Annotated in this window: 58 protein-coding genes (1 of these 58 cut by a window edge); 39 read left to right on the top strand and 19 right to left on the bottom strand. The window is 61.1% G+C overall.

Features of this window, described 5'->3' with window-relative positions; genetic code table 11:
* Positions 1 to 195 carry the final stretch of an iron-sulfur cluster carrier protein ApbC gene (apbC, locus tag BM70_RS0115540; protein ID WP_025856864.1) on the top strand. The gene continues 900 nt to the left of window position 1, outside the view, so 195 of the gene's 1095 nt are visible here — the last part of the coding sequence; its start codon lies off the left edge, out of view; it ends in the stop codon at positions 193 to 195.
* 493 nt (positions 196 to 688) lie between these two features.
* Here the strand turns inward: apbC and fdxA are convergent, their stop codons facing one another.
* Together fdxA and mutS are read right to left on the bottom strand one after the other, a co-directional pair.
* On the bottom strand, positions 689 to 1012 hold the full coding sequence (fdxA, locus tag BM70_RS0115535) for a ferredoxin FdxA (RefSeq protein ID WP_003208688.1): 324 nt from the start codon (positions 1010 to 1012) through the stop codon (positions 689 to 691).
* A gap of 142 nt (positions 1013 to 1154) precedes the next feature.
* Complete coding sequence (gene mutS, locus BM70_RS0115530) at positions 1155 to 3746, bottom strand: DNA mismatch repair protein MutS (RefSeq protein WP_025856863.1); 2592 nt, start codon at positions 3744 to 3746, stop codon at positions 1155 to 1157.
* A 254-nt stretch (positions 3747 to 4000) separates the two neighbouring features.
* On the opposite strand from mutS, the gene BM70_RS0115525 reads away from it, so the two are divergent.
* From BM70_RS0115525 to recX, 23 genes are all read left to right on the top strand, one after another.
* Entirely contained in the window at positions 4001 to 4744 is a 744-nt protein-coding gene (locus BM70_RS0115525) for an XRE family transcriptional regulator (RefSeq protein WP_177326558.1), read from the top strand.
* A 596-nt stretch (positions 4745 to 5340) separates the two neighbouring features.
* The gene (locus BM70_RS0115515) at positions 5341 to 5685 is read left to right on the top strand and encodes a phage holin family protein (protein WP_025856861.1); all 345 of its coding nucleotides are present in this window, start codon (positions 5341 to 5343) and stop codon (positions 5683 to 5685) included.
* A 21-nt stretch (positions 5686 to 5706) separates the two neighbouring features.
* A complete protein-coding gene (locus tag BM70_RS0115510; RefSeq protein ID WP_025856860.1) occupies positions 5707 to 6222 on the top strand; it encodes a hypothetical protein in 516 nt (171 codons plus the stop codon).
* Positions 6223 to 6225: 3 nt separating this feature from the next.
* Positions 6226 to 6837, top strand: a complete 612-nt coding sequence (locus tag BM70_RS0115505; protein WP_025856859.1) for a phage baseplate assembly protein V — start codon at positions 6226 to 6228, stop codon at positions 6835 to 6837.
* Positions 6838 to 6846: 9 nt separating this feature from the next.
* Entirely contained in the window at positions 6847 to 7179 is a 333-nt protein-coding gene (locus BM70_RS0115500) for a phage baseplate protein (protein ID WP_025856858.1), read from the top strand.
* On the top strand, positions 7176 to 8171 hold the full coding sequence (locus BM70_RS0115495) for a baseplate J/gp47 family protein (RefSeq protein ID WP_025856857.1): 996 nt from the start codon (positions 7176 to 7178) through the stop codon (positions 8169 to 8171). The genes BM70_RS0115500 and BM70_RS0115495 overlap by 4 nt, the downstream gene beginning before the upstream one ends.
* The gene (locus tag BM70_RS0115490; RefSeq protein ID WP_025856856.1) at positions 8168 to 8797 is read left to right on the top strand and encodes a phage tail protein I; all 630 of its coding nucleotides are present in this window, start codon (positions 8168 to 8170) and stop codon (positions 8795 to 8797) included. The genes BM70_RS0115495 and BM70_RS0115490 overlap by 4 nt, the downstream gene beginning before the upstream one ends.
* On the top strand, positions 8798 to 10588 hold the full coding sequence (locus BM70_RS33635) for a phage tail protein (RefSeq protein ID WP_025856855.1): 1791 nt from the start codon (positions 8798 to 8800) through the stop codon (positions 10586 to 10588). It begins immediately after the preceding gene.
* A 13-nt stretch (positions 10589 to 10601) separates the two neighbouring features.
* Positions 10602 to 10961 (top strand): phage tail assembly chaperone, encoded by a 360-nt coding sequence (locus tag BM70_RS32415; protein ID WP_025856854.1) that lies wholly within the window; start codon positions 10602 to 10604, stop codon positions 10959 to 10961.
* 86 nt (positions 10962 to 11047) lie between these two features.
* Positions 11048 to 11239, top strand: coding sequence for a hypothetical protein (locus tag BM70_RS0115475; protein ID WP_025856853.1), 192 nt, complete (start codon positions 11048 to 11050; stop codon positions 11237 to 11239).
* 1 nt (position 11240) lies between these two features.
* On the top strand, positions 11241 to 12407 hold the full coding sequence (locus BM70_RS0115470) for a tail protein (protein WP_025856852.1): 1167 nt from the start codon (positions 11241 to 11243) through the stop codon (positions 12405 to 12407).
* Entirely contained in the window at positions 12407 to 12913 is a 507-nt protein-coding gene (locus BM70_RS0115465; protein WP_025856851.1) for a phage major tail tube protein, read from the top strand. The genes BM70_RS0115470 and BM70_RS0115465 overlap by 1 nt, the downstream gene beginning before the upstream one ends.
* A 145-nt stretch (positions 12914 to 13058) precedes the next feature.
* Positions 13059 to 13631, top strand: coding sequence for a phage tail assembly protein (locus BM70_RS0115460; RefSeq protein WP_025856850.1), 573 nt, complete (start codon positions 13059 to 13061; stop codon positions 13629 to 13631).
* Positions 13628 to 13753, top strand: coding sequence for a hypothetical protein (locus BM70_RS33630; RefSeq protein WP_043274278.1), 126 nt, complete (start codon positions 13628 to 13630; stop codon positions 13751 to 13753). The genes BM70_RS0115460 and BM70_RS33630 overlap by 4 nt, the downstream gene beginning before the upstream one ends.
* Positions 13754 to 13759: 6 nt before the next feature.
* The gene (locus BM70_RS0115450) at positions 13760 to 14911 is read left to right on the top strand and encodes a hypothetical protein (protein WP_025856849.1); all 1152 of its coding nucleotides are present in this window, start codon (positions 13760 to 13762) and stop codon (positions 14909 to 14911) included.
* Positions 14911 to 15294, top strand: a complete 384-nt coding sequence (locus BM70_RS0115445) for a phage tail protein (protein WP_025856848.1) — start codon at positions 14911 to 14913, stop codon at positions 15292 to 15294. The genes BM70_RS0115450 and BM70_RS0115445 overlap by 1 nt, the downstream gene beginning before the upstream one ends.
* Entirely contained in the window at positions 15287 to 15499 is a 213-nt protein-coding gene (locus BM70_RS0115440; protein WP_025856847.1) for a tail protein X, read from the top strand. The genes BM70_RS0115445 and BM70_RS0115440 overlap by 8 nt, the downstream gene beginning before the upstream one ends.
* A gap of 9 nt (positions 15500 to 15508) precedes the next feature.
* The gene (locus tag BM70_RS0115435; RefSeq protein ID WP_025856846.1) at positions 15509 to 16519 is read left to right on the top strand and encodes a contractile injection system protein, VgrG/Pvc8 family; all 1011 of its coding nucleotides are present in this window, start codon (positions 15509 to 15511) and stop codon (positions 16517 to 16519) included.
* A gap of 21 nt (positions 16520 to 16540) precedes the next feature.
* Entirely contained in the window at positions 16541 to 17098 is a 558-nt protein-coding gene (locus BM70_RS0115430; protein ID WP_025856845.1) for a glycoside hydrolase family 19 protein, read from the top strand.
* On the top strand, positions 17086 to 17556 hold the full coding sequence (locus tag BM70_RS32410; RefSeq protein WP_025856844.1) for a lysis system i-spanin subunit Rz: 471 nt from the start codon (positions 17086 to 17088) through the stop codon (positions 17554 to 17556). The genes BM70_RS0115430 and BM70_RS32410 overlap by 13 nt, the downstream gene beginning before the upstream one ends.
* Before the next feature lie 81 nt (positions 17557 to 17637).
* Positions 17638 to 18138 (top strand): CinA family protein, encoded by a 501-nt coding sequence (locus BM70_RS0115420; protein WP_025856843.1) that lies wholly within the window; start codon positions 17638 to 17640, stop codon positions 18136 to 18138.
* A gap of 84 nt (positions 18139 to 18222) precedes the next feature.
* Positions 18223 to 19281 (top strand): recombinase RecA, encoded by a 1059-nt coding sequence (recA, locus tag BM70_RS0115415; RefSeq protein WP_025856842.1) that lies wholly within the window; start codon positions 18223 to 18225, stop codon positions 19279 to 19281.
* A gap of 8 nt (positions 19282 to 19289) precedes the next feature.
* Positions 19290 to 19757 carry a recombination regulator RecX gene (gene recX, locus BM70_RS0115410; protein ID WP_025856840.1) on the top strand — a complete coding sequence of 156 codons (468 nt, stop codon included), beginning with the start codon at positions 19290 to 19292 and terminating at the stop codon, positions 19755 to 19757.
* A gap of 62 nt (positions 19758 to 19819) precedes the next feature.
* Here recX and BM70_RS0115405 read toward each other — a convergent pair whose 3' ends face one another.
* The gene (locus BM70_RS0115405; protein ID WP_025856839.1) at positions 19820 to 20932 is read right to left on the bottom strand and encodes a TIGR00730 family Rossman fold protein; all 1113 of its coding nucleotides are present in this window, start codon (positions 20930 to 20932) and stop codon (positions 19820 to 19822) included.
* A gap of 377 nt (positions 20933 to 21309) precedes the next feature.
* A complete protein-coding gene (locus tag BM70_RS0115400) occupies positions 21310 to 21750 on the bottom strand; it encodes a PA3611 family quorum-sensing-regulated virulence factor (protein ID WP_025856838.1) in 441 nt (146 codons plus the stop codon).
* 179 nt (positions 21751 to 21929) lie between these two features.
* On the opposite strand from BM70_RS0115400, the gene BM70_RS0115395 reads away from it, so the two are divergent.
* From BM70_RS0115395 to BM70_RS0115385, 3 genes are all read left to right on the top strand, one after another.
* Positions 21930 to 22649, top strand: coding sequence for a tRNA-uridine aminocarboxypropyltransferase (locus BM70_RS0115395; RefSeq protein ID WP_025856837.1), 720 nt, complete (start codon positions 21930 to 21932; stop codon positions 22647 to 22649).
* A 252-nt stretch (positions 22650 to 22901) separates the two neighbouring features.
* The gene (gene erdR / locus BM70_RS0115390) at positions 22902 to 23552 is read left to right on the top strand and encodes a response regulator transcription factor ErdR (RefSeq protein WP_003189050.1); all 651 of its coding nucleotides are present in this window, start codon (positions 22902 to 22904) and stop codon (positions 23550 to 23552) included.
* Positions 23553 to 23627: 75 nt separating this feature from the next.
* Positions 23628 to 23990, top strand: a complete 363-nt coding sequence (locus BM70_RS0115385; protein ID WP_012722527.1) for a diacylglycerol kinase — start codon at positions 23628 to 23630, stop codon at positions 23988 to 23990.
* A 3-nt stretch (positions 23991 to 23993) separates the two neighbouring features.
* On the opposite strand, the gene BM70_RS0115380 is transcribed toward BM70_RS0115385, so the two are convergent.
* Positions 23994 to 24920, bottom strand: a complete 927-nt coding sequence (locus tag BM70_RS0115380; protein ID WP_025856836.1) for a LysR family transcriptional regulator — start codon at positions 24918 to 24920, stop codon at positions 23994 to 23996.
* A 123-nt stretch (positions 24921 to 25043) separates the two neighbouring features.
* Between BM70_RS0115380 and fpr the strand changes: the two genes are divergently transcribed.
* The gene (gene fpr, locus BM70_RS0115375; RefSeq protein WP_003189055.1) at positions 25044 to 25823 is read left to right on the top strand and encodes a ferredoxin-NADP reductase; all 780 of its coding nucleotides are present in this window, start codon (positions 25044 to 25046) and stop codon (positions 25821 to 25823) included.
* A 170-nt stretch (positions 25824 to 25993) separates the two neighbouring features.
* On the opposite strand, the gene tsaA is transcribed toward fpr, so the two are convergent.
* The 5 genes from tsaA to rimO form a co-directional block, all read right to left on the bottom strand.
* Positions 25994 to 26689: a tRNA (N6-threonylcarbamoyladenosine(37)-N6)-methyltransferase TrmO gene (gene tsaA, locus BM70_RS0115370; protein ID WP_025856835.1), complete on the bottom strand. Its 696-nt coding sequence runs from the start codon at positions 26687 to 26689 to the stop codon at positions 25994 to 25996.
* 3 nt (positions 26690 to 26692) lie between these two features.
* Complete coding sequence (locus BM70_RS0115365; RefSeq protein ID WP_010212675.1) at positions 26693 to 27154, bottom strand: DUF1456 family protein; 462 nt, start codon at positions 27152 to 27154, stop codon at positions 26693 to 26695.
* A gap of 68 nt (positions 27155 to 27222) precedes the next feature.
* The gene (locus BM70_RS0115360) at positions 27223 to 27933 is read right to left on the bottom strand and encodes an rRNA pseudouridine synthase (RefSeq protein ID WP_025856834.1); all 711 of its coding nucleotides are present in this window, start codon (positions 27931 to 27933) and stop codon (positions 27223 to 27225) included.
* A 183-nt stretch (positions 27934 to 28116) separates the two neighbouring features.
* Positions 28117 to 28587 carry a GNAT family N-acetyltransferase gene (locus BM70_RS0115355; protein ID WP_025856833.1) on the bottom strand — a complete coding sequence of 157 codons (471 nt, stop codon included), beginning with the start codon at positions 28585 to 28587 and terminating at the stop codon, positions 28117 to 28119.
* A gap of 97 nt (positions 28588 to 28684) precedes the next feature.
* Entirely contained in the window at positions 28685 to 30025 is a 1341-nt protein-coding gene (rimO, locus tag BM70_RS0115350) for a 30S ribosomal protein S12 methylthiotransferase RimO (protein ID WP_003231334.1), read from the bottom strand.
* 289 nt (positions 30026 to 30314) lie between these two features.
* On the opposite strand from rimO, the gene BM70_RS0115345 reads away from it, so the two are divergent.
* The 3 genes from BM70_RS0115345 to BM70_RS0115335 all read left to right on the top strand — a co-directional run bounded on the left by BM70_RS0115345 (position 30315) and on the right by BM70_RS0115335 (position 34004).
* Positions 30315 to 32216 carry a potassium transporter Kup gene (locus BM70_RS0115345; RefSeq protein WP_025856832.1) on the top strand — a complete coding sequence of 634 codons (1902 nt, stop codon included), beginning with the start codon at positions 30315 to 30317 and terminating at the stop codon, positions 32214 to 32216.
* Between the two features lie 225 nt (positions 32217 to 32441).
* Complete coding sequence (locus BM70_RS0115340; protein ID WP_025856831.1) at positions 32442 to 33548, top strand: NADH:flavin oxidoreductase/NADH oxidase; 1107 nt, start codon at positions 32442 to 32444, stop codon at positions 33546 to 33548.
* A gap of 270 nt (positions 33549 to 33818) precedes the next feature.
* Entirely contained in the window at positions 33819 to 34004 is a 186-nt protein-coding gene (locus BM70_RS0115335; protein WP_025856830.1) for a hypothetical protein, read from the top strand.
* Between the two features lie 40 nt (positions 34005 to 34044).
* Here the strand turns inward: BM70_RS0115335 and BM70_RS0115330 are convergent, their stop codons facing one another.
* The 9 genes from BM70_RS0115330 to BM70_RS0115290 all read right to left on the bottom strand — a co-directional run bounded on the left by BM70_RS0115330 (position 34045) and on the right by BM70_RS0115290 (position 46278).
* A complete protein-coding gene (locus BM70_RS0115330) occupies positions 34045 to 35670 on the bottom strand; it encodes a glucan biosynthesis protein D (RefSeq protein WP_025856829.1) in 1626 nt (541 codons plus the stop codon).
* Between the two features lie 296 nt (positions 35671 to 35966).
* Positions 35967 to 37829 (bottom strand): FAD/NAD(P)-binding protein, encoded by a 1863-nt coding sequence (locus BM70_RS0115325; protein ID WP_025856828.1) that lies wholly within the window; start codon positions 37827 to 37829, stop codon positions 35967 to 35969.
* A 134-nt stretch (positions 37830 to 37963) separates the two neighbouring features.
* The gene (locus tag BM70_RS0115320) at positions 37964 to 39388 is read right to left on the bottom strand and encodes a gamma-aminobutyraldehyde dehydrogenase (RefSeq protein WP_025856827.1); all 1425 of its coding nucleotides are present in this window, start codon (positions 39386 to 39388) and stop codon (positions 37964 to 37966) included.
* Positions 39389 to 39558: 170 nt separating this feature from the next.
* The gene (locus tag BM70_RS0115315; RefSeq protein WP_025856826.1) at positions 39559 to 40368 is read right to left on the bottom strand and encodes an ABC transporter permease; all 810 of its coding nucleotides are present in this window, start codon (positions 40366 to 40368) and stop codon (positions 39559 to 39561) included.
* The gene (locus tag BM70_RS0115310; protein ID WP_025856825.1) at positions 40358 to 41287 is read right to left on the bottom strand and encodes an ABC transporter permease; all 930 of its coding nucleotides are present in this window, start codon (positions 41285 to 41287) and stop codon (positions 40358 to 40360) included. The genes BM70_RS0115315 and BM70_RS0115310 overlap by 11 nt, the downstream gene beginning before the upstream one ends.
* 1 nt (position 41288) lies before the next feature.
* Entirely contained in the window at positions 41289 to 42323 is a 1035-nt protein-coding gene (locus BM70_RS0115305; protein ID WP_025856824.1) for an ABC transporter ATP-binding protein, read from the bottom strand.
* A gap of 229 nt (positions 42324 to 42552) precedes the next feature.
* Entirely contained in the window at positions 42553 to 43704 is a 1152-nt protein-coding gene (gene ydcS / locus BM70_RS0115300; RefSeq protein ID WP_025856823.1) for a putative ABC transporter substrate-binding protein YdcS, read from the bottom strand.
* A 72-nt stretch (positions 43705 to 43776) separates the two neighbouring features.
* Positions 43777 to 45234: a gamma-aminobutyraldehyde dehydrogenase gene (locus BM70_RS0115295; protein WP_025856822.1), complete on the bottom strand. Its 1458-nt coding sequence runs from the start codon at positions 45232 to 45234 to the stop codon at positions 43777 to 43779.
* A 132-nt stretch (positions 45235 to 45366) separates the two neighbouring features.
* Positions 45367 to 46278 carry a LysR family transcriptional regulator gene (locus BM70_RS0115290; protein ID WP_012722545.1) on the bottom strand — a complete coding sequence of 304 codons (912 nt, stop codon included), beginning with the start codon at positions 46276 to 46278 and terminating at the stop codon, positions 45367 to 45369.
* A gap of 168 nt (positions 46279 to 46446) precedes the next feature.
* On the opposite strand from BM70_RS0115290, the gene BM70_RS0115285 reads away from it, so the two are divergent.
* From BM70_RS0115285 to BM70_RS0115250, 8 genes are all read left to right on the top strand, one after another.
* Positions 46447 to 47157: a tellurite resistance TerB family protein gene (locus tag BM70_RS0115285; protein WP_025856821.1), complete on the top strand. Its 711-nt coding sequence runs from the start codon at positions 46447 to 46449 to the stop codon at positions 47155 to 47157.
* A gap of 149 nt (positions 47158 to 47306) precedes the next feature.
* Positions 47307 to 48929 carry a methyl-accepting chemotaxis protein gene (locus BM70_RS0115280; RefSeq protein ID WP_025856820.1) on the top strand — a complete coding sequence of 541 codons (1623 nt, stop codon included), beginning with the start codon at positions 47307 to 47309 and terminating at the stop codon, positions 48927 to 48929.
* Complete coding sequence (locus BM70_RS0115275) at positions 48929 to 49441, top strand: chemotaxis protein CheW (RefSeq protein WP_025856819.1); 513 nt, start codon at positions 48929 to 48931, stop codon at positions 49439 to 49441. Before BM70_RS0115280 ends, BM70_RS0115275 begins: the two co-directional genes overlap by 1 nt.
* Positions 49438 to 50697 carry a CheR family methyltransferase gene (locus tag BM70_RS0115270; protein ID WP_025856818.1) on the top strand — a complete coding sequence of 420 codons (1260 nt, stop codon included), beginning with the start codon at positions 49438 to 49440 and terminating at the stop codon, positions 50695 to 50697. Before BM70_RS0115275 ends, BM70_RS0115270 begins: the two co-directional genes overlap by 4 nt.
* Positions 50694 to 51395 (top strand): chemotaxis protein CheW, encoded by a 702-nt coding sequence (locus BM70_RS0115265; RefSeq protein WP_025856817.1) that lies wholly within the window; start codon positions 50694 to 50696, stop codon positions 51393 to 51395. The genes BM70_RS0115270 and BM70_RS0115265 overlap by 4 nt, the downstream gene beginning before the upstream one ends.
* Entirely contained in the window at positions 51392 to 53668 is a 2277-nt protein-coding gene (locus BM70_RS0115260) for a hybrid sensor histidine kinase/response regulator (RefSeq protein WP_025856816.1), read from the top strand. The genes BM70_RS0115265 and BM70_RS0115260 overlap by 4 nt, the downstream gene beginning before the upstream one ends.
* Entirely contained in the window at positions 53665 to 54675 is a 1011-nt protein-coding gene (locus BM70_RS0115255) for a chemotaxis response regulator protein-glutamate methylesterase (RefSeq protein ID WP_025856815.1), read from the top strand. Before BM70_RS0115260 ends, BM70_RS0115255 begins: the two co-directional genes overlap by 4 nt.
* A gap of 51 nt (positions 54676 to 54726) precedes the next feature.
* Complete coding sequence (locus BM70_RS0115250; protein ID WP_025856814.1) at positions 54727 to 55728, top strand: PleD family two-component system response regulator; 1002 nt, start codon at positions 54727 to 54729, stop codon at positions 55726 to 55728.
* Positions 55729 to 55828: the final 100 nt, after the last annotated feature.

Genomic DNA, 55828 nt, shown 5'->3' with positions numbered 1-55828 from the left:
GAGCTGCTGGCCTCGTTGCCGCTGTCGATGGTGATTCGCGAGCAGGCCGACGGCGGCAAGCCCACGGTGGCGGCGGAGCCGGATGGCCAGATCGCCATGATCTATCAGGAACTGGCCCGCCATGTGGGCGCGCGGATTGTGCTGCAAGAAGCGGCCAGCCCGGCGATGCCGACGATTTCCGTCAGCGACGACTGAGGCGGTTGCGGGCAAAGGAGCCTCGACAATGTCGGGGCTTTTTCTTGTCCGCTGGTTGAGAAGGGGAGCCCGTTACGCTTTTACGTAATTGCTCGTGTAAGCATTCGCTTACTTTTTCGTAAGTGTTTGGTTTTTTTTCCGTCCCGGAGCGTCTCAAAAGTGCGAGAGTATTTTCTATCCGATTGAAAAATAACAATTATTTATACAGCCTTGAGCGCTGGAGACGGTCCGTCACCCAGTTAAATCCCGTTGAACTTACGTTGGAACTCTCTAAGATCAGCCCTGTGTCCACGGATTGGCACAGCCATCAAGGAACGATGGTTCGAAGGAACGTCGCAGGATGCGATTCATCAGGATGATGAAAAGGAATACAGGGACTAGGGAAAAAATGTGGGCGGGTCAAACCGCCCCTTTTTTTTGCCTGCAGGAAAGTGAAACCCACCTCCCAGAAACGCAAAAAGGCCCGCAAGGGGCCTTTTGGGAGGCGACGCTATCAGCGTTCAAGGTCTGCAATCTTACCTTTTTTGCCATCCCATTCCGCGGCATCCGGCATCGGGTCCTTGCGTTCAGTGATGTTCGGCCAGATTTCCGCCAGCTCGACGTTCAACTGAATAAATTCCTGCATCTCTGCCGGGACTTCGTCCTCGGAGAAAATAGCGACGGCCGGGCACTCAGGCTCACACAGGGCGCAATCGATGCACTCATCCGGGTGGATAACCAGGAAGTTCGGGCCTTCGTAGAAGCAGTCCACCGGACATACTTCTACGCAGTCGGTGTACTTGCACTTGATGCAGTTGTCGGTGACGACGAAGGTCATTTCTAATTTTCTCCTCAGGCGGCGGCAGCGAAACCCTTTGTGGCAGGGCTCGCGAGGTTCGGGAGCGATAGTCTGCAGGCCAGGCTAAGAGCCTGCAGCATCCCAAACCGCGCGAGAGTCTACCAGCTTGCACGCGTCAGCGTTATATCCGAGTCTTAAGTGCATATAACATTTCGAGCGCTTTTCGAGGCGTCAAGTCGTCCAAGTCAAGTTTAGCCAACTCATCCAGCACAGGGTGGGGCAGGCTGGCAAACATATCGCTCTGGTGTGGCGCGCTGGCTTTGCTGCTGGTTTTCTTCGGACTGGCCACCACGGTTTCGTGAGGCAGGGCCGTGGTTTCCAGGCGGCTGAGGTGCTCGCGGGCACGCGTGATCACATCGTTCGGCACGCCGGCCAGCTGGGCCACGGCCAAGCCGTAACTCTGGCTGGCCGGCCCTGGCAGCACGTGGTGCAGGAACACGATACGCTCGTTGTGCTCGGTGGCATTCAGATGCACGTTGGCGACCAGCGGCTCGCTTTCCGGCAATACGGTGAGCTCGAAGTAGTGCGTGGCAAACAGCGTGTAGGCGCGCAAATGCGCCAGGCGCTCGGCCGCAGCCCAGGCCAGGGACAGGCCGTCGAAGGTACTGGTGCCGCGGCCCACTTCGTCCATCAGCACCAGGCTGCGTTCGGTGGCGTTGTGCAGGATGTTGGCGGTCTCGCTCATTTCCACCATAAAGGTCGAACGGCCACCGGCCAGGTCATCGCTGGAACCGATCCGGGTGAAAATACGGTCCACCAGGGACAGCTCGCAACTGGCCGCCGGCACAAAACTGCCGATATGCGCCAGCAGCACGATCAATGCGGTCTGGCGCATATAAGTGGATTTACCGCCCATGTTCGGACCGGTAATCACCAGCATGCGGGTGTCGTCGTCCAACGACAGGTCGTTGGCGACGAACGGCGTGGTCAACACCTGTTCTACAACCGGGTGGCGACCTTGCACAATGCGCATGCACGGCTCGCTGACAAAGCGCGGGCAGTTCAGGTCAAGGTTCAGCGCACGTTCGGCCAGGTTGCTCAGCACATCCAGTTCGGCCAGCGCGGCGGCGGTGTCCTGCAGCGGCGCCAGTTGGCTGATCAGGTCTTCAAGCAGGTTTTCATAGAGCATCTTTTCCCGGGCCAGGGCGCGGCTCTTGGCCGACAGTGCCTTGTCTTCGAACTCTTTCAGTTCCGGGGTGATAAAGCGCTCGGCACCTTTGAGGGTCTGGCGGCGTTGATAGTCGATTGGCGCGGACTCTGCCTGCTTGCTCGGCAACTCAATGAAGTAGCCATGCACGCGGTTATAGCCGACCTTCAAGTTGGCCAGGCCGGTGCGGGCTTTTTCGCGGGCTTCCAGATCGATCAGGAACTGCCCGGCGTTTTCGCTCAGGGACTGCAGCTCATCCAGTTCACTGTCGTAACCGGTCTTGAGAACGCCGCCGTCACGGATGATTGCCGGTGGGTTGTCGATGATGGCTTTTTCCAGCAGCGCCGCCAGTTCCGGGTAGGTGCCAGCGGTAACCGCAAGCTGTTGCAGGTGCGGGGTATCCAGCTCGGTCATCGCCCCTTGCAGTTGTGGCAAGGCCCCGAGGGCATCACGCAGGCGCGCCAGGTCACGAGGCCGCGCGTTACGCAGGCCGATCCGCGCGAGGATGCGTTCGATATCGCCGATTTCCTTCAGCTGTGGCTGCAGTTTTTCAAAACGATAGCCGTCCAGCAGGCAGGTAATAGAAGACTGGCGCGCTTGCAGCACCGCCAGGTCCCGCAGCGGACGGTTCAGCCAGCGAGTCAACAAGCGACTGCCCATGGCGGTCTGGCAACGGTCGACCACCGATTGCAAGGTGTTATCGCGACCACCGGCCAGGTTGGTATCCAGCTCCAGGTTGCGACGGCTGGCGCCATCGAGCACCACGGTATCGTCCAGCCGCTCATGGCGCAGGCTGCGCAAGTGCGGCAGTGCGGTGCGCTGGGTTTCCTTGGCATAGCCCAGCAGGCAACCGGCGGCGCCGATGGCCAGGGTCAGGGTTTCGCAACCGAAACCTTTGAGGTCCTGCACCGAGAACTGCTGGCACAGACTTTTCAGCGCCGAGTCACGCTCGAAATCCCACGGTGCACGGCGCTTGGCCCCACGGCGTTTTTCTGCCGGCAGATCCTTCGGCCAATCATCCGGGATCAACAACTCCACCGGATTGATGCGCTCCAGCTCCGCCAGCAGGTTCTCCCAGCCCTTGATCTCCAGCACCGTGAAGTTGCCACTGGTGATATCCAGCACCGACAGCCCGAACAGACGCTCATCGCCCAACACCGCCGCGATCAGGTTATCGCGACGCTCATCCAGTAACGCCTCATCACTCACCGTCCCCGGCGTAATAATGCGCACCACCTGACGTTCCACCGGCCCCTTGCTCGTGGCCGGGTCGCCGATCTGCTCACAGATCACCACCGACTCGCCCAGCTTCACCAGCTTGACCAGGTAACCTTCCAGCGAATGGTAAGGAATCCCACACATCGGAATCGACTGCCCCGCCGACTGCCCACGCGCGGTCAGGGTGATATCCAGCAACTTGGCGGCCTTCTTCGCGTCTTCGTAGAAGATCTCGTAGAAATCGCCCATGCGATAGAACATCAACTGATCAGGGTGCTGGTTTTTGAGGCGCCAGTACTGCTGCATCATCGGGGTGTGGGAGGACAGATCGGACGTGTTTTTACTCATTGGGTCGTAGGCAAATTCGTTGAAAGTGATGGGGCAAAGGGGGCGCTTGGCCCAGCATTTTTTGCGATGGCGGCAAGGTTAACACGCGAGGTCGGCGGTTCGCAGGTCGCAAACAGATAGGTAAAACGCAAAAGCGATGCCGCCCTGATACTGATCACTCAAGTAGGCGCATCGCAACTGTGGCGAGGGAGCGGCCGAGTAAATGCATACAATATGCAAATTAGCATTTGCCAACCCCCAAAACTCCCGTCACTATCCGCATTATGCAAAAACGCAACGTTTCTATCGTCTTAAGAGAACTGCTGGACCGCGACCGGATCTCCCCCACGGAGCTTCACCGGCGTACCGGCGTGCCTCAATCCACGCTGTCCCGGATCCTCAGCGGCAAGATCGTCGATCCGTCGGACAAGCACATCTCACGCATCGCCGAATACTTCCGCGTCAGCACCGACCACTTGCGCGGGCGCGCGGCGGTGGGGGCTTTGCGCGATGACGGGCGCGACCCGATGCATTCGGAACTCAAGGATATAAGCCTGTGGGACGACGACACCCCCGTGAATGACGACGAGGTGTCGATCCCCTTTCTGCGTGAGGTTGAATTGGCTGCTGGATCAGGAAGATTCGTCATCGAGGAAAGCGAGAAGGCCAGCCTGCGGTTCGGCAAGCGCAGCCTGCGGCATAACGGTGTGCAGTTCGACCAGGCCAAGTGCGTGACGGTGCGCGGCAACAGTATGTTGCCGGTGCTGCGCGATGGCGCAACGGTCGGGGTGAATGCGGGCAAGAGTGGCATTGGTGACATCGTCGATGGTGACCTGTATGCCATCAATCACAATGGCCAGCTGCGCGTGAAACAGCTCTATCGCCTACCTTCCGGGATTCGCCTGCGCAGTTTCAATCGCGATGAGCACCCGGATGAGGACTACAGCTTCCAGGACATCCAGGATGAGCAGATCAGCATCCTCGGCCATGTGTTCTGGTGGGGCATGTACGCTCGTTAACCTTCTTCTGTAAGACAAGGCCCGCCAAAAAGCGGGCTTTTTTTCGCCTGTGAAAAACCACTCAACCTGCTGCCCACAAGGCCGCAAATGCATCCATGCATTACTATGTTAAAAATAAATGCATTTGTGCATTGACTGTATATGCATACATGCATATTCTTCATCTCAAGCCAGCCAAGCGAGGCCTGGTGAAGGCGGCAAGGATGCTGCCAGTCAACACAAGGAAGGCACGCAACATCGGCAAGGACGCCATCAGAGCGATGGCAGGGATGCCAGGCAACACCGGCAAGGATGCCGACGCTCTTTAGTTTTACCGCTTCAAGAACAGGCAGCGATGAACCGGCCTAATAACGGTTCAGAGGGTTGGCAACTGACCCGGGTGTGCAGCGTAAAGCACTAGAAGCAGTTATCCGGCAGACAGGGATCGTGGTCGGAAAAACATTGAGGAAAGGTCCGTACCGCGCCAGTAGCGTCGAAAGACCGAGGACATCATTACTGAAAAGCCCGGGCAACCGGGCTTTTTGGAATGCCGACCTATAAATGGATTTACCCAAGAACCGGCCCTTTGCCGGTAGTGCTCAGCCAGGAGGCGTGACATGACAAACGAGCAGCAAGCGTTAGCGGAAATGCCTATCTGGCTGGTGATCGTACTGGCCCTGATCGGTGGGGTGTCTGGCGAAATGTGGCGCGCCGACAAGGAGGGCGCCCGTGGCTGGTCCCTGGTACGGCGCCTGGCACTTCGGTCCGGGGCATGCATGGTCTGCGGAGTCTCGGCATTGATGCTGTGCTACGCCGCGGGCATGTCGATCTGGACCGCCGGCGCCATTGGTTGCCTGACAGCCATGGCCGGCGCGGACGTGGCCGTCGGCCTTTATGAACGCTGGGCGGCCAAGCGCATCGGGGTCAACGAGGCCCCGACCTCTCGCCCGGATCAGCAGTAACCGCTGCAAGGATGCAAGCAGATGACACTAATCGAAAAACCGTCACAACTGCCCATGGCCATTGGAGATGCGCTGAAGAGCGCGTTCCCACAGCTGCGGGTAGGTAATCACCAGGACTTTTCCGACACGGGCGATAAAACCGGCATTTTGATCAGCGTGGAGCGCAACGGCCCCGGCGTTCGCTCCCTCGCCGGGCGCAAGGCGCACGCCTTGTCGGTTTCACTCAAGGCCATGGTCGCGAGCGGCTCGGCACCCTTCGATGCCTGCGACCTGGCCAGCCAACTGATGGACCTGGCCCTGGACAATCGCTGGGGCCTGCCCCCTGAACAGTGCGACCTGCCCACCGCGATTGTCGCGGCACCTTCCGCGCTCACCGGTTCGGAAACGGACTACGACACCTGGACTGTTTCCTTCACCCAGAACCTCTACTTCGGCCCAGTGCTGCTCGAAGATCCCACAGGCAAACCGCTGTTTGCCTGCACTTGGGAAGTCACGAATATCGACGATCCGGATCAATACCGCCCATTGCAGGAGTAGTCCATGTTCGATGCATTGCTACGCATGCAACTGGGGCCGATTGTCGAACGCCTGGCGGAAATGGAAGCCCAGTTGGAGGACCTGTATCGACGCGCCGAAAGCTTTTGCCGGATTGGCGTGTGCCAGGAGGTCGACGCCGCCAGCAATACCTGCAAAGTCAGCCACGGGGACTTGCTCAGCCCGGCGATCAAGTTTTTCAACCCGAGCGCTGGGGCGCAGACCGAAACCCGCATCCCTTCAGTGGGCGAACAGTGCCTGCTGCTTAATTATGGCGGCGGGGAAGGCGGCGCGCAGTCCGTGGCGTTGTTCGGCCTCAACAGTAGTCTTTTTCCGCCCGTGTCCGGCGTTGCGTCGCTGACGCGGCGTCGCCATCAGGACGGCACTCAAAGCGACTACGACGACGCTCGCCATATCTTCAACTGGGTTAACGGCCCAACCACGTTCAGCGGCTCCCGCGAGCAGGTCGACGTCAACGTCGGTGCCGCCAGCCTGTCCATGAACGCCCAGAGCATCACCCTGCAACTCGGCGCCACCGGCTTGGTGCTGGATGCTGCGGGCGTGCATTTAAGCGGCCTGGTGGTGGATCACCAGGGTCGCGTGATCAGTCGCGCATAAGGATTTGCCATGATCGGAATCGATAGGAACACCGGGGCAGCCGTCGATGACTGGCTGCAATTCGTGCAGCGCGCCACCCGAGCGCTGACCACTCCTGCAGGCACCCGCCAGAAGCGCCCGCTGTACGGCTCGTTGATCCCGCAACTGCTCGGCCAGAACCTTGGCGATGACCTGCTGATCCTCGCTCAGAGCCACGCCGCCCAAGCGTTCTATAACGCCCAGAACGGTATCGCCGACTTTCAACCCCAGGTCATCGTCGCCACTCGCCAGGGTGCCGGCTTGTTGCTGCGCTTCGCCGGCACCTGGAAAAACCGCCAACAATCCTTCGAGGTCGTGACATGAGCATGTTGATCCCTGGCCAGAACCAACTGGCGGAACCGGCCATCATCGCGGTGGACGAGTTCGAACCGTTGTTGGCCGAGTTCAAGGCCTTCGTCGTCGACTACGTCGCCACCCGAGCGCCGCAAAACGCGGCCAAACTCAAGGTCAGCCTCGACAATGAAAGCGAGCTGCTGACCCTGGCCCTGGAAGCGTTTTGCGTGCGCTTGCAAACCCACGAGCGCAAGTACAACGCCCGCATCAAACAGATGCTGGCGTGGTGGGCCACCGGCAGCAACCTGGATGCACGCCTGGCCGACATGGGGCTGGAGCGCCAGGTGCTCGATCCCGGTGACCCGGCTGCCTTCCCACCGGTGCCGCCGACGCTGGAAAGCGACGACGATGCTCGCCTGCGTTACTACCTGGCCCCTCATGCCCCGGCGGCAGGCTCGCGCATGCAATACCGTCGCGAGGTGTTCACCCTCGGCGAGCGACCGTCGGTCAAGGTGCAAAGCGCCACACCGGGCGTGGTCACCGTCAGCTACACCTTTGAGCCGGACGGCTACGCCGCCCAGGTCAAGGACGGCAACGGCCGGCGCACCGCCCCCGGCGAGGTGATGGTCACTGTGCTTTCAAGGGACGGCGATGGCACGGCGTCTGCTGATTTGCTTGACGGCGTACGGCGACATTTCGCACGGCCCGATGTAAGACCCGAGACTGACCTGGTCACCGTCCAAGGCGCGCAGATTCAACGCTACAAGATTCGCGTACTGGCCAAGATCAACGCCGGCCCGGATTCGGGGTTGACCCAAATCGCTGCGCAACAGCTGCTGCAAACCTACGCCGACTCCTGCCATCGCCTGGAAGGCCGAGTCGACCCCAGCTGGATCGACTACGCCATCCACAGCGCTGGCGCCGTGCAGCTGCAGATCCTCGAACCGCTGGAGCCGATCATCAGCACGGCGTTCCAGGCTCCGTACTGCACGGGCGTCGAGGTGGAGGTGCGCACGCTATGAGTGAACCTAAAGCGAGCCTGTTGCCGGCCAACAGTTCACCGCTGGAGAAAGGGTTGGACCTGGGTTTCGGCCAGTTGCTGGAGCGGGTAACACCACCGTTCCCACAGTTGATGGACCCAAATCGCACACCGGCAGCGTTCTTGCCCTACCTGGCAGCGGACCGCGCGGTGAACGAATGGAGCACCACGGCGCCCGAGGCCGAGAAACGCCTGACGGTCAAACTCGCCTGGCCCACCGCCCGCCAGGCTGGCACCCGCCAAGCCCTGGAAAACGCCGCCAAGGGCCTGCAACTCAGCCCCGAAGTGCGCGCCTGGTACGAGCAACAACCCCCCGGCGTGCCCTACAGCTTTGCCGTACGGGCCTGGACCGAATTGCCCTACAGCGAAACCATCGATGCCCGACTCGACCGCCGCCTGGCCGACGCCAAAAGCGAGCGCGACATTCTGTCGATCTCCGTGGGCCTGAGCGCCTCCGGTCGCCACAGCATCGGCGCCGCCACGCTGTGCGGCGAACTCACCACGATCTATCCCAACGTGCTGGCAGGCGTCGAGGCCTCAGGGCGCGCCTTTATGGCAGCCGGCCTCTACACCGTCGAAACCACCACCCTTTATCCACAGGAGCACTAAATGGCTGACTATTACACCCTGCTCACCGACGCGGGGATTGCCTACGAAACCGCCTGCAAGGCTGCCGGCGTACCAATCAAACTGGCGCAAATCTCCGTCGGCGACGGCAACGGCGCCGTCTACAACCCCGATGCCAGCGCAAAAGCGCTGAAACGCGAAGTCTGGCGCGGGCCGTTGAACGCCTTGTTTCAAGATGAGAAAAACGCCAACTGGTTGATGGCCGAAGTCACCATCCCTTCGGATGTGGGCGGCTGGTATGTGCGCGAAGCCGGGCTGTGGACGGACACCGGGATCCTGTATGCCATCGTCAAGTATCCGGAGTCGTATAAGCCGGTGTTGGCGACGTCGGGGTCGGGGAAAGAGTTTTATATTCGCTCGATCTTCGAGACGAGTAATGCGGCGATCGTGACGTTGTTGATTGATGACACGGTGGTGAAGGCGACTCGGGCTTGGGTGATGGATTATCTGAAGCAGGGGACGTACTCGAAGGCTGAGATTGAGGCAATGGTAGCCAAGGCGTCGGCATTGCCTGTGGGAACGATGGTTGCGTTTCCCGTTAATAAAGTGGCGCCAGGTTTTTTAGAGTTAGATGGAAGCATAAGAAGTGCTGCGACTTTTCCCGAGTTGGCGGTGTTTCTGGGCGGTCTTTTTAACAAGGGGGATGAAGGCGCTGGAAACTTTCGATTACCAGAATCACGTGGGGAGTTTTTGCGTGGGTGGGATCATGGGCGTGGAGTCGATGCTGGCCGTGTACTTGGCAGCTATCAGCTCGACCAGTTTCAAGGACACACGTTTTCTGGCGCGGGCTCTAGCGGTGGAAGTACGCCGGCATTTGATACGTGGGGCGCTGTTGGTACCCCAGTGGCGCAGAAGTATCCACCTGTTACTGATGGCATCAACGGTACCCCACGGGTTGGCAGTGAAACGCGCGCTCGCAACATGGCCGTAATGTGGTGCATCAAAGCCTGGAACGCACCGATCAACCAAGGAAATATCGACATCGCTGCGCTTGCTTCGGACTTGGCCGTTGCCATGCCCCGCCACTACCTTGGCGGTTTCCTTCTGTCTCTCAACTCCGCGGCACCGAACACAACCATCGATGTTTCTCCTGGAAGCGCGAGGGCTGCTGGTAACGCGGTGGTTCTATCCACAACTTTATCTGGAGTTTTGCAAGGTAGTGGTGTGTGGTCGGTTGGCAATGGTGGGAATAAGTTGGATATCTCAGTGAGAAACCCCAACACTTGGTATCACGTTTTTGTCATTCGACAGATTGTGGGTGGGGCAGCTGATCTGCTTTTTTCTGCCAGCCTGACGAGCCCGGTGGTACCTACCGGTTTTGAGTTGATTCGTCGCATCGGATCCTTCAAAACAGATGCTGAGGGCCCAATTGTTCCTTTTGTCATGGACCTGTTCAGTGCCGGGCGCCGGGCCTTTCGCTTTGTTAACCCCATACGGGACGCGATTGATGCAGATGTAACCACCACGGCACGTGCGATTGCATTGACTGTACCGCCAGGTATAACCGTTGAGGCAAGCGTGAGTACATGGATCTACACAAACAATATTCTCGCTTACTTCAGCCCTCTGGATACTGCAGACCTTGCATTTGGTGCCAACAGTTCCGCTGGCTACTTGACCGGTTACGTCTCCGGATACGGCTCTATCACTGACGCTTCTATTGACTCAATGGGCTTCAAGTTAGAGGTTCGGACTGATGTGAACGGTCAGATTCGTGGCCGCGCTAACATCGCTGGGAAATTTTCAATGCTGACGCTTGGCTGGTCTGAGTGAATTAGGAGGCAGCATGCCGTACGTTCAAAGAAATGATGCTGGGGAAATTACTGGAAAGTTTGCGAATTCCCAGTATGGGTACGCCGAGGAGTGGGTTGAAGAAGAAAGCCCGGAGCTGACGCTTGTCAGCCCTGCACAGTCAGCAGCTTTCGAGCGTTTCTTGCGTGACCAGCAATTGAAGGTGTTGGTTTGGCTTCGTGATCGTCACCGCGATCAGCTGGAAATAGGTGTTGACCCCACGCTATCTCACGACCAATTCAAAGCGCTATTGGTTTACATGCAAGTTCTTCGCGACTGGCCCCAGTCGCCCGAATTCCCGAACAGCGAGCACCGCCCCGTCGCACCTGCGTGGGTCGCCGATCAAATCGACTAACGCGCCGCATTGACGGGCGTTTTTTCCCCGCCGATCTTACCCCAAACCGCCTCCCGCGGTTTTTTTTCGCCTGGAGATTCTCTCTTATGCCCACCCGCCAAACCTACACCGTCCTCATCCCATTCCCCACCGGCGCCGGCCATTGGTCCACCGTCGGCCAGGAACTGGACCTACTGGATGTCGAAGCATCCGCCCTGCGCACCGCTGGCCGCCTGGAACTCACCAGCGTCCTCAACACCACCCCGGCCAAAAAGGCCACCACCAAGAAGGCTGACTAACATGGCTGAGGTTTTGAACTTCGAGCACAACGGCATCACCGTGAATGCCACCGAATCCCCCGAGGCCATGGGTGGCCTTGGCGATAATGTGATTGGTCTGGTCGGCACTGCGCCGAACGCCCATGCGTCGATCCCGAAAAACGCGCCGTTCCGTATCAACAGCTTCACCACCCAGGCGCTGCTGGACCCGACTGGCGCAGAGACGGGTACGCTGTTCCACGCCGTCTACCAAATCCTCAAAGTGGTCAAGGTGCCGGTCTACGTGGTGATCGTGGAGGAGGGCGCCACTCCGGCGGACACCCTCAACAACGTGATCGGCGGCGACGAGCCGGTCACCGGTCGCAAACTGGGCCTGGCTGCGCTGGCCAGCGTGCCGGAAGACCTGACCATTATTGGTGCCCCAGGCTTCACCGGTACCAAGGCCGTGGCCGGCGAGTTCGCCTCGTTCGGCAAACGCATCAAGGCCCGCGTGGTGTTGGATGGCAAGGACGCAAGCGTCGCCGACCAAGTGACCTACAGTGGCGAGCTGGGCGGTGCCGACTTGGGTTTCGACCGGTGCCTGCTGGTGCACAACATGCCGTCGGTGTACTCCAAGGCGGCGAAGAAAAACGTGTTTCTCGCGCCGTCATCCCTGGCCATCGCGGCGCTGGCCAAGGTCAAGCAATGGGAAAGCCCAGGTAATCAGGTGACGTTCGCCGAGGACGTTTCCCGCGTGGTCGAGTACAACATCCTCGACACCTCCACCGAAGGCGACCTGCTCAACCGCTACGGCGTGAGCTACTACGCCCGCACCATCCTCGGTGGCTTCTCGCTGCTAGGTAACCGTTCCATCACCGGCAAGTTCATCAGCTACGTCGGCCTGGAAGATGCCATCAGCCGCAAGCTGGTCCAGGCCGGCCAGAAAGCCATGGCCAAGAACCTCACCAAGTCCTTCATGGACCAGGAGGTCAAGCGCATCAACGACTGGCTGCAAACCCTGGTCGCCGACGAAACCATTCCCGGCGGCAGCGTGTACCTGCACCCGGAACTGAACAGTGTCGAGAAGTACAAGAACGGCACCTGGTACATCGTCATCGACTACGGCCGCTACGCGCCGAACGAACACATGATTTATCAACTCAATGCCCGCGATGAAATCATCGAGCAGTTCCTGGAGGACGTTCTCTAATGTTTACCAACCGAGTCAGACAGGCCATTGCGGCCACCCTTCAAGGCCTGCCGTTGTCCGCGACCGTGGAGGAGTTCACCCCGCCGAAGATCGAGTTCGAAATGGAGCCCATGTCCGGCGGTCGCTTCATTGCCGAGGAAATGGCCAAGAGCGGCAAGGCGCTCGGCGCCATACTGGTGCTGCAGGGCGCGGGCCCGGAAATCATGCTGGCCCTGGGTGTGCGCCTGGGTGATGACATCCTGCTCAACGTGCGGGAAGCCGGCCAGGACCAGGACGGCAAGACGTATTTCACCTATCACACAGTCGGCGGCAAGCTGAAATCCCTGTCCGAAGCCAAGCTGAAGATGGGCGACAAGGCCCTCACCACGCTTGAGTTGTCCTGCCGCACCTACACTCGCCTGGAAAACGGCATTCCAGTGATCGACATCGACGTACGCACCCAGAAGTTCGTCCTCAACGGCGTCGACATCCTCGGCGACGCCCGCCGCGCCGTGCTGATGCCTTAAGCCCAAACACGATTCCTGTAGGCGCTGGCGTGCCAGCGATCGCGTCACCTCGGTACACCCGACAAACCAAGTCGCCTGCATCGCCGGCAAGCCGGCTCCTACAACGACCGTGTTCACTGCAACGATTTTATCAAGGAATAGCCCCATGGCCTGGATGCCACCGCTGCATGCCCTGCTGTCCCCGATTACCGCCGACACCGGCGCGACGATCCAGCAGGTTCAACTCAAGCCGCTGTACTACGCCGCGCAAAAAGAAGCGCTGGCCCGGGCCGGTGATGACGAGGACGATCAGTTCTTCGAACTGGCGAAACTCGCCACCGGCCTGTCGGAAAAAGAACTCGACCAACTCAAGCGCCCGGACTACGTGACCATCGCCCAATACGTGCACGAGATGTCGACACGTCCCGCGTCGTTTTTCCTCGGTGAACCGGCGGCGTCGTCCCACGAAGAGCCCGTCCAATTGCTGCTGCCCCTCGACGCAGCGGGCCGTACCTTCAGCGAGTTGTTCCTGGAAATGCCCGCCCTGCGCGCCACCAAGGTGATGAAAAAACTCACCACCAACAAAGAGCGCGCCGAGTTCATCACCGCTCACTGCACAGGCCTGATGATCCCCGATCTCGCCGGCCTGACCGTGCCCGACTGGACCGGATTGCAGGAGCGCATTGACGATTTTTTAAATCAACCGGCGGCCTTCTTTCGCAACGCGACATCGAAGTGATCCTCGATGTGGTGCCGCTGGTTTACTCGGTAAATGAAGCGGAGATCCTCGAATGGGATGCCGCAAAAGCATTGCGCCGCTACGACATCGCGATGACTCGCCTTGGCGTTAAACAGGAGTAGAGCGGGATGCAAGACACTAAGTATGGGATCAAGCTCGCTCAGGAAGACTTCCGCTGGATGATCGGCGAGGCGGATCTTGGCAATGTGCTGGCACCGTTTTCCACAAGCGCTGCGGCACCTTTAAGCCTGGAAGCTGCATCGCAGCCGCCGTTTGAACTGCGCTCTGCGTTGGTTACCCTCAGTGTGGACATCAATGCCTTGACCCAGGAGCAAGTGCGACTGCGCGAGACGCTGGAGACGCTCAACAGCACGTTGTTCATCAATGGCGATTCGCTGGTGCCTAAAGCGGCCGATGTCGCCACGAGCGCATTGAAAGATGAGCCCGAGAAGCCCGCTGATGGTGCTCTGGAGAGCGCGGCCAAGGCGGTTGTAGGCGAGTTGTGGGACGCGTTGAAAAGCAAAGTTGCTGAAAAAGCGATTGATTGGGCCTGGGACCCGATCAGTAAGAAAGTCAAAGGTCGCAAAAAACTGGGTGGGCGTGGTTCAGGCCTGCTGAACCTATTCGGACAAAACCGCCAGGCCTTGGGTGCTTCGCCACCAGGCATTCAACCGGGTGCAACCACGCAAAGCTTTCAGTCCTTTGCCGGGGCAAGCGTTGCAGCGCCAACGTTATCGCGGCCAAACCTACCTTCGGGTGCCCTGAACGATGCCTTTGCCACGCTCGGATCCACCGGCATTCGGCGGCTGGCGCCATTGAGAACCGCCGAAGCTACCCTGGACGTGATTCAGGGTGTACGCAACGGCGACGCCAAAGCCATCGGCACCGGCTTGAGTACCGCCGGCGGTGCCTGGGCGGGCGCCTCTGCCGGCGCGGCGATCGGCACTTTGGTCTTCCCCGGCGCCGGCACCGTCGTCGGCGGGGCACTCGGTGGTTTATTGGGCAGTGAGGCAGGCGCCTGGCTGGGTGACAAATTGTTCGGTTCGAGTGATCGCCTGCCGCCACCGAACGCGGTCAGCACAGCGCTCAACAGTGCTCGTGCCGACAACATTCAAGTTTCGATTGCCCCGAGTATCCAGATTACCGGGGTCAACCCGGCCGACGCCCAGCAGGTGGTCAACCAAGTAATCCAGGCCCTGCAATTCCAATGCGTGCCGATGTTCACCGACTCGCTGGGGATCCGGCGCAACGCGGCATTGACCGATCATGGAGGTGATTGATGCGACAGCAAATGGTACTGGGCGACTTTATCTTTGGCCTTTCCCGAGGGTTTGCCTATTCCACGTTGGCCCGTAACAGCGACGGCGGCTGGAGCGACCTGGCGATTGTCGCCAGCAAGCCACAGTCGCGGCAAAGCGGGCAGAAGCTGGAAAAACTCACGTTCACCGGCGCCGCCATGTACGGCGTAGGCATGCAGCGACTGGATGAACTGCGTGCGCTGCAAAACAAGCGGGTGCCTTTGCCGCTGGTGGATGGGATCGGCCGCAACTGGGGCCTGTGGCGCATCAATTCGGTGCTGGAAAACCAGAACAATGTGATCGATGACGGTACCGCCATGGTCATGAGCTGGACCCTTGAACTGGAGGAATTCGTCAATGCGTAGAGTGCGAAGTATTGCTGGTGATTCGGTCAACCTGCTGCTCTACCGCGAGTTGGGGCGTTGCGATGACGTGGCGGAAGAAACCTTGTGGCGCTTGAACCCTGACCTTGCCGAGTACGCCCCGGTGCTACCGGCAGGCGTGTGGGTAATCGTGCCGGAGATGCAAGCACGGCCGGCAGTGTTGCGGCCTGTTCTGGCGTGGGATTGAGGAGGTTTTATGGCACAGGGATTTACGCCGATCGTGGAGTTTTACGGCGCCAATGCGGCGTTGCTCAATCAACGGATCATGGGCTGGAGTCACACCGACGCGGCGGGTATCGAGTCTGACCGGCTGGAGCTGACGCTCAATATCGAAGACCTTGAAGGTCTGCCGAGCTTGAGCGGCAAGATCGGCATGCGCGTCGGTTACTCAGAGTCGGGGCTGGTAGAGAAGGGCGAGTTCATGATTACCCAACGCACCCCCGTACTGTTTCCCATGCGCCTGATGATCGTCGCGACGGCCGCGCCTTTCAGCGTGGGCGACCCGCGTGGTTACCGTCAGCGGCGCTCCGCCAGTTACGGGCCTACGACCCTGGGGGCACTGTTTCGGCAACTGGTCGGCCGCCATGGTTTTTCGCCGCGTGTGGCGCCGTCGCTGGAGGGAATTGCGATTGCTCATATCGACCAGTCCAATGAAAGCGACATGGCGTTTATCACGCGACTGGCCAGGCGCTACAACGCGGTTACAAAGCCGTTCAACGAGCTGTATGTGCTGGCCGAAGCGGGGCAAGTCAAATCGTTGTCCCTTAAACAATTGCCGGAGGTGAAGTTGTCCGTGACCCAGGATAACCGTCCCGGTGATCAAGCCTTCATAACCGCCACGCTCAACGATAAGACCCGCTCCAAATACATGGGCAGCCGTGTTACCTGGTGGGATGTTGCCGATGGCAAACAGCACGTGGTTGAGGTCGGGGTCGCGCCGTTCAAGATCCTGCGCCAGCGTTGCCAGAACGAAGAGGAAGCGCGTGCCGTCGCTGAAGGTGAGCTGCGCCGCGTGGGGCGAGAGGGGCTGGAGATGGTGATCGATTGCCCTGGTAACCCGTTGGTGGCTGCCGAAGGACTGCTGCGCCTGGACGAAACCTGGCCGGCGTATATGCAAGGCCAGTGGTCGATAACCAAGGTGATCAATGTGGGGGACCCGGTAAAGGGCTATCGCAGTACGATCACGGCCGGTGGCTTGTCTACATAGGGACCTTTCAAGGTGAACGTGGTGGTGATAACTCAGCCTCAACTGATCCAAATCATGCCTGGAGCCCGCCGTGTAGCGGGCATTTTTTTAGCGGCTTTCAATGCCGCCTTTATCCGGTACCAGATCAACAGCGTGCAGCGCGCTGCCGCCTTCCTCGCCCAGATCGGCCACGAGTCCGGCGAACTGCACTACGTGCGCGAGCTGGGCAGCGCCGCGTATTTGAGCAAGTACGATACCGGTGCGTTGGCTGTGCGCCTGGGCAACACGCCCGAAGCGGATGGTGACGGCCAACAGTACCGTGGCAGGGGGCTGATCCAGATCACCGGGCGTCGCAACTATCTGGCCTGTAGCCTGGCACTGTTCGGCGACGATCGTCTGTTGCGGGAACCGACATTGTTGGAGCAGCCGCAATGGGCTGTCGCATCGGCCGCCTGGTTCTGGCAGAGCAACGGCCTGAACGAGCTGGCGGATCACGACCAGTTCACCACGATCACGCGGCGTATCAACGGCGGGCTCAATGGGCTGGAGGACCGTTTGCGCCTGTGGGCGCGTGCCAAGGCGGTGTTATGCGTGTCTTAGGCGTGTGCCGCCTGATCGGCGTATGCCTGCTGGTGGCTGTTGTCTGGCAGGTGCAGGCGTGGCGATACGGGGGGCAGCTTGAACGCTTGTCGGCAACACAGGCGCAGGCAGCCTTGCATCAACACCAGGCTGAACAAGCCAAACGACTGTTCCTGGAGCAACAGCTCAACGCCAGTGACCAACAACATGCACGGGAGTTGATCGATGCCCACCATAACCAGGCTGCTCTGCGCGACCGCCTGGCCACTGCTGATGTGCGGTTGTCAGTCCTTCTCGACGCGTCCAGTGACTGCCCAATGCCAGCCTCCGCCGCCACCGGCGGCGTGGTTCATGCAACCTCGCGAGCCCGACTTGACCCGGCGCATGCTCAGCGAATTATCGGCATCACCGACGACGGCGATAACGCCCTGATTGCCTTGCGCGCTTGCCAGGCCTATGTGCGCGCTGTTGCCCGTTAATCTCTTGTTCCAGTCTGTCGCTTGCATGCGCGATTTGCTCCTGTAGGGTAGGCAAATCCCCGCCCACTTCTGGAGACAATCGTGAAGGAAATCACTCAACTGGCTGCTGAACTGGGGCGCCGCCTGCAGGTGCTCAATGCCCATGTCACCACGGCCGAGTCTTGCACCGGTGGCGGTATCGCCGAGGCCATCACGCGGATTCCGGGCAGCTCGGCCTGGTTCGAGGCGGGATACGTCACCTACTCCAACCGCCAGAAGACCCGACAACTGAACGTGCCGGAAACGTTGTTTCCAAAAGTGGGGGCCGTCAGCCAGGAAGTGGTGGAGGCGATGGTCCGTGGCGCGCAGGAAAAAAGCCTGGCGCGCTTTGCCGTGGCGGTCAGCGGCGTGGCGGGGCCGGACGGCGGCTCGCCAGACAAACCGGTGGGCACGGTATGGCTGGCCTTCGGCGTTGGCGAGGAGCTGACGGCCGAGCTGCAGCACTTCCCCGGCAACCGCGATGAGGTCCGCCGACAAACGGTAAAGGCCGCGTTAGAGGGCTTGTTGCGACGAGCTGCAGCAGAAATAGAAAAACAGGGGTAGGCGATCTCCGATCTTTGTGGAACAATACTGTCTACTTATACAGGTGTTGGCCGACCAGGCCTTATTGATTACGTGAGGACTTTAATGGACGACAACAAGAAGAAAGCCTTGGCTGCGGCCCTGGGTCAGATCGAACGTCAATTCGGCAAGGGTGCCGTAATGCGTATGGGCGATCACGACCGTCAGGCGATCCCGGCTATTTCCACTGGCTCTCTGGGTCTGGACATCGCGCTCGGCATTGGCGGCCTGCCAAAAGGCCGTATCGTTGAAATCTACGGTCCTGAATCTTCCGGTAAAACCACCCTGACCCTGTCGGTGATTGCCCAGGCACAGAAAATGGGCGCCACCTGTGCGTTCGTCGACGCCGAGCACGCCCTCGACCCAGAATACGCCGGCAAACTGGGCGTCAACGTCGATGACCTGCTGGTTTCCCAGCCGGACACCGGTGAGCAAGCCCTGGAAATCACCGACATGCTGGTGCGTTCCAACGCCATCGACGTGATCGTGGTCGACTCCGTGGCTGCCCTGGTACCCAAGGCTGAAATCGAAGGCGAAATGGGCGACATGCATGTGGGCCTGCAAGCCCGTCTGATGTCCCAGGCGCTGCGTAAAATCACCGGTAACATCAAGAACGCCAACTGCCTGGTGATCTTCATCAACCAGATCCGCATGAAGATCGGCGTGATGTTCGGCAGCCCGGAAACCACCACCGGTGGTAACGCGCTGAAGTTCTACGCTTCGGTCCGTCTGGATATCCGCCGTACTGGCGCGGTTAAAGAAGGTGACGAGGTTGTCGGTAGCGAAACCCGCGTTAAAGTCGTGAAGAACAAAGTGGCCCCGCCTTTCCGTCAGGCCGAGTTCCAGATTCTCTACGGCAAGGGTATCTACCTGAACGGCGAGATGATCGACTTGGGCGTGCTGCACGGTTTCGTCGAGAAGTCCGGTGCCTGGTATGCCTACAACGGCAGCAAGATCGGCCAAGGCAAGGCCAACTCGGCCAAGTTCCTGGCGGACAATCCAGACATCGCCGCCGCGCTTGAAAAGCAGATCCGCGACAAGCTGCTGACTGCAGCGCCAGACGTGAAAGCTGCCGCCAACCGTGAGCCGGTTGAAGAAGTGGAAGAAGTCGACACTGACATCTGAACCAAACGATGACAGTTGTACTGGATACACTCGTCGCCGTTCGGCGCACCGCGATGGACCTGCTCGCTCGCCGCGAGCATGGTCGAGTCGAGCTGACGCGTAAACTGCGTCAGCGCGGCGCGGAGCCCGAGATGATCGAAACGGCCCTCGACCGCTTGACGGAAGAGGGGCTGCTTTCCGAATCCCGTTACCTCGAAAGTTTTGTCTCCTACCGAGCCCGTTCCGGCTACGGCCCTGCGCGCATCCGCGAAGAGCTGAGCCAGCGTGGCCTGCAGCGTGCGGATATCGACCTTGCCCTGCGTGAGTGCGGTATCAGTTGGCAGGCGCAGCTGGAAGATACCTGGCGGCGCAAGTTTTCTGGCCATCTTCCTATTGATGCCAAAGAGCGTGCGAAGCAGGGGCGGTTCTTGAGTTATCGCGGGTTTTCGATGGAGATGATCAGTCGCTTGTTGAGCGGTCGGGATATGGACGATTGAACTAGCCAAAAAACAAAAGACCCACTATGAAAATAGTGGGTCTTTTTTTTGCCCGCAAAAAATCAAGCCGGCTCCGGCGCCACTCGCTGCTGCGCCTTCCCCTGAGCCTGCGCCCAGTTTTCCGGCAGGTTGATGTAATCCACCAACTCACGCAGCCGGCCCTGATCGCGGCCATTGAAGTTGAACACCAACCGCGTCAAATGGCTGAACCTCGGCTCATCATGCTCTTCGCCGGTATACGCGAGTTGCTGGAACTCGCCACTCAGCCGCAGGCTGGCAAACTCGCTCTGTAAATGGGCCAATGCCCGTTCACTGAGTGGGTGATGCATGCGCACCACAAACTCACGCTTCAACCAGCGGGTGGAGTGGAAGTTGGCATAAAACTGGTTGATCTCTTCCACCGCCTCTTCGGCGCTATACACCAGGCGTACCAGCTTGAGGTCGGTGGGCAGGATGTAGCGGTTGGCTTCCAGCTGGCTGCGGATAAAGTCTAGGGCGCCTTGCCAGAACCCGCCGCCTGGCGCGTCCAGCAACACCACGGGTACCAGCGGGCTCTTGCCGGTCTGGATCAGGGTCAGTACTTCGAGCGCTTCATCCAGTGTGCCGAAACCACCGGGGCACAGGACCAATGCATCGGCTTCCTTGACGAAGAACAGCTTGCGCGTAAAGAAGAAGTGGAACGACAGCAGGTTCTCGGTGCCATCGATGGTCGGGTTGGCATGCTGTTCAAACGGCAGGGTGATGTTGAACCCCAGGCTGTGTTCCAGGCCGGCGCCTTCATGGGCAGCGGCCATGATGCCGCCGCCACCGCCGGTGATCACCATCAGGTCCGAGCGCGCCAGTGCAGCGCCGACTTCGCGGGCCAGGGCGTACAGTGGGCTTTCGACCGGCGTACGGGCCGAGCCAAACACCGTGACCTTGCGGCGGCCCTTGAACTGTTCCAGCACGCGGAAGGCGTGGTCCAGTTCGCGGATGGCTTGCAGGGTGATCTTGGCGTTCCAGCGGTTGCGGTCGTCCTGGGCCATGCGCAGCACGGTGAGAATCATGTCGCGATACAGGGGGATATTCGGGCTGTTGGGGGCGATCAACTGGAGTTGGGCTTCGACCTGTTGCGTGAGGTCGGCGCCGTTTTCTTCAAAGTGCCGGAGCAGGCTGTCATTCGGTTCGTAAGGCATTCAACTTCTCCTTCTTCACAGAGGCTGGGCCTGCGGCGAGAAATTCGTCCGGCGGCCGCGACACTGCATGTGTCGCTGCATGCCCATGGCATTGCACATGTTTGCCAAGCGGCAAACGGGCTCTGTATGTTCCTTGTGATTTAAAAACCTTTGCACTGCAAGTCGCAGGAGGGCAACCCTCTTTTGCCCTGAAAATGTTACAGAACGGCGTGAAAACCGTTGTGAACGGGCGGTTGGGATAGCTTGATCATGGGCCGAAAAACCCTTGGCTGGCAACCGCTTATTGGTCACTCATCAGGGCGTTTAGCCGTGTACGGGGAGTTGAAACGCAGGGAGTGCGCGCCACCGGACAGCAGCGCGCGATAGTCAGGCAAAGGTTACTTTTTCTTCTTTGCTGCAGCCGGTGCCGGGCAATCCGCTTCCACGAACTTTACCGATGCCACAGGACGGTTGGTCTTGTTCTCGGTGATTTCGTAGCGCATCACCACGCCCTTGGCCATCAGCTCGCGGTAGCCTTTGTTAAGGCATACGCTCTGGCCCAGCTGGAAATACACCGCCTTGGGGTTGGCGCGCATCTGTTCGGCACGGTCGGGAAGGACGCTCAGGTGATCGATCAGTTGCATGCCTTCTACGGTGTAGGCCACCTCCAGGGTTTTTTCGTCGATTTCCCGGGGCAGGTCCTTGTTGCTCTCGGCCGCGACGCTTTGCAGCTTCCGGTTCATTTGGGCCTCCAGCAGCGAGGCCGCCTGGGCGCACACGGGCAATACCAGCGCGAGGGCGACGGATGGGGCGACAAAACGCAGCATGGAACGCAGCATGAAACTCTCCTGATTCGGTTACTGGTGCATAGACCAGCCACTGCGCTGTGCGTTCAGTGGCGCGCAATTATAGGTGAGCCCCTGGCACTACAGCCAGGCGTATCGCTGGTAAACTGCGGCCACTTCCGCCTTCCACGAGTTTTCACCGTGTCGATTTACCCGTCCCAACGGCGCATCCGATGAGCCACGCCGTTTCCCGCCTGCGCACCCAGCGCCTGGCCCGCGCCGTCCGGCCGTTTCTCAATCGCGGCTCGCGTGCCGAACGCTGCCCCGGCTGCCGGGTTATCCCCGAGTACTGCCTGTGTGCCTGGCGGCCCAAGGTCACAGCGAAATCCGCCATGTGCCTGCTGATGCATGACGTCGAGCCGATGAAACCCAGCAACACCGGCTGGTTGATCGCCGATGTCATCGACGACACCACCGCGTTCGCCTGGTCGCGCACCGAGGTCGACCCCGCATTGCTCACCTTGCTCGCCGACCCGCAGTGGCAACCTTATATCGTGTTCCCCGGCGAATTCGTCGCCCCCGAGCGTGTGGTCAGCGAAGTGAAGGTGGAGGAGGGCAAGCGCCCGCTGTTCATCCTGCTGGACGGTACCTGGAGTGAGGCGCGCAAGATGTTCCGCAAAAGCCCGTATCTGGAGCATTTGCCGGTGCTCAGCCTGGCGCCGGAACAGCTGTCTCGCTACAAGCTGCGCCGCTCAAAGCGCGATGATCATTTCTGTACCGCCGAAGTCGCGGCCCTGTGCCTTGAACTGGCCGATGACCAGGCCGCCGGCGAAGTACTGGACGCCTATCTGGACGTGTTCAGTACCCATTACCTGGCGGCCAAGTTCCAGTTGCCCCTGGACCCGACGGACATCGTCCATACTCGTCTTGCGCCCTATATACCGACGGTATAGCCAGACGACGTTTGCATGATGGCACCCTAAACCCGCACGCCGCTAAAATGCCCGCGGGCGTAGTGCTTGACCCCCCAGGCTACGCTGGGCATGCTGGGCGCCGACTGGGGTGCAACCGTGAATTTTCGACGTCGTTCCAGGTGCTTTTGACGTCGAGCGTGCCCTGTGGCAATGGCTGCCTGGCCCTTGCCTTGTGTACTGGCGAACCCTGAACCCATCAGGGCTCCCATAAAAAACAGGATCATTTAATCAATGGCCACATACGAAATCCTGATAGCCGATGACCACCCGCTGTTTCGCAGCGCGCTGCATCAAGCAGTGACCCTGGGCCTTGGCCCGGACGTGCGCCTAGTGGAAGTGGCCAGCATTGCCGAGCTGGAAGCCCGCCTTACCGAGAAATCCGACTGGGACCTGGTGCTGCTCGACCTGAACATGCCCGGCGCCTACGGTTTCTCCGGGCTGGTGCTGTTGCGTGGGCAATACCCGCAGATCCCCGTGGTGATGGTCTCGGCCCAGGAAGAGGCCGATGTGGTAGTGCGCTCCAAGGAGTTTGGCGCCAGCGGTTTCATTCCCAAGTCCAGCGCGATGGAAGATATCCAGAAAGCCGTACGTACTGTGTTGGATGGCGACGTGTCCTGGCCGCCGCAGGCGTTTGAAGAAATCAACGTGTCCGACGAAGCCAAGGCCGCCCGTGATGGGCTCGCCAGCCTGACGCCCCAGCAGTTCCGCGTGCTGACCATGGTGTGCGAAGGCTTGTTGAACAAGCAGATTGCCTACGAGCTGAGTGTGTCGGAAGCGACGATCAAGGCCCATGTGACGGCGATCTTTCGCAAGCTGGGCGTGCGAACGCGTACCCAGGCGGCGCTGCTCTTGCAACAACTTGAGTCAATTTCGCAGCACTAAGCTGTCACCGGTTCACGCTTTTTTGACTTTGCGTGATCTAGTTTCCCCACTCCTTTGGTTCAGTTGCCTACATCTATGTCGCCTTTCAAGGGTCAAACCGGTATCAAACGTATCTTCAACGCTGGGGGTTATTCCCTGGATGGCCTGCGCGCAGCGTTCACCGGCGAGGCGGCGTTCCGCCAACTGGTGCTGCTCAATGTGATCCTGATCCCGGTGAGCTTTTTCCTGAACGTCAGCCGCGTCGAGCGGGCGCTGCTGATCGCCGTGTGCCTGCTGGCGTTGATCGTCGAGTTGCTCAACTCGGCGGTGGAAGCGGCGATCGACCGCATTTCCCTGGACCGCCACCCGCTGTCGAAAAACGCCAAGGACATGGGCAGCGCCGCGCAGTTCGTCGCGCTGACCATGATCACCCTGGTGTGGGCCGTGATCCTGGTCTGACCCTCAGGCAATGCTCGGCAGTACGATTTCGTCGCTGCGCTGAACCCCGGCGGTGAAGGCGCGGCACAGCTCCAGGAACTCGCGCATGGCCGAGGTCTGGTACTTCTGTTTATGCCAGATGAAGTAGAACTGCCGCGCCAGGTCCAGGTCCGGGGTCTCCACCGGCACCAGGCTGCCACGGCGGAAGGCGTCGCGCAGGGCCAGCCGCGAAATGCAGCCAATCCCCAGTCCCGACTCCACCGCACGCTTGATGGCCTCGGTGTGTTCAAGCTCCAGGCGGATATTCAGCGCACTGCGGTGATGGCGCATGGCTTGGTCAAACGTCAGGCGCGTGCCCGAGCCCTGTTCCCGCAGGATCCATGCCTCATGGGTCAACTCATCCATGCTCGCCACGCCACGCTTGGCCAGGTGGTGCTGCGGCGCGCAAAACACCACCAGCTCATCCTCGACCCAGGTTTGCACCTCGATATCCGGGTGGCTGCAGTCGCCTTCGATTAGACCCAGGTCAATTTCGTAATGCGCGACCTGATGCACGATATGGGCAGTGTTCTGCACATGCAGCTTCACCTGGCTCTCGGGGTGCTGCTGCATGAAACTGCCGATCAGCAGCGTGGCCAGGTAGTTGCCGATGGTGAGGGTGGCACCGACCGACAGGGAGCCGAAGCCAGACTTGCCGTTGAGCAGGTCCTCGATCTCCTTGGCCTGGTCCAGCAGCGCCACTGCCTGGGGCAACAGCTGGTGACCGAGGGCGTTGAGGCTCAGGCGCTTGCCGGCGCGGTCGAATAATTGGCAGCTGGATTGACGCTCCAGCTCGGTGATCGAGGTGCTGGCGGCGGATTGAGATAAGGCCAGAAGGCCAGCAGCGCGGGAGACGCTTTCCTGCTGGGCGACGGCGACGAAGACTTGCAGTTGACGGAGAGTAAATCGCATATCGATATAACCGATAACCCTTATCTTAATAATCCAGTTAACAGATATTGTCGCCGCCATTAGAATGCTGTGCAATTGCGCAACTACATTTGGCGCAGACCCATTTCCAGGAGTCCCCCGTACATGAGCAACATGAACCACGAGCGTGTCCTCAGTGTTCATCACTGGAACGACACTCTGTTCAGCTTCAAGTGCACCCGCGATCCGGGCCTGCGCTTCGAGAACGGTCAGTTCGTGATGATCGGCCTGCAACAACCCAACGGCCGCCCGCTCATGCGCGCTTACTCCATTGCCAGCCCGAACTGGGAAGAGCATCTGGAGTTCTTCAGCATCAAGGTGCCAGATGGCCCGTTGACTTCCCAATTGCAGCACTTGAAGGAAGGCGACGAGATCATCATCAGCAAGAAACCGACCGGCACCCTGGTGCTTGACGATTTGAAGCCGGGCAAACACTTGTACCTGCTCAGCACCGGTACCGGCCTTGCTCCCTTCATGAGCGTGATCCAGGACCCGGAAACCTACGAGCGTTTCGAAAAAGTGATCCTGTGCCACGGCGTGCGTTACGTCAACGAAGTCGCCTACCGCGAATTCATCACCGAGCACCTGCCGCAGAACGAATTCTTCGGCGAGGCCCTGCGTGACAAGCTGATCTACTACCCGACCGTGACCCGCGAGCCGTTCGAAAACGAAGGCCGCCTGACCGACCTGATGCGCAGCGGCAAGCTGTTCAGCGATATCGGCCTGCCGCCGATCAACCCTGAGGACGACCGCGCCATGCTGTGCGGCAGCCCAAGCATGCTGGACGAAACCAGCGAAGTGTTGAACAGCTTCGGCTTGAAAGTTTCGCCGCGCATGCGTGAGCCAGGTGACTACCTGATCGAACGCGCATTCGTCGAAAAATAAACACCGACCAACTGTAGGAGCCGGCTTGCCGGCGATGCCCTTCAAGGCGCCGCGATTATCCAGAATAAACGCGTCATCGTTGACGACCATCGCCGGCAAGCCGGCTCCTACAGTAAAAGAAAAGCCCGCGTTGCCTGTGAAGGCAGCGCGGGCTTTTTCGTCTCTGCGGTTTACTGGGCGGGTAGCACTTCCAGCACACAAATCATCCCGGCCTCGGGATAGTGCCAACGCACATCCACATCCCAGAACTGCGCGCCATACTCCCGCTCAGGCCCAGGCGTTTGATACGCCGGACGCGGATCCTGTGCCAGGCACTGCTCAATCAACGCCACCAACGGCTCGTCCAGCCGCTGGGCATGGCTTTGTGCCTGGTGCAGTGCCGTCTTCAGCCACTGGACGGGAATCAATGTGGGCGCGCCACTGGCCATGTCATTGGTGGCCGTGTCGACGATGTCGGCATATGGCACATATGGCTTGATATCCAGCACCGGCGTGCCGTCCAGCAGGTCAATCCCGGAAATCCACAGCCGCCCTGGCTCGACCTTGTCCAGCTTCACCACCGACTGGCCAATGCCATTGGGCCGGTGGGTCGCACGGGTGGCAAACACACCCATGGAGGTGTTGCCGCCCAGGCGCGGAGGGCGCACCTTCAAGCGGGGCTTGTCTTCCAGCGCCTGGTGGAACAGGAACAGCAGCCACACATGGCTGACCTGCTCCAGGCCTTGCACTGCTTCACCCCCGTCGAACGGCGCCACCAACTCCAGCACGCCACGGGCGGCCGGTGCCAACTGCGGCTGGCGCGGGATGGCGAACTTCTCCTTGAAGCAGGAGCGCACGAAACCGACGGGCGAGACTTGGTAACTCATGGCTTACGCACGAACCCGCAGCGTCAGCCCCTTGAGGAAGTTACGCAGCAACTGGTCGCCGCACGGACGGTAGTTGGTGTGGCCGAACTTGCGGAACAGCGCGCTCAGCTCAGGCTTGGACACTGGAAACTCGGCGGCCTTGAGGATGGCGTGCATGTCGTCTTCCTTCAGCTCGAAGGCCACGCGCAGCTTCTTGAGGATGATGTTGTTGGTCACCGGCGTCTCGATCGGCTGCGGCGGGCGGCTTTCGTCCTTGCCGCGCTTGAAGATCACCAGGCCATCGAGGAAGTGGGCCATGACTTCATCCGGGCAGAACACGAAGCCTTCTTCCTCGTCCTTCTTGAGGTAGGTCAGCAGGTCGTCCTTGGTCACGTCCATGCCGCCGAGCTTGATGATCTCGACCATCTTGTTGTCGCTGATGTCGAGCATGTAGCGCACGCTGCGCAGTACGTCGTTGTGAATCATGGTAGGCAATCCTGGTATTCAACTGAGGACACCGCCGCCATGGGCGGTGTCGAGAAAAGGGCCGCGGCTTAGAACTTCTCTTTGCCGGACAGGTAACGCCATTGGCCAACCGGCACCTTGCCGATGGACACGCCGCCGATGCGGATGCGGCGAATGGCGATGACTTTCAGGCCAACCGCTTCGCAGAACAGCGCGATCACGCCTGGCTGCGGGTTTTTCATCGCAAAGCGCAGGCGGTTTTCGTTCTGCCAGCTGGCTTTGACGGCCGGCAGCTCCTTGCCTTTGTAGGTCAGGCCGTGGTTCAGGCGGTTAAGGCCGTGGGCAACCATGTCGCCTTCGACTTCCACCACGTATTCCTGCTCGATCTTGGCGGCATCGGCGGTCAACTTGCGCAGGATCTTCCAGTCCTGGGTAAACACCAGCAGGCCGCTGGCCTTGGCTTGCAGGTCGGCGCTGGCGGTCAGTCGCAGGAAGTGGCCCTTGAGCGGGCGCTTGCCGAAGCGGTGTTCGTCCGAGAGCGTCTCGGCGCTGATCGACGCCATGGCCGTTTCGGCATCCACGCCGGCCGGGGCGTGGAGCAGGATGGTCACCGGCTCGGGCGCGGTGGCCTTGGCTTCAGGGTCGAGTTCGACCTTTTGGGTGGTGACCTTGAACTGCGGCTCGTCGATCACTTCTCCGTCCACCGAGACCCAGCCGCCTTCGATAAACAGCTCAGCCTCCCGACGGGAGCAACCGACCAGTTCGATAAGGCGTTTGGAGAGGCGTATGGGGTCAGTCATGACAAGGGCCGTAGCAAAAGGGGGCGGCTATTGTACCTGCCTGGCGCCGGTTAATCCCGGCTCCATTTCAGTGCTGTCGCTTTTTGTGGGCGCTTGCCGGCGATGGCATCGCGGCGGTGCACCTGATACAACGAGTTGCCTGCATCGCAGGCAAGCCAGCTCCCACACGTGCTTTGCGCGTTGTCAGCCACTGCGCAGGTGTTGCTGCTGGCGCAAACGCAGGTGTAGCAGTGGGTAAGGCTGGCCCAGGCCGTCATGCTCCGTGCGTCCGATCACTTCGAAACCCTGTTTGAGGTAAAAGCCCAAGGCCTGGGGGTTCTGCTCGTTCACTTCCAGCTCGTCGGCATTCATATGCTCGACCGCATAGCACAGCAATTGTCGGCCAAGGCCCTGGCCCCGGTGTTGCGGGTCGATAAACAGCATCTCGACCTTGCCGGCGGCCACGCCGGCAAACCCGGTGATGCATTGGTGCGAGTCTTTGGTGCAAATCAGCATCACCGTGTCCAGATAGTGAGTCAGCACCAGGTTTCTCAGTAGCTCGATGTAGCTGTCCGGGAGAAAGTCATGGGTAGCCCGCACCGAGGACTCCCAGATTTCAGTCAGTTTTTGATAGTCGCTGGTTTTAGGTGTGTGGATGACCGAATGCCGACGCATGCTCGCTGCCCCTGCCGATGATTGTCGATGGGCAAACGATAGACGTAAAAAAGCCCCGCATCTTGATCAGATGCAGGGCTTTTTGCGTTGTTACCGATCAGTCGCGCTTTTCAGCCCACAGGTCGTATTCGTCGGCATCGGTCACGGTGCACCAGACCTTGTCGCCCGGCTTCAGGCCGCTGGCATCGTCGATAAAGACGTTACCGTCGATTTCAGGTGCATCGAAGAAGCAACGGCCCACTGCGCCTTGCTCATCGACTTCATCGATCAGCACTTCGATTTCCTTGCCGATGCGCAGTTGCAGGCGTGCCGAGCTGATGGCCTGCTGGTGCGCCATGAAACGCTCCCAACGGTCCTGCTTGACGTCGTCCGGTACCACGGCCAGGTCCAGCAGGTTGGCCGGGGCGCCTTCGACCGGCGAGTACTGGAAGCAGCCGACGCGGTCCAGTTGGGCTTCGGTCAGCCAGTCCAGCAGGTACTGGAAGTCTTCTTCGGTTTCGCCGGGGAAGCCGACGATGAAGGTCGAACGGATGATCAGCTCCGGGCAGATCTCGCGCCAGTTCTTGATGCGCGCCAGGGTCTTGTCTTCGAAGGCCGGGCGTTTCATGGCCTTGAGCACTTTGGGGCTGGCGTGCTGGAACGGGATGTCCAGGTACGGCAGGATCTTGCCGGCGGCCATCAGCGGGATCAGCTCGTCCACGTGCGGGTACGGGTAGACGTAGTGCAGGCGCACCCACACGCCCAGGCTGCTGAGGGCTTCGCACAGTTCGGTCATGCGGGTTTTCACCGGCGCGCCGTTCCAGAAACCGGTGCGGTACTTCACGTCGACGCCGTAGGCGCTGGTGTCCTGGGAGATCACCAGCAGCTCTTTGACGCCGGATTTGACCAGGCGCTGGGCTTCGTCCAGCACGTCACCGACCGGGCGGCTGACCAGCTTGCCGCGCATCGACGGGATGATGCAGAAGCTGCAGCTGTGGTTGCAGCCTTCAGAAATCTTCAGGTAGGCATAGTGACGCGGCGTCAGCTTGATGCCTTGCGGCGGCACCAGGTCGATCAGCGGGTTGTGGTCCTGGCGCGGTGGCACCACTTCGTGCACGGCGTTGACCACCTGCTCGTACTGCTGCGGGCCGGTCACCGCCAGCACGCTCGGGTGCACGTTGCGGATATTGCCTTCTTCCACGCCCATGCAGCCGGTCACGATGACCTTGCCGTTTTCCTTGATGGCTTCGCCGATCACTTCCAGCGACTCTGCCTTGGCCGAGTCGATGAAGCCGCAGGTGTTGACCACCACCACGTCGGCGTCCTGGTAAGTGGACACAACGTCATAGCCTTCCATACGCAGTTGCGTGAGGATGCGCTCGGAGTCGACCAGAGCCTTCGGGCAACCCAGGGAAACAAAGCCAACCTTGGGGTTGGCCTTTGCGATGGTGGTGGACATGTCTAACCTCGGTATTGAATGACGTCGCTAGTCGGGCACGACAGGGCGGCGGACGGGCGCTTGGTGCGCCTCTGATCAAAAAGTGCGCAATTCTAGCGACGGGCAGCGCACTTGACCAGCTTTATGCAGGGAAATGCGACGAGTGCTGCGCTATGCTTCGCGCCGTTGCACACGGGTAAAAGCCCGAGGTCAATAAAACGTCTGTTACGAGAAGTAAAACAGCGCATGCTACGGTCAGCTTAGACGCGTTGTTTATAAAGGACCTCAGGTCAAAGGGCAGGAGTGGTTGATGGGTCACGCGAGTAGTCAGGCGGCAGGTGCCGAGCAGTCAAACGCCAAGCCGATCGGCATGCTGGTGGCAGCGGTCGGGGTGGTTTATGGCGATATCGGCACCAGCCCGCTGTACACCCTTAAAGAGGTGTTCAACGGCGGTTATGGGGTTCAGGTCAACCATGATGGCGTGCTGGGGATCCTGGCGCTGATCTTCTGGTCGCTGATCTGGGTGGTCTCGATCAAGTACATGCTGTTCGTGCTGCGCGCCGATAACCAGGGCGAGGGCGGCATCATGGCCCTGACTGCACTGGCACGACGGGCGGCGGGGGAGCGCAAGAAGCTGCGCAGTTTCCTGGTGGTGTGTGGTCTGTGCGGGGCGGCGCTGTTCTACGGTGACAGCATGATCACCCCGGCGATTTCCGTATTGTCCGCGGTCGAGGGCCTGGAGTTGGCCTTCGACGGCCTGGAAAAGTGGGTCGTGCCCATTGCCCTGATCGTGCTGGTGGCGCTGTTCCTGATCCAGAAGCATGGGACCGACCACATCGGCAAGCTGTTCGGGCCGGTCATGGTGACGTGGTTCCTGGTGCTGGGTGGCCTCGGTGTATATGGCATCACCCTGCACCCTGAGGTGCTCAGTGCCATGAACCCGATGTGGGCCGTGCGTTTCTTCGAGGCTCACCCGGGCATTGGCGTGGCGATCCTCGGCGCGGTGGTGCTGGCACTGACCGGCGCCGAAGCGTTGTACGCCGACATGGGGCACTTCGGTCGCAAACCCATCGCCCGCGCCTGGTTCATGCTGGTGCTGCCGGCGCTGGTACTCAATTATTTCGGCCAGGGCGCCATGCTGCTCGGTGACCCGGAAGCCGCGCGCAACCCGTTCTACCTGCTGGCGCCGAGCTGGGCACTGATCCCGCTGGTGGTGTTGTCGACCCTGGCCACGGTGATCGCGTCCCAGGCGGTCATCTCCGGCGCATTCTCCCTGACCCGTCAGGCGATCCAGCTCGGTTACATCCCGCGCATGCATATCCAGCACACGTCCAGTGCCGAACAGGGCCAGATCTACATCGGCGCGGTGAACTGGTCGCTGATGGTGGGTGTGATCCTGCTGGTGCTGGGCTTCGAATCCTCCAACGCATTGGCCTCGGCCTACGGCGTGGCGGTGACCGGCACCATGCTGATGACCACCATCCTGGTGTCGGCGGTGATGTTGCTGCTGTGGAAATGGCCACCGATCCTGGCCGTGCCGGTTCTGGTCTGCTGCCTGTTGGTGGACGGCCTGTACTTTGCCGCCAACGTGCCGAAGATCATCCAGGGCGGCGCCTTCCCGGTCTTGGCGGGGATCGTGCTGTTCGTGCTGATGACCACCTGGAAGCGCGGCAAGCAATTGCTGGTGGAGCGCCTCGACGAAGGCGGCCTACCGTTGCCGATCTTTATCAGCAGCATCCGCGTGCAGCCGCCCCATCGGGTGCAGGGCACCGCCGTGTTCCTCACTGCTCGCCCGGACGCCGTGCCCCACGCGCTGTTGCACAACCTGCTGCATAACCAGGTGTTGCATGAGCAAGTGGTGCTGCTGACGGTGGTCTATGAAGATATTCCCCGCGTCCCGGCCGCACGGCGGTTCGAGGTGGATTCCTACGGCGAAGGCTTCTTCCGCGTGATCCTGCACTTTGGTTTTACCGACGAACCGGATGTGCCCGAAGCGCTGAAGTTGTGTCACCTCGATGACCTGGACTTCAGCCCGATGCGCACCACCTACTTCCTCAGCCGCGAAACGGTGATCGCCTCGCGGATTAAGGGCATGGCCCGTTGGCGCGAGGCGTTGTTCGCCTTCATGCTGAAGAACGCCAACGGCAACCTGCGCTTCTTCAAACTCCCGGTAAATCGCGTGATCGAGCTGGGCACCCAGGTCGAAATGTAAGCCTTTGCAGCACGGGAGCCGGCAATCGGCTCCCGCTTTCCTTTCTGAACCCTGTGCAATCCAGCGTTGTCGACTAGGCTCTAAGCACTGTTGTGTAGGCGCAAGCTTGCTCGCGAAAAACGTCAACGATAACGCGTTAATCCTGGATGAGCGCGGTGACATTGAGACCTTCGCGAGCAAGCTTGCTCCTACAAAAGTGCCCACAGAACCCAGAAGAGGTGCGCCATGAGTCAGCTGCTCGAACCCTACACCCTCCGTCAATTGACCCTGCTGAACCGCATCGCCGTGTCGCCCATGTGCCAATACTCAAGCGACGACGGCTTGGCCAATGACTGGCACCTGGTGCACCTTGGCAGCCGTGCCGTCGGTGGCGCCGGGCTGATTTTCACCGAAGCCACCGCCGTGACCGCCGATGGCCGTATCACCGCCCAGGACCTTGGGTTGTGGAACGACGCACAGATCGAACCGCTGCAACGCATCACCCGTTTCATCGCGGCCCAGGGTGCGGTGGCGGGTATTCAACTGGCCCACGCCGGGCGCAAGGCCAGCACCCATCGGCCCTGGATCGGCAAGCATGGCAGCGTCAAGCCGGAAGACGGCGGCTGGGTGCCGGTGGGGCCATCGCCGATTGCCTTCGACCCCCAACACACCCAACCCAAGCCGTTGGACGAAGGGCAGATCCAGCAAGTGATCGGCGATTTTGTCGCCGCGGCCAAGCGCGCGTTGACCGCAGGTTTCGAAGTGGTGGAAATCCACGCGGCCCATGGTTACCTGCTGCATCAATTCCTTTCACCCATCAGCAACCAGCGTCAGGACCAGTACGGTGGCTCGTTTGAAAACCGCATCCGCCTGGTGCTTGAGGTGACTCAGGCAGTACGTGAGGTCTGGCCCCAGGAACTGCCGCTGTTTGTGCGGGTGTCGGCCACCGACTGGGTGGAAGACGGTTGGAACCCGGATGAAACCGTGGAACTGGCGCGCCGCCTGAAAGACTTGGGCGTCGACCTGATCGACGTGTCCTCCGGTGGTACCGCCGCCAACGCCGAGATCCCCACCGGCCCGGGCTACCAGACCCGCTTCGCCGAGCGCGTGCGCAAAGAGTCGGGCATCGCCACCGGCACCGTTGGCATGATCACCGAGCCCGCCCAGGCCGAGCACATCCTGCGCACCTGCCAGGCCGATATCATCTTCCTCGCCCGTGAACTGCTGCGCGATCCGTACTGGCCGTTGCATGCCGACGATGACCTGGGCGGGCGCAAGGCGATCTGGCCCGCGCAGTATCAACGCGCGACCCATCGTGACCAGCCGATCCATGAGTCTGACTTGAGAGATTGAGCCACGACGCGCCTCACCAGAACCCACCCCGAGCCGGTGGGTTTTTTATGGTCCTCGCGTGGGATGCGGCTGTAGGTCTTTGTTACCGCGAGATTTTTTTAAGTGAATACTCTAAAAAAATCCCACAAGTCACGAGATCGTTTCTACGCTTAGGGTAAGCCTGATTTCTGGCCCAGGAAGTCAGTCGGTTAGCTCACGGAGGCATTGCGCTTCAGGGGAGGCGGGTAATGGGCAACAGGAGTATTTGATGGATATCAGGAGAAACAGTCCATGGCCAAGTCCTATGGTGTAGCGGGTGTGGTGGCGTCTTTTCTGACTCGTCGGGTGTCTCTGCGGGGGCGACGGTTGAGTTCCGATGAAATGGAATTGCTGGCGCAGTACCGCGCCCTGACCGAGAACGATCAGGTGGCGATGCGGTATTTGATCGGGGCGATGAAGAGCGTGTCGCGGTTCTGAGCACCTGAAGGCGCTGGCAAGCCAGCGCCTACAAGGGCGGTCAGGTGTACTTGCGTTGGTCCGGTGCCGGCGGGAAGTACTGGTACAGCCAGGTTTCACTCAAGGTGCGATCCTGGGTGCGGATGAACAGGCGCAGCTCTACCGGCTCCACGCTGTCGCTGGTCGGGTACCAGTCGAACAGGATGCGGTAGCCCTTGATGTTATCCAGCACCAGCACGCTGAAGTCTTTGACTTCGCCATGGGAACAGGTGACCACCGGTTCGATCCCGGTACCCGGTGGCAGGCGATCCAGGCCGCCGCCCTTGAAGTCCACGGCAAAACGGCGCGCCCAGACTTCCGGGTAATGCTCACCCGGTGCCCAGCCCTCGGTAAAGCCGCCCATGCCGGAACGGGTGGCGTCGACCTGGGCCAGCGGCGTGCTCACCGGTGGCAGTGCGCTCCAGTACAGCTTGTAACCGTAGTTGAGTGAGTCGCCGGCGGCCACGGGTTTTTTCGGGGTCCAGAAGGCCACGATGTTATCGAGGGTCTCGCCGGTGGTAGGAATTTCCAGCAGGTCGATGGAGCCTTCGCCCCACGCGGTGGTCGGTTCGACCCACAGGCTTGGGCGTTTGCTGTACCAGTCCACGGTGTCCTGGTAGCTGGCGAACTCGTGGTCCGTCTGCACCAGGCCGAAGCCTTTCGGGTCTTTGTCGGCAAAGGCGTTGAATTGCAGCTTGGCCGGGTTGTTCAGCGGACGGCAGATCCACTCGCCGTTGCCGCGCCACATCGCCAGGCGGTCCGAATCGTGGATCTGCGGGTGGATGGTGTCGCACATGCGCCGCTCGTGGGTGCCACAGCTGAACATGCTGGTCATCGGCGCGATGCCCAGTTGTTCGATGGTGGTGCGCGCATTGATATGGGCGTCGATGGCCATCACCACCTGGTTGGCCTGGCAGTCGATATCGAAGCGGTACGCACCGGTGGCGCTCGGCGAGTCGAGCAGGGCGTAGACCACGAAGCGGGTGGCGTTCTTGTCCGGGGTTTCAAACCAGAACTGCGTGAAGTCGGGGAACTCCTCGCGCTTTTTCGCGTAGGTGTCGATGGCCAGGCCACGGGCAGAAAGGCCGTATTGGCCGGTGGAATCCACCGCACGGAAGTAGCTGGCGCCAAGGAACGACAGCACGTCATGGCGATCCAGTTCCGGTGCCTTGAACAGCTTGAAGCCGGAGAAACCCAAGTCGCCCGTCAGTTGTTTGGTGTCGACCGTGGTTTTTTCGTAGTTGAACAGCGAAGGGCGGAAATGCACTTCACGCGCTTCACGGGTCTTGGGGTCGACGCTATGCATGCGCACCGGGGTCTTGAAACCCATGCCGACGTGGAAGAACTGCACGTCCAGTTGGCCGTTCAATTCCTTCCACAGCGAATGGTTGCCGTCGTAGCCGATGGCGTTGAAATTCTGCGGGGTCATGGTCGCCAGGGTCGGCGGCAGTACCTGTTTGGTGTCTTTGTACGCGGTCCCGGCGAGTTGTTTGGCCTGGGCCTTGAGCGTGTCGAAGTCGAACGCCACGGCCTTGCCATCGGCGGCACGGTTCCCGGCCCAGGCCTGTACGGCGAGGAGGCCGCTGGCCGACAAACCGGTGTAAGCCGCAATGGCCATGGACGCTTTGAGCAAATTCCTGCGGTGCATAGAGACAACCTGTCGTGAGCAAATCCCGCGCCTTTCCTGGCACGTAGCGGATCAGAAATTACGGTTCGGACATGCCTTCGACCAAACGCAACGGACATTAAACAGACGCCGGATAGCTTAAGCGGTTCGATGACGTAGGAAAATTGATTGATAGCGGGGTGATGGCCTAGCAAATGCGACAAGACATTTCCGACTCACAAAAATCCCTTGTAGGAGCCGGCTTGCCGGCGATGGCGTCCGAGAGAACGCTACAAGGCTCAGGGGCCTCATCGCCGACAAGCCGGCTCCTACAAGGGTCAGGCGATTTCGCCTACTGCGCGATACGCCTCATCTATCGCCGCATGGGCATACGCACTCCACGCCGCATCCGAGTTGGCAATGCTCACATGGCCCAGCGGCTTTTTCGCCAGCTTCATCAGCGCTTCGCTTTCATCGGCTTTGTCGAACAAACTGTTGGAGAAGCTCGCATAACCATGTGACCAACGGTTGACAGTGATCGCCAGGATATCGCGCTCATGCTCGAAACCACCTGGCCCAAGCATGCGTTGCAACTGGTCGCGCAACTGCGCTTCCAACTGTTCGAACGTCTGCCCATACAACTTGCCCCGCCCGGCGCGGGCCTGGTCGCGGGCGTTCATGCCGCTGTTGGGGCTGGTGGGCACGTAGACCATGTGCAAGCCGATTGGCTGCGTCGGGTCACGCGGGTGGTCGTAGCCGCCCATGCTCACCGGGTAGTCCAGCTTGATCCGGCTGTAAGGCTGGGTCGCCGCGTAAATCTCATGCACGCCGAGCTTCTGGAACGACTGCCAGTTGCGGATCACCACCTTGGTGTACACCAGCGGGTATTTCACGTTCTGGCTCAGGGCATGGGCCTGTGGTGCCGGCAGATCCTTCAGCAGGTACGGAATCATCATGTTGTAACAGGCCAGGATGCAGCGTTTGCCGCTTACCTGGGCGAGTTGTCCGCCACGGCTGTAGCCGACATGCACGCCATCACCGACGTTGCGCACGCTGACCGCCGTGCTGTTCAGGCGCAGCCGCACGGCGGCCCTGGGTTGGTCGAGCTTGGCGTAGTCAAACGCCGCCAACACGATATCGTCCATGGTGTGTCCCGGCGCCACGCCCGGGATCAGGCTGCGCACCAGCAACCGCGCCACCGACGCATTACCGTCCGGGAAGTGATAGATGTAGGGCTCTTCCATTTCGGCGGCGGCTTCTTCGCTGATCGGCGCCAGGTTCATCCCGGCAAAGCCAGGGAAACCCACGCTGTAGGCATCGGACGACGCCACCGCATCGATGCTCAGGGCCATGAAGTCATTGGTACGGCTCTGGAAGTACTTCACCGCGCCTTCCGACAAACCTACGTTCTTGAGCAGGAAGTCGCGGTAGCTGGTGGCCGCCAGGTAAGTGGCCTTTTCTTCGGCGGTCTTGCCCGGCAGATAATCCTTGGGCGCGGTGTGCAGCTCGATCAGGGCCTGGCGGTCTGCCGGTGGCAACGGAAAGTCATTGATGAAATCGCTGATCGCCCGCGCGTTGAGCCGGTCTGGCGCGATGTCGTCGGCCACCATCGGCGTGGGGTCGCCGGTCACCAGTTTGTCTTCGCCGAAGTTCTCCTTGTCGAAAAACACCCCGCGCGACAGCCCCAGGCTTGGGTAAAACTGGCGGTCGAAGGCGGTTTCGAAGCGCTTGATATTCACCCCGAGTTTCTTCAATAGCCCGTTCACTTGCTTGCTGTACAGGTGGTTGGGCGACTGGAACGCCTCGCTGCCACCGTAGCCGATGATCATGCGGCCACCGGCCTGGAACTCATTGCGCTTGGCGTGGCCGCCGAAGTCGTCGTGGTTTTCCAGGATCAGGATCTTCGCCTTGGGGTGCTTCTCTCGGTAGAACCACGCTGCCGACAAACCACTCAAGCCGCCACCCACGATGACCAGGTCGTAGTGCTCGGTGATCGGCAGCTGGTCGGTGTCGAACACCTTCTTTTCCCAGCCCATCTGGTGCGCCACTTCGAACGAGCCGACATGGCTGCCGCGCAGGCCGGTGAGTCCGGGTGGGTAGTAACGACCATCGGGCGCGGCTTGCAGGATTTGCAGCGGGGTCATGCCGGCGGCGATGGTGACAGCGACGCCGTTGAGGAAGTCGCGGCGGGTGATATCCATGGGGAGGAACCTAAATTTTATTGTTATAAGACCCCTGTAGGAGCCGGCTTGCCGGCGATGGCGTCCACAAGAGCAATGCATGGCTCACTGGCCTCATCGCCGGCAAGCCGGCTCCTACAGAGGTGGCGCTGGGGTCAGTGCTTGAACATCACATGGCGAACGGTGGTGTAGTCCTCCAGCCCGTACATGGACATGTCCTTGCCATAACCCGACAGTTTCTGACCGCCGTGAGGCATTTCGCTGACGAGCATGAAGTGGGTGTTCACCCAGGTGCAGCCGTATTGCAGGCGTGCGGCCAAGCGATGGGCGCGTCCTACGTCGGCGGTCCACACGGATGACGCCAGGCCGTAGTCCGAATCATTGGCCCAGCCCAGCACCTGTGCTTCATCGGTGAACTTGGTCACCGATACCACCGGGCCGAACACTTCGCGCCGCACGATTTCGTCGTCCTGCTGCGCGTCGGCCAGCACGGTCGGCTCAAAGAAGAAGCCATTGCCTTCCACCGCCTTGCCGCCCGTGACCAGTCGAATGTGCGGTTGTGCCACGGCGCGCTCGACAAACCCGGCCACGCGGTCGCGATGCTGCGCAGTAATCAGCGGGCCCAGCTCGGTGGCTGGATCATCCTGCAAGCCATATTTGATGCTGGCGACTGCCGCGCCGAGCTTCTCGACGAACGCATCGTAGATATCCGCTTGCGCATAAATCCGGCACGCCGCAGTGCAATCCTGGCCGGCGTTGTAGAAGCCGAAGGTACGAATGCCTTCCACGGCGGCATCGATATCGGCGTCGTTGAAGATGATCACCGGCGCCTTGCCGCCCAGCTCCATGTGCATGCGCTTCACACTGTCGGCGGTGCTGGAGATGATATTCGCGCCCGTGGCGATGGAGCCGGTCAGCGACACCATGCGCACTTTCGGGTGGGTCACCAGCGGGCTGCCCACGGTCGGCCCGCGGCCGAACACCAGGTTGAGCACCCCGGCCGGGAAAATGTCAGCGGCCAGTTCGACCAGGCGCAGGGCGGTCAGCGGGGTTTGTTCCGACGGCTTGAGCACCACGGTATTACCGGCGGCGAGGGCCGGGGCGATTTTCCAGGCGACCATCATCAGTGGGTAGTTCCACGGCGCGATCGAGGCGATCACGCCCACCGGATCGCGGCGGATCATCGAGGTATGGCCGGGCAGGTACTCACCGCCCGCCGAACCGCTCATGCAACGGCTGGCACCGGCAAAGAAGCGGAACACATCGGCAATCGCCGGAATCTCATCGTTCAGCGCGGCGCTGTAGGGCTTGCCGCAGTTGTCCGATTCCAGCTTGGCCAGCTCTTCGCCGTGGGCTTCGATCACGTCCGCCAGTTTCAGCAGCAACAGCGAGCGATCCTTGGGCGCGGTTTGCGACCAGCCTTCGAAAGCGGCATCGGCGGCGCGTACGGCGGCGTCGACCTGGGCTTCGCTGGCTTCCTTGATCTCTACCAGTACGCGGCCGAGGGCCGGGTTGAAGACGGCTTGTGCCGGGCCTTCGCCCTCGACCAGGTGGCCGTTGATCAGCAGTTTGGTTTGCATGGTTCAGCTCTCCTCAAAACGAGTGTTAATTCCCTGAAGAAACCGGCTCTTAATGTGGGAGCGGACTTGCTCGCGAATACGGTATGTCAGTCGACAAATGTGTATCTGATGTACCGCTTTCGCGAGCAAGCCCGCTCCCGCATTTGAACTGAGCTCCTGCAGCTGCAACGTTATTTACCGCCACTACCGGCCACGCTTTCACCGCCGCGGGTCAGGTAATAGGCTCCGAGAATCGGGAACATCGTCACCAGCATCACCAGCATCGCCACCACGTTGGTCACCGGCACATCCCGTGGCCGGCTCAGTTGGTTGAGCAGCCACAGCGGCAGGGTGCGCTCGTGGCCGGCGGTGAAGGTGGTGACGATGATTTCGTCGAACGACAGCGCAAAGGCGAGCATGCCGCCGGCCAGCAGCGCCGAGCCCAGGTTGGGCATGATGATGTAGCGGAAGGTCTGCCAGCCGTCGGCGCCCAGGTCCATCGAGGCTTCGATCAGGCTGTGGGACGTGCGGCGCAGCCGGGCGATGACGTTGTTGTAGACGATCACCACGCAGAAGGTTGCGTGGCCGACGATGATGGTGAACATCCCCGGCTCGATGCCCAGCGTCTTGAAGGTCGCCAGCAGTGCGATGCCGGTGATGATCCCCGGCAGCGCAATCGGCAGGATCAGCATCAACGACACGCCTTGCTTGCCGAAGAACTCGCGGCGATACAGCGCGGCCGAGGCCAGGGTGCCGAGCACCATGGCGATCAGCGTGGCGATGGCCGCAATCTGCAACGACAGCTTGATCGCTTCCAGTACGTCCGGGCGGGCGAACGCCACGCTGAACCACTTCAGGGTGAAGCCCTGGGGTGGAAAGCTGAACGCGGCTTCTTCGGTGTTGAAGGCGTAGAGAAAGATGATCAGGATCGGGAAGTGCAGAAACACCAACCCGCCCCAGGCGGCGATCTTCAGGCCCAATGAGGATTTTTCAGAGTGCATCGAAGGCCCCCAGGCGTTTGACGATGGACAGGTAAACCGCGATCAGCACGATCGGCACCAGGGTGAACGCCGCGGCCATGGGCATGTTGCCAATGGCGCCTTGCTGCGCGTAGACCATGCCGCCGACGAAGTAGCCGGGCGGGCCGACCAGTTGCGGCACGATGAAGTCGCCCAGGGTCAGCGAGAACGTGAAGATCGAACCTGCGGCAATCCCCGGCACCGACAGCGGCAAAATCACCTGCATGAAGGTCTGGCGCGGTTTGGCGCCCAGGTCGGCCGAGGCTTGCAGCAGCGAGGGTGGCAAGCGTTCCAGGGAGGCCTGGATCGGCAGGATCATGAACGGCAGCCAGATGTAGACGAACACCATGAAGCGCCCCAGGTGCGAAGTGCTCAAGGTGCTGCCGCCCACGCCGGGAATGCCCAGCACGAACTGCAACAGCGGCTCCAGCCCCAGGTGCTGCACGAACCACTGCGCCACGCCGCCCTTGGCCAGCAGCAAGGTCCAGGCATAGGCCTTGACGATATAGCTGGCCCACATCGGCATCATCACTGCGATATAGAAGAACGCCTTGGTCTTGCCCGTGGTGTAGCGCGCCATGTAGTAGGCGATGGGGAAGGCGACGATGGCGCTGGCGATCGACACCACGATCGCCATGCTCAAGGTGCGCACGATGATGTCGAAGTTCGACGGCTGGAACAGCGCGGCGAAGTTGGCCAGGGTCAGGTCCGGCGTGACCGCCATGGTGAAGTCGTCGAAGGTATAGAAACCTTGCCACAGCAGGGTCAGCAACGAACCGAGGTAGATCGCGCCGAACCAGATCAGCGGCGGCACCAGCAGCATCGCCAGGTAGAGGTTGGGCTTGCGGTACAGCAGGTTGGAAAACCTGCGCATCGGCGGTTGGGAAATAGCCAGGCTCATGTCACACCTCGCCTGCGCTGTCGGTCAGCGGGGTCATGGCTTCCCGCGCCCAACGGGCGGTGATGGACTGGCCGACCTGATGGCCACTGCTGATGTCCAGCCACTGGTTGTTGGCCTGGCTGATGTTCAGCGCCTGGCCGTTGTCCAGTTTCAGTTCATAACGGGTGGCGCTGCCCTGGTACTGGATATCGTGGAGCAAACCGCTGATTTCCACTTCGCCGGCACCCAGCGGGCCGTCGGCAAAACGCACGTGCTCCGGGCGGATCGAGAACGGCTGCGCGCTGCCACTGAGGCGCTGGGCCAACTCGCCGCGAATCACGTTGGAGGTGCCGACGAACTCGGCGACGAACGCGGTGGCGGGCTTCATGTAGAGATTGCGCGGGGTGTCGACCTGCTCGATGCGGCCTTTATTGAATACGGCCACGCGGTCGGACATCGACAGCGCTTCGGTCTGGTCGTGGGTCACGAAGATAAAGGTGATACCCAGCTGGCGTTGCAGCTTCTTCAGTTCGCTTTGCATCTGCTCGCGCAGCTTGAGGTCGAGGGCGCCGAGCGGCTCGTCCAGCAGCAATACACGCGGGCGATTGACCAGCGCGCGAGCCAGGGCCACCCGTTGGCGTTGGCCACCGGAAAGCTGCACCGGCTTGCGGTCGCCGTAGCCGCCAAGGGCGACCATGGCCAGGGCTTCTTCGGCACGGTTCAGGCGTTCGGTCTTGCCCACGCCCTTGACCTTGAGGCCGTAGGCGACGTTGTCGCGCACATTCATATGGGGGAACAGCGCGTAATCCTGGAACACGGTGTTCACATCGCGCTGATACGGCGGCAAGCCGGCGGCTTCCTCGCCATGGATACGGATCGAGCCTGCGCTCGGCTGCTCGAACCCGGCGATCAGGCGCAGGCAGGTGGTCTTGCCCGAGCCGGAAGGGCCGAGCATGGAAAAGAACTCGCCGTCCTGGATATCGATGGAAACCCGGTCAACGGCTTTCACTTCGCCGAACTGACGGGAAACGTGGGTGAATTGGACTGCAAGCGTCATGGTGCGGTGCTCCGAAAAGGCGCGGGTCGTCGCAGCGGCCCGGCCTGGACTTCTGAAAAAACGAGGGAATCTGTCAGCGCAATTGAAATGTGGGCGCTTTTCTGTGGGAGCTGGCTTGCCTGCGATGGCATCACTTCGGTCTGGCTGAAGCACCGAGGTGTCTGCATCGCAGGCAAGCCAGCTCCCACATAAACCCTGCCCACATTGGGTCTATGCAGCCCGGGCGGTCTTAGCGGCCGCCCATGATCGCAATGTAATCCTGGGTCCAGCGGCTGTACGGCACGAACTTGCCGCCTTCAGCCTGCGGGGTTTTCCAGAAGGCGATCTTTTCGAACTGATCGAACCCGTTGGTCTTGCAGCCTTCGGCGCCGAGCAGTTCGCTTTCCTTGCACGCCGCAGGCACGGCCGGCAGCGAGCCGAACCATGCGGCCACATCGCCCTGGACCTTCGGCTGCAGCGACCAGTCCATCCACTTGTAGGCGCAGTTCGGGTGCTTGGCCTCGGTGTGCAACATGGTGGTGTCGGCCCAGCCGGTGGCGCCTTCCTTCGGAATGGTCGAAGCAATCGGCTGCTTCTCGTTCTGCAGGCCGTTGACCTGATACGGCCAGGCGCTGGAGGCCACCACGCCTTCGTTCTTGAAGTCACTCATTTGCACGGTGGTGTCGTGCCAGTAGCGGTGGATCAGTGGTTGTTGCGCACGCAACAGTTCAAGCACGGCCTTGTACTGGGTTTCAGTCAGTTCGTACGGGCTTTGAATACCCAGTTCCGGCTTGGTCGACTTGAGGTACAGCGCGGCATCGGCGATGTAGATCGGGCCGTCATACGCCTGCACACGACCTTTGTTCGGCTTGCCGTCCGGCAAGTTCTGCGCGTTGAACAGCACGTCCCAGCTGGTGGGCGCGGTCTTGAACACGTTGGTGTTGTACATCAGCACGTTCGGGCCCCATTGGTACGGGGTGCCATAGGTTTGCTGGCCGACCACATACCACGGCGCATCTTTCAGGCGCGGGTCGATGTTTTTCCAGTTGGGGATCAGCGCGGTGTTGATCGGCTGCACACGCTTGCCGACGATCAACCGCAGCGAGGCATCGCCCGACGCGGTCACCAGGTCATACCCACCCTTGGCCATCAGGCTGACCATTTCGTCGGAGGTGGCGGCGGTTTTCACGTTGACCTTGCAGCCGGTTTCCTTCTCGAAACCGGTGACCCAGTCGTAGGCCTTGTCGCTTTCGCCACGTTCGATATAGCCGGGCCAGGCAACAATATCCAGTTGGCCTTCACCGGCACCCACCGCCTTGAGCGGTTCGGCGGCCTGAATGCTGACGCTGGCCAGCAGCGCGGTGGTCAGGGCACTGAGCAGTGCGGTCTTGTGCGCAGACATGGGGATTCCCTCTTCTTTAATTATGGTCGGGGCAGTTGTTCAAACCGGTAACGCATGAGCTTAGTTGTTGTTTTAAAGATGCTGGCCGTGGCGCGCCATGATGTGCCGCACCACGCTGTAGTCCTGCAGCGAATCGCTGGACAGGTCCTTCCCATACCCCGAGCGCTTCAAGCCGCCGTGGGGCATTTCGCTGACCAGCATGAAATGGCTGTTGATCCAGGTGCAGCCATATTGCAGGCGCGCCGCCACTTGCATGGCCTTGTCCAGGTTCTGGGTCCACACCGACGAGGCCAGGCCATATTCGGAGTCGTTGGCCCAGTCCACCGCCTGCTCCAGTTCGTCGAAGCGCGTCACCGTGACCACCGGGCCGAACACTTCGCGCTGCACGATTTCATCGTTCTGTTTACAGCCGGCGAGCAGAGTGGGCTGGTAGTAGAAGCCCGCACCGGAATGCACAGCGGCGCCGGTGATGCGTTCGATATGCGGCTGGCCGAGGGCGCGTTCGACAAAACTGGCGACGCGGTCGCGCTGGCGCGTGCTGATCAGCGGGCCGAGTTCATTGTCGGCATCGCGTTTGCCGGCAAAGCGCAGGCTGCTCACGGCAGCGCCCAGCTCAGCGACCAGTTTGTCGTGGATACCGGCCTGGGCGTAGATGCGGCATGCGGCGGTGCAGTCCTGGCCTGCGTTGTAATAACCGTAGGCGCGCACGCCCTCGACCACGGCCTGCAGGTCGGCGTCGTTGCACACGATCACGGGGGCCTTGCCGCCGAGTTCCAGGTGCGTGCGTTTAAGGGTTTTGGAGGCGGCTTGCAGAATCTTCTGCCCAGTGACGATATCGCCGGTCAGCGAGACCATGCGCACCTTGGGGTGGCTGACCAGATGGCTGCCGACCCCTTCGCCGCCGCCACACAGAATGTTGATCACGCCACGCGGCAGCAGCTCTTCAAGGACTGGGGCGAGGGCCAGGATCGACAGCGGCGTGTGTTCCGACGGCTTGAACACCAAGGTATTGCCGGCGGCCAGGGCCGGGGCGATTTTCCACGCGGCCATCATCAACGGGTAGTTCCACGGCGCAATCGACGCCACCACGCCGATGGGGTCGCGACGCACCATGCTGGTGTAGCCCGGCAGGTATTCACCGCTCAGTTGCCCGGTCTGGCAACGCACCGCCCCGGCGAAGAAGCGGAACACATCGACGGTGGCGCTCAAGTCATCCTGGCGCGCCAGGTGCAACGGCTTGCCGCAGTTCAGGGATTCCAGGCGGGCCAGGTAGTCGGCTTGTTTTTCGATGGCGTCGGCAATGCCCAGCAGGATGTTCGAGCGTTGCTGCGGCGTGGTGCGCGACCAACCGGCAAAGGCGCGGTGGGCGGCGAGGATCGCGGTTTCCACCTGTTCGGTGCTGGCTTCGGCGATCTGGGTGAGGACTTCACCCGTGGCCGGGTTGAGGATCGGCTCGGCAAAACCCTGGCCCTGGACCAGTTCGCCGTCGATCAGCAACGCAGTGAGCAGCGGGGTGGGCGCGCCGGACATTTTTCGCGATCTCTTTTCTTGTGTGGCCATGGGCGTTCTCTTACAAGGCGCCTGACCTTCTCTTATGAATGAACTGAGAGTAGAGGTCAGGCGCGAGGTCAACAAATACTAAATACTGAATGCAGTATTCGATTAAATAGATGGCTTGCGTGGGTGTGGCTGTTCGCGGGCGACAGTCAGGAACGGGTCCACCAACGCAGGACGTGCAGTGCCACGCCGCCAGGCCAGGCCCACATCGAGGGTCTGGCTGAGGTCGGCAATCGGCCGCGCTTCGATAATGTCGCCCTCAAGCGACCAGGGGCGGTAAGTCATGTCCGGCTGGATGGACACGCCCAGACCCGCGGCCACCAGGCTCCGTACCGCTTCGGTCGACGCCGTGCGCAACGTCACCCGTGGCTGCAACCCGGCACCGGCCCACAGGCGCTGGGCGTTATGGCCCATTTCATCCACATTCAGCTGGATCAGCGGTTCGCGCGCCACATCGGCCAGGTTGATGCTGTCGTGTTCCAGCAGCGGGTGTTGCGCCGGCAGCCACAGGCGGTGAGGAGAGTGGGTGAGGACTTCGGTCTGCAGGGCGTGGCGGTCTTCGAGGTTAGAGAGGATCAGCACGCCCACGTCGATTTCGCCGCTCACCAGCAGGTGCTCGATATATGGGCGCTCATCCTCCATCACACGGATTTCAACGTTGGGGTAGGCGCGCTGGAAACGCGTCAGCAGGTCGGCGAGGTAATAGCCGGCCACCAGGCTGGTCACGCCGATGATCAGTTGGCCGGCGACCTGGTCGGTGCTCTGTTGCAGGCTGCGTTTGGCGTTGTCGACGGTGGCGAGGATCAAGTGCGCCTGGCGCAGGAATTGATGGCCCTGGTGGGTCAGGGTCATGCCCTTGGCGTGACGGTTGAACAGGTTGACGCCGATTTCCTGCTCCAGTTGCTGGATCGCCAGGGTCAGGGTCGACTGAGAGATAAACGCCGTTTGCGCGGCGGCGGAGATCGAACCGGTCTCGGCCACGGCAATAAAGTGCCGGATTTGACGCAAGGTCATCATGCTGGAATTACCAGTGGGGTGTTTTTATAGATTTGTTCGAGTGTATATCGATTTTAGTGAAGGGCGGCCGCGTTACATCTGGAAGCACTCTAGATCGGGGCTTTTTGGCACTTAGTTTTACGCTGGAGGCCTATTGGTCCTATGAACCCAAGTGTCTGGAGGCTGCGAATGAATACCCGTGGATTGCTCGATCAGTTGCTCAAGTCTGGCCAGGACATGCTGCAGAACAAGGCTGGCGGCCAGCGTAAACAGGACGACAAAGGCGCACTGGGCGGTTTGCTCGGCGGTGGCGGCCTGGGCAGCCTGCTTGGTGGCGCGGGCGGCGGGGCCTTGGCGGCCGGTGCCATGGGCCTGCTGCTGGGCAACAAGAAAGCGCGCAAGTTCGGTGGCAAGGCCCTGACCTATGGCGGGCTGGCGGCATTGGGGGTGATTGCCTACAAAGCCTATGGCAATTGGCAGGCGCAGCAGGCCAGCGCCCCTCAAGGTGAGCCGCAAACCATCGACCGCCTGCCGCCGGCGCAAGTCGAGCAACACAGCCAGGGCATCCTCAAGGCGTTGGTCGCCGCCGCCAAGGCGGACGGCCATGTGGATGAACGTGAGCGCGCCTTGATCGAAGGCGAATTCACCAAGTTGGACAACGATCATGAGCTACAGAGCTGGCTACACGCCGAACTGAACAAACCCCTGGACCCGGCCGACGTGGCACGAGCTGCCGGCACGCCGGAAATGGCGGCCGAGATGTACATCGCCAGCGTGATGCTGGTGGACGAGGAAAACTTCATGGAGAAGGCCTACCTCGACGAGCTGGCACGCCAACTGAAACTGGAGCCTGGCTTGAAGCTGGAGCTGGAAAAACAGGTGCGCCAGGCCACCCTCTGAGCCTGCCCCTGCGCTGAAAGCACCCCGGCTGCCGCAATGGCCCGGGGTGTTTTTGCATTCTGTGCGCGCTCCATCAAAACCCGTTGATAAATGAGGGCTTCTGCTCAGCTATACTCCCCGGCATTTGATCGGCCCTTCGAGGAATTACTGTGAAGAACTGGACCTTGCGCCAACGGATCTTGGCAAGCTTTGCGGTCATTATCGCCATCATGCTGTTAATGGTTGTGGTCTCCTATTCACGCTTGCTGAAGATCGAAGCCAGCGAAGTCGCAGTGAGCGACGATGCGGTGCCGGGGGTCTACTTCAGCTCCATGATCCGTAGCGCGTGGGTCGACAGCTACCTGCAAACCCTCGAATTGCTTGGCCTGCGTGACGACAAGCAACTGAGCGACGCCGATCGGGCCGAGTTCAAGTCCTTCGATGCGCGCATCCTGCAACAGATGGACAGCTACGAAAAAACCATCGCCAGCAGCGACGACCGTTCCGAGTTCGACAAATTCGAAACCCTGCACCAGGTCTATAACAAGAGCCTGGCCACCGTGCTCGACAGCTTGCAACGCGGTGACCTGAGCGCTGCGCGCAAAGAGTTCGATACCCAGTTGACGCCGACCTGGACCGCAGGCCGCACGAAGCTCACCGACATCATCACCGAGAACAAAAACGTCGCCGACCGTGCGACCAATGCGATTGATGATGCGGTATCCGCCGCGAAAATCAGCATGTTCATATCGTTGCTCGTGGCGATCCTCGCGGCCGGCCTGTGTGGCCTGCTGCTGATGCGCGCAATCATGGCGCCGATGCAACGCATCGTTGATATCCTCGGCACCATGCGCGACGGCGACCTGAGCAAACGTCTGAATCTGGAGCGCAAGGACGAGTTCGGTGCCGTCGAAACCGGCTTCAACGACATGATGACGGAGCTGACAGCCCTGGTTTCCCAGGCTCAGCGTTCGTCGGTGCAGGTGACCACCTCGGTCACCGAGATTGCCGCTACTTCCAAGCAGCAACAGGCCACCGCCACTGAAACCGCCGCCACCACCACCGAGATCGGCGCCACTTCCCGCGAGATCGCCGCCACGTCCAAGGACCTGGTGCGCACCATGACCGAAGTGTCCACCGCCGCCGATCAGGCATCGGTCGCCGCCGGTTCCGGCCAGCAAGGCCTGGCGCGCATGGAAGAAACCATGCACTCAGTGATGGGCGCCGCCGACCTGGTCAACGCCAAGCTGGCGATCCTCAATGAGAAGGCCGGCAACATCAACCAGGTGGTGGTGACCATCGTCAAGGTCGCCGACCAGACCAACCTGCTGTCGCTGAATGCCGCCATCGAAGCCGAAAAAGCCGGCGAGTACGGGCGTGGTTTTGCCGTGGTTGCTACCGAAGTGCGCCGCCTGGCCGATCAGACGGCCGTGGCCACCTACGACATCGAACAGATGGTGCGCGAGATCCAGTCGGCAGTGTCTGCGGGCGTGATGGGCATGGACAAGTTCTCCGAAGAAGTGCGCCGTGGCATGTTCGAGGTGCAGCAAGTCGGCGAGCAACTGTCGCAGATCATCCACCAGGTGCAGGCGCTGGCGCCGCGGGTGTTGATGGTCAATGAAGGCATGCAGGCCCAGGCCACCGGCGCTGAGCAGATCAACCACGCGCTGGTGCAACTGGGCGATGCCAGCAGCCAGACTGTGGAGTCCCTGCGCCAGGCCAGCTTTGCCATTGATGAGCTGAGCCAGGTTGCGGTGGGTCTGCGCAGCGGCGTGTCGCGTTTCAAAGTCTGATGAGCGAGCTCGCGGCTAAACGCGGTGCCGTTCCGGCAGCGAAAAAGGCGTTGTTCCTGGTGTTCCACATCGGCGACGAGCGCTTTGCCCTCAGGGCCACGGAAGTCGCCGAGGTCCTGCCGCGCCTGCCGCTTAAACCGATTGCCCATGCACCGCTGTGGGTGGCGGGCATCTTTGCCCATCGTGGCGCGCTGGTGCCGGTGATCGACCTCAGCGCCCTGACCTTCGGCAAACCGGCCAAGGCCCGCACCAGCACGCGCCTGGTGCTGGTCAATTACCAGCCGCAGCCGTGGGGCGAAGCGCGCTGGCTGGGGCTGATCCTGGAACAGGCCACCGACACCCTGCGTTGCGACCTCGGGGAGTTCAAGCCCTATGGCCTGGAGAACCGTGAAGCGCCGTACCTGGGGCTGGTGCGTGAAGATGCCTTGGGCTTGATGCAGTGGATTGGTGTCAACGACTTGCTCACCGACGACGTGCGCGCCGTGCTGTTTTCTGCCGAGCTGAGCGTATGAGCCACGACCCGCGTTTTTTTGCTTTCCTGAAAGAGCGCATCGGCCTGGACGTTGCGTCGGTCGGCGAAGCCATCATCGAGCGTGCGGTGCGCCAGCGCAGCCAGGCCGTCAATGCACAAACGGCCAGCGACTACTGGCAGCACCTGCAATGCTCCGAGGATGAACAGCAGGCGTTGATCGAAGCGGTGATCGTCCCCGAAACCTGGTTTTTCCGTTATCCCGAATCCTTCGCGACCCTGGCCCGCCTGGCCAAAACACGCCTGGCGGACATCAAGCAGATGCGCGCATTGCGTATTCTCAGCCTGCCGTGCTCCACCGGCGAAGAGCCTTACTCGATTGCCATGGCGCTGCTGGATGCCGGTTTGGCGCCCCACCAGTTCAAAGTGCAGGGCATGGACGTCAGCCCGTTGTCGCTGGAGCGCGCGCGACGCGGGGTGTATGGCAAGAACTCGTTTCGCGGGGGGGATATCGGTTTTCGCGACCGTCACTTCACCGAGTATGACGACGGTTACCACATTGCCGACCGCGTGCGCGAACAGGTCCGCCTGCAGGTCGGCAATCTGCTCGATCCGGCGCTGCTGGCCAATGAGGCGAGCTACGACTTCGTGTTCTGCCGCAACCTGCTGATCTACTTCGACCAGCCGACCCAAAAGCAAGTGTTCGACGTGCTCAAGGGCCTGACCCACGAGGACGGCGTGCTGTTTATCGGCCCTGCCGAGGGCAGCCTGCTGGGGCGCCATGGCATGCGTTCGATTGGGGTGCCGCAGTCCTTTGCGTTCAGCCGGCATGCCGAACCAGCCAAGCCCGAGCCAGTCTTTACACCGATGCCTGCACCCTTGCCACAACGCAGCGCCGCGCCGATTCCGACCAAGCCACGACCGTTCAGCACTACCAGCGCCCACGTAGTGCCGATCAAGGCGCCGCCGTCCGACGCGGCCGACTTGCTCAGCCAGATCGCCACGTTGGCCAATGAAGGCAAAAGTGCCGAGGCCCGTGCAGCCTGTGAACGTTATTTGAGCAATCACCCGCCGGCCGCCCAGGTGTTCTACTGGCTGGGGCTGCTCAGCGACGTGGCCGGCAGTGCCCTGGAAGCCCAGGGGTATTATCGAAAAGCCTTGTACCTGGAACCCCAGCACCCGCAGGCCCTGATGCACCTGGCCGCGTTGCTCGAGTCCCAGGGCGACAGTGCGGGGGCGCGCCGTTTACAGGCGCGCGCCGCCCGTAGCGAGCGAGCTGACAGTGAGTCCAAACGATGAGTAGCCCTGATGCGCTCGACACCGCAGGCCTGGACCTGACCCTGGCCGACACCCAGGCCATCGACGATTGCTGGAACCGCATCGGTATCCACGGTGACAAGTCCTGCCCGCTGCTGGCGGACCATATCCATTGCCGAAACTGCTCGGTGTATTCGGCGGCGGCCACGCGCTTGCTGGACCGTTACGCCTTGCAGCAGGACACGCACCGCTCGCATGCCGCCGTCGAACTGGGCGAGGATGTGGTCACCCGCTCCTTGCTGATGTTCCGCCTCGGTGAAGAGTGGCTGGGCATTGCCACCCGCTGCCTGGTGGAAGTCGCGCCGCTGCAACCGATTCATTCCCTGCCGCATCAGCGCTCCCGCGCCTTGCTCGGCGTGGCCAACGTGCGCGGCGCGCTGGTGGCGTGCCTGTCGCTGGTGGAACTGTTGGGCCTCGACGCCACCGGCAATGGCCCCAGCGGTGGGCGCAGCATGCCGCGCATGTTGATCATCGCTGCCCAGGATGGCCCGGTGGTGGTGCCGGTGGATGAGGTCGACGGTATCCATGCCATCGATGAGCGCACCTTGAAGGCTGCATCGGCCTCGGGCACCCAGGCCAGCGCGCGCTACACCCAAGGTGTATTGCAGTGGAAAGGCCGCAGCCTGCGTTGGCTGGACGAGGCACAATTGTTGTCCGCCGTGACCCGGAGCCTCACATGACCCCCGACCAGATGCGCGATGCCTCGCTGCTGGAACTGTTCAGCCTGGAAGCCGATGCACAGACCCAGGTACTGAGCGCGGGCCTGCTGGCGCTGGAGCGCAACCCGACCCAGGCCGACCAGCTCGAAGCCTGCATGCGCGCGGCGCACTCGCTCAAAGGCGCTGCCCGCATCGTTGGGGTGGACGCCGGCGTCAGCGTCTCCCACGTCATGGAGGATTGCCTGGTCAGCGCCCAGGAAAGCCGCCTGTACCTGCAACCCGAACATATTGATGCACTGCTGCAAGGCACCGACTTGCTGATGCGCATCGCCACGCCGGGCAATGACGTGGGGCCGGCGGATGTCCAAGCCTACGTGGCCTTGATGGAGCGCCTGCTGGATCCGTCCCAGGCACCTGTTAAACCTGCGGCGGCACCGCCATCGCCAGAGCCTGCGCCTGTCGTCGAAGAACTGCCGCCGGAGCCCGAGCCCGCGCCGCCGGTGACCAGCGAGCCGCCGCGCCAAGGCAAACGCATGACCGAAGGCGGCGAGCGCGTACTGCGAGTGACCGCCGAGCGCTTGAACAGCCTGCTGGACCTGTCGAGCAAATCCCTGGTGGAAACCCAGCGGCTCAAGCCGTACCTGGCCAGCCTGCAGCGCCTCAAGCGCATTCAAAGCCAGAGCGTACGCGCGCTGGATACGCTGGACGGGCAACTCAAGACCCAGGACCTGAGCCTCGAAGCCCAGGAGGCCCTGGCCGATACGCGTCGACTGCTCAGCGAGGCCCAGGCCCTGCTGGCGGAAAAAACCGCCGAGTTGGACGAATTCGGCTGGCAGGCCGGGCAGCGCGCCCAGGTGTTGTATGACACCGCACTGGCCTGTCGCATGCGCCCGTTTGCCGATGTATTGGCCGGGCAGGTGCGCATGGTGCGCGACCTCGGCCGCAGCCTCGGCAAACAGGTGCGCCTGGAGATCGAGGGTGAAAAGACCCAGGTCGACCGCGACGTGCTGGAAAAACTCGAAGCGCCGCTCACCCATTTGTTGCGCAATGCCGTCGACCACGGCATCGAAATGCCTGAGCAACGCCTGCTGGCGGGCAAGCCGGCCGAAGGCTTGATCCGCCTGCGCGCCTCCCATCAGGCCGGTCTGCTGGTGCTGGAGTTGAGCGATGACGGCAATGGCGTCGACCTGGAGCGCCTGCGCGGCACCATCGTCGACCGGCACCTGTCGCCGGTGGAAACTGCGCTGCGCCTGAGCGAAGAAGAGTTGCTGACGTTCCTGTTCCTGCCGGGGTTCAGCCTGCGCGACAAGGTCACCGAGGTGTCCGGGCGCGGTGTCGGCCTGGATGCGGTACAGCACATGGTCCGCCAACTGCGCGGTGCGGTGGTGCTGGAGCAGACGGCGGGGCAGGGCAGTCGTTTCCACCTGGAAGTGCCGCTGACCTTGTCGGTGGTGCGCAGCCTGGTGGTGGAAGTCGGCGAGGAAGCGTATGCGTTTCCGCTGGCCCATATCGAACGCATGTGCGACCTGGCCCCCGATGACATTGTGCAACTGGAAGGTCGCCAGCATTTCTGGCACGAGGGCCGGCATGTCGGCCTGGTCGCCGCCAGCCAGTTGTTGCAGCGCCCGGCGGGGCAAAGCCAGTCGGAAACGTTGAAAGTGGTGGTCATCCGCGAGCGCGATGCGGTGTACGGGATTGCCGTGGAACGCTTTATCGGCGAGCGTACGCTGGTGGTGCTGCCGCTGGATGATCGCCTGGGCAAGGTCCAGGACATTTCTGCCGGCGCCTTGCTCGATGACGGCTCGGTGGTATTGATCGTCGACGTGGAAGACATGCTGCGTTCGGTGGACAAACTGCTCAACACCGGCCGCCTTGAACGTATTGCCCGGCGCAGCCAGCAAGCCACCGAGGCGCCGCGCAAGCGGGTGCTGGTGGTCGATGACTCGCTGACCGTGCGTGAGCTGCAACGCAAATTGTTACTTAATCGGGGTTATGAAGTGGCTGTGGCGGTCGATGGCATGGACGGCTGGAACGCGTTGCGTTCCGAAGACTTTGACCTGTTGATCACTGATATTGATATGCCTCGCATGGACGGTATTGAATTGGTCACACTCTTGCGCCGTGACAGTCGCCTGCAATCGTTGCCGGTGATGGTGGTGTCGTACAAAGATCGCGAAGAAGACCGACGTCGTGGACTGGACGCCGGTGCCGACTATTATTTAGCCAAAGCCAGTTTCCACGATGACGCCCTGTTGGACGCCGTGGTGGAGCTGATTGGAGGCGCACGGGCATGAGGATTGCGATCGTCAATGACATGCCCCTGGCGGTGGAGGCCTTGCGCCGCGCCTTGAGTTTCGAGCCCGCGCACGAGGTGGTGTGGGTGGCCAGCAATGGCCTGGAAGCGGTGCAACGCTGCGCCGAACTGACGCCGGACCTGATCCTGATGGACCTGATCATGCCGGTAATGGATGGCGTGGAGGCTACCCGGCAGATCATGGCCGAGACCCCGTGCGCCATCGTTATCGTGACCGTCGACCGCCAGGCCAACGTGAGCCGGGTGTTCGAAGCCATGGGCCATGGCGCCCTGGACGTGGTGGACACACCGACCCTGGGCGTCGGCAACCCCAAGGATGCAGCGGCGCCGCTGCTGCGCAAGATCCTCAATATCGGCTGGCTGATCGGCCAGCGCGGCAGCCGCGTGCGCGCCGATACCGCGCCGCAGCGTTCCACGGGTAAACGCCAGAGCCTGGTGGCCATCGGGTCTTCGGCGGGTGGGCCGGCGGCCCTGGAAATCCTGCTCAAGGGCTTGCCACGCGACTTTCCCGCCGCCATCGTGCTGGTGCAGCATGTGGACCAGGTGTTCGCCGCCGGCATGGCCGAGTGGCTGAGCAGCGCCTCGGGCCTGCCGGTGCGCCTGGCCCGCGAAGGCGAGCCACCGCAAAGCGGTGTGGTGCTGCTGGCTGGCACCAATCACCACATTCGTTTATTGAAGAATGGCACGCTAGCCTATACCGCAGAGCCGGTGAACGAGATTTACCGGCCTTCGATCGACGTGTTTTTCGAAAGCGTGGCCAGCCACTGGAATGGCGATGCCGTCGGCGTACTGTTGACCGGCATGGGGCGCGACGGGGCCCAGGGCCTCAAGTTGCTGCGTGAACAAGGTTATTTGACCATCGCCCAGGATCAGCAAAGCTCGGCGGTGTATGGCATGCCCAAAGCGGCGGCGGCGATTGATGCTGCTGTTGAAATTCGCCCACTGGACAGAATTGCGCCCCGATTGCTGGAGGTCTTTGCCAAATGAACAGGACCTCTCGCGGTGTTGGCTTGCAGGTAGTAATTCAGGTGACTGCACATGAATGATTTACAGATCGACGACATCAAGACCGACGAAAATGCCGCCATGGTGTTGCTGGTCGACGACCAGGCCATGATCGGTGAAGCCGTGCGGCGTGGCCTGGCCCATGAAGAAAATATCGACTTCCACTTCTGCGCCGACCCGCACCAGGCCATCGCCCAGGCGATCCGCATCAAGCCGACCGTTATCCTGCAGGATCTGGTGATGCCAGGCCTCGACGGCCTGACTCTGGTGCGCGAATACCGCAACCACCCGGCTACGCAGAATATCCCGATCATCGTGCTTTCCACCAAGGAAGACCCGCTGATCAAGAGCGCGGCATTCTCGGCCGGGGCCAACGATTATCTGGTCAAGCTGCCGGACAATATCGAACTGGTGGCGCGCATCCGCTACCACTCGCGCTCCTACATGACCTTGTTGCAGCGGGATGCGGCCTACCGCGCGTTGCGGGTCAGCCAGCAACAACTGCTGGACACCAACCTGGTGCTGCAACGGCTGATGAACTCCGACGGCCTCACCGGGCTGTCCAACCGTCGCCACTTCGACGAGTACCTGGAACTGGAATGGCGGCGGGCCATGCGTGACCAGACTCAGCTGTCGTTGTTGATGATTGATGTGGATTTCTTCAAGACCTACAACGACAGCTTCGGGCATGTCGAAGGTGATGAGGCCTTGCGCAAGGTTGCGGCGACCATCCGAGAGGCCAGCAGTCGGCCTTCGGATTTGCCGGCGCGCTACGGCGGTGAGGAGTTTGCCCTGGTGCTGCCTAACACTTCACCGGGCGGTGCTCGATTGGTGGCTGAAAAGCTGCGGATGGCGGTGGCGGCGCTGAAAATTCCGCATAACGCGCCGACCGAGGGTTCCTGCCTTACGATTAGCATCGGGCTGTCGACCATGACGCCGGTGCAGGGTACGGATTGCCGTCAGCTGATTATGGCGGCGGATAAGGGCTTGTATACGGCTAAGCATAATGGGCGCAATCAGGTGGGGATCGAGTAGGGCTTAGCGCTGCTGTGTACATATCCGTTGCTGCGGTCACGGCTGGTATTGGTTCCGCTCTTACAGCGGGTCACTTTTTGAAGAGCGCAAAAAGTAACCA

This window comes from Pseudomonas sp. CHM02, from assembly GCF_000612585.1.
In the GTDB taxonomy this organism is placed as follows: Bacteria; Pseudomonadota; Gammaproteobacteria; order Pseudomonadales; family Pseudomonadaceae; genus Aquipseudomonas.
Note: the sequence above shows the minus strand (reverse complement) of the source record. Positions and strands in the feature narration are given on the sequence as shown.

Bases quoted from the DNA above. Each gene is read 5' to 3' on its own strand.
- BM70_RS0115315 (WP_025856826.1), bottom strand. From the start codon at position 40,368: ATGCACTCTGAAAAATCCTCATTGGGCCTGAAGATCGCCGCCTGGGGC.
- BM70_RS0115345 (WP_025856832.1), top strand. From the start codon at position 30,315: ATGGGTCACGCGAGTAGTCAGGCGGCAGGTGCCGAGCAGTCAAACGCC.
- BM70_RS0115285 (WP_025856821.1), top strand. From the start codon at position 46,447: ATGAATACCCGTGGATTGCTCGATCAGTTGCTCAAGTCTGGCCAGGAC.
- BM70_RS0115325 (WP_025856828.1), bottom strand. From the start codon at position 37,829: ATGGATATCACCCGCCGCGACTTCCTCAACGGCGTCGCTGTCACCATC.
- BM70_RS0115465 (WP_025856851.1), top strand. From the start codon at position 12,407: ATGTTTACCAACCGAGTCAGACAGGCCATTGCGGCCACCCTTCAAGGC.
- BM70_RS0115435 (WP_025856846.1), top strand. From the start codon at position 15,509: ATGGCACAGGGATTTACGCCGATCGTGGAGTTTTACGGCGCCAATGCG.
- BM70_RS0115305 (WP_025856824.1), bottom strand. From the start codon at position 42,323: ATGACGCTTGCAGTCCAATTCACCCACGTTTCCCGTCAGTTCGGCGAA.
- BM70_RS0115330 (WP_025856829.1), bottom strand. From the start codon at position 35,670: ATGCACCGCAGGAATTTGCTCAAAGCGTCCATGGCCATTGCGGCTTAC.
- BM70_RS0115335 (WP_025856830.1), top strand. From the start codon at position 33,819: ATGGCCAAGTCCTATGGTGTAGCGGGTGTGGTGGCGTCTTTTCTGACT.
- ydcS (WP_025856823.1), bottom strand. From the start codon at position 43,704: ATGTCTGCGCACAAGACCGCACTGCTCAGTGCCCTGACCACCGCGCTG.
- BM70_RS0115310 (WP_025856825.1), bottom strand. From the start codon at position 41,287: ATGAGCCTGGCTATTTCCCAACCGCCGATGCGCAGGTTTTCCAACCTG.
- BM70_RS0115255 (WP_025856815.1), top strand. From the start codon at position 53,665: ATGAGGATTGCGATCGTCAATGACATGCCCCTGGCGGTGGAGGCCTTG.
- BM70_RS0115440 (WP_025856847.1), top strand. From the start codon at position 15,287: ATGCGTAGAGTGCGAAGTATTGCTGGTGATTCGGTCAACCTGCTGCTC.
- BM70_RS0115290 (WP_012722545.1), bottom strand. From the start codon at position 46,278: ATGATGACCTTGCGTCAAATCCGGCACTTTATTGCCGTGGCCGAGACC.
- BM70_RS0115355 (WP_025856833.1), bottom strand. From the start codon at position 28,587: ATGCGTCGGCATTCGGTCATCCACACACCTAAAACCAGCGACTATCAA.
- BM70_RS0115260 (WP_025856816.1), top strand. From the start codon at position 51,392: ATGACCCCCGACCAGATGCGCGATGCCTCGCTGCTGGAACTGTTCAGC.
- BM70_RS0115460 (WP_025856850.1), top strand. From the start codon at position 13,059: ATGGCCTGGATGCCACCGCTGCATGCCCTGCTGTCCCCGATTACCGCC.
- fpr (WP_003189055.1), top strand. From the start codon at position 25,044: ATGAGCAACATGAACCACGAGCGTGTCCTCAGTGTTCATCACTGGAAC.
- BM70_RS33635 (WP_025856855.1), top strand. From the start codon at position 8,798: ATGGCTGACTATTACACCCTGCTCACCGACGCGGGGATTGCCTACGAA.
- BM70_RS0115445 (WP_025856848.1), top strand. From the start codon at position 14,911: ATGCGACAGCAAATGGTACTGGGCGACTTTATCTTTGGCCTTTCCCGA.
- BM70_RS0115395 (WP_025856837.1), top strand. From the start codon at position 21,930: ATGAGCCACGCCGTTTCCCGCCTGCGCACCCAGCGCCTGGCCCGCGCC.
- BM70_RS0115500 (WP_025856858.1), top strand. From the start codon at position 6,847: ATGATCGGAATCGATAGGAACACCGGGGCAGCCGTCGATGACTGGCTG.
- recX (WP_025856840.1), top strand. From the start codon at position 19,290: ATGACAGTTGTACTGGATACACTCGTCGCCGTTCGGCGCACCGCGATG.
- recA (WP_025856842.1), top strand. From the start codon at position 18,223: ATGGACGACAACAAGAAGAAAGCCTTGGCTGCGGCCCTGGGTCAGATC.
- BM70_RS0115380 (WP_025856836.1), bottom strand. From the start codon at position 24,920: ATGCGATTTACTCTCCGTCAACTGCAAGTCTTCGTCGCCGTCGCCCAG.
- BM70_RS0115360 (WP_025856834.1), bottom strand. From the start codon at position 27,933: ATGACTGACCCCATACGCCTCTCCAAACGCCTTATCGAACTGGTCGGT.
- BM70_RS0115400 (WP_025856838.1), bottom strand. From the start codon at position 21,750: ATGCTGCGTTCCATGCTGCGTTTTGTCGCCCCATCCGTCGCCCTCGCG.
- erdR (WP_003189050.1), top strand. From the start codon at position 22,902: ATGGCCACATACGAAATCCTGATAGCCGATGACCACCCGCTGTTTCGC.
- rimO (WP_003231334.1), bottom strand. From the start codon at position 30,025: ATGTCCACCACCATCGCAAAGGCCAACCCCAAGGTTGGCTTTGTTTCC.
- tsaA (WP_025856835.1), bottom strand. From the start codon at position 26,689: ATGAGTTACCAAGTCTCGCCCGTCGGTTTCGTGCGCTCCTGCTTCAAG.
- BM70_RS0115475 (WP_025856853.1), top strand. From the start codon at position 11,048: ATGCCCACCCGCCAAACCTACACCGTCCTCATCCCATTCCCCACCGGC.
- BM70_RS0115365 (WP_010212675.1), bottom strand. From the start codon at position 27,154: ATGATTCACAACGACGTACTGCGCAGCGTGCGCTACATGCTCGACATC.
- BM70_RS0115320 (WP_025856827.1), bottom strand. From the start codon at position 39,388: ATGCAAACCAAACTGCTGATCAACGGCCACCTGGTCGAGGGCGAAGGC.
- mutS (WP_025856863.1), bottom strand. From the start codon at position 3,746: ATGAGTAAAAACACGTCCGATCTGTCCTCCCACACCCCGATGATGCAG.
- BM70_RS0115275 (WP_025856819.1), top strand. From the start codon at position 48,929: ATGAGCGAGCTCGCGGCTAAACGCGGTGCCGTTCCGGCAGCGAAAAAG.
- BM70_RS0115450 (WP_025856849.1), top strand. From the start codon at position 13,760: ATGCAAGACACTAAGTATGGGATCAAGCTCGCTCAGGAAGACTTCCGC.
- BM70_RS0115250 (WP_025856814.1), top strand. From the start codon at position 54,727: ATGAATGATTTACAGATCGACGACATCAAGACCGACGAAAATGCCGCC.
- BM70_RS32415 (WP_025856854.1), top strand. From the start codon at position 10,602: ATGCCGTACGTTCAAAGAAATGATGCTGGGGAAATTACTGGAAAGTTT.
- fdxA (WP_003208688.1), bottom strand. From the start codon at position 1,012: ATGACCTTCGTCGTCACCGACAACTGCATCAAGTGCAAGTACACCGAC.
- BM70_RS0115295 (WP_025856822.1), bottom strand. From the start codon at position 45,234: ATGTCCGGCGCGCCCACCCCGCTGCTCACTGCGTTGCTGATCGACGGC.
- BM70_RS0115340 (WP_025856831.1), top strand. From the start codon at position 32,442: ATGAGTCAGCTGCTCGAACCCTACACCCTCCGTCAATTGACCCTGCTG.
- BM70_RS0115515 (WP_025856861.1), top strand. From the start codon at position 5,341: ATGACAAACGAGCAGCAAGCGTTAGCGGAAATGCCTATCTGGCTGGTG.
- BM70_RS0115495 (WP_025856857.1), top strand. From the start codon at position 7,176: ATGAGCATGTTGATCCCTGGCCAGAACCAACTGGCGGAACCGGCCATC.
- BM70_RS0115265 (WP_025856817.1), top strand. From the start codon at position 50,694: ATGAGTAGCCCTGATGCGCTCGACACCGCAGGCCTGGACCTGACCCTG.
- BM70_RS0115470 (WP_025856852.1), top strand. From the start codon at position 11,241: ATGGCTGAGGTTTTGAACTTCGAGCACAACGGCATCACCGTGAATGCC.
- BM70_RS0115490 (WP_025856856.1), top strand. From the start codon at position 8,168: ATGAGTGAACCTAAAGCGAGCCTGTTGCCGGCCAACAGTTCACCGCTG.
- BM70_RS0115505 (WP_025856859.1), top strand. From the start codon at position 6,226: ATGTTCGATGCATTGCTACGCATGCAACTGGGGCCGATTGTCGAACGC.
- BM70_RS0115405 (WP_025856839.1), bottom strand. From the start codon at position 20,932: ATGCCTTACGAACCGAATGACAGCCTGCTCCGGCACTTTGAAGAAAAC.
- BM70_RS0115510 (WP_025856860.1), top strand. From the start codon at position 5,707: ATGACACTAATCGAAAAACCGTCACAACTGCCCATGGCCATTGGAGAT.
- BM70_RS32410 (WP_025856844.1), top strand. From the start codon at position 17,086: ATGCGTGTCTTAGGCGTGTGCCGCCTGATCGGCGTATGCCTGCTGGTG.
- BM70_RS0115385 (WP_012722527.1), top strand. From the start codon at position 23,628: ATGTCGCCTTTCAAGGGTCAAACCGGTATCAAACGTATCTTCAACGCT.
- BM70_RS0115270 (WP_025856818.1), top strand. From the start codon at position 49,438: ATGAGCCACGACCCGCGTTTTTTTGCTTTCCTGAAAGAGCGCATCGGC.